General features: G+C 70.2%; 52 protein-coding genes and 1 tRNA gene. 24 read left to right on the plus strand and 29 right to left on the minus strand.

Features of this window, described 5'->3' with window-relative positions:
* The first annotated feature begins 95 nt into the window (after nt 1-95).
* The 5 genes from C9J87_RS10710 (at nt 96) to C9J87_RS10730 (ending at nt 2,907) form a co-directional block, all read left to right on the plus strand.
* The gene (locus C9J87_RS10710) at nt 96-350 is read left to right on the plus strand and encodes a single stranded DNA-binding domain-containing protein (protein WP_198652332.1); all 255 of its coding nucleotides are present in this window, start codon (nt 96-98) and stop codon (nt 348-350) included.
* A gap of 12 nt (nt 351-362) precedes the next feature.
* Entirely contained in the window at nt 363-890 is a 528-nt protein-coding gene (locus C9J87_RS10715) for a hypothetical protein (protein ID WP_107705522.1), read from the plus strand.
* 120 nt (nt 891-1,010) lie between these two features.
* Nucleotides 1,011-1,310: a hypothetical protein gene (locus C9J87_RS10720; protein ID WP_107705523.1), complete on the plus strand. Its 300-nt coding sequence runs from the start codon at nt 1,011-1,013 to the stop codon at nt 1,308-1,310.
* Complete coding sequence (locus C9J87_RS10725) at nt 1,310-2,617, plus strand: hypothetical protein (protein WP_107705524.1); 1,308 nt, start codon at nt 1,310-1,312, stop codon at nt 2,615-2,617. The genes C9J87_RS10720 and C9J87_RS10725 overlap by 1 nt, the downstream gene beginning before the upstream one ends.
* Nucleotides 2,618-2,691: 74 nt before the next feature.
* Complete coding sequence (locus C9J87_RS10730) at nt 2,692-2,907, plus strand: helix-turn-helix domain-containing protein (RefSeq protein ID WP_107705606.1); 216 nt, start codon at nt 2,692-2,694, stop codon at nt 2,905-2,907.
* 296 nt (nt 2,908-3,203) lie between these two features.
* Here the strand turns inward: C9J87_RS10730 and C9J87_RS10735 are convergent, their stop codons facing one another.
* From C9J87_RS10735 to C9J87_RS10765, 8 genes are all read right to left on the minus strand, one after another.
* Nucleotides 3,204-4,358 carry a tyrosine-type recombinase/integrase gene (locus C9J87_RS10735; RefSeq protein ID WP_198652333.1) on the minus strand — a complete coding sequence of 385 codons (1,155 nt, stop codon included), beginning with the start codon at nt 4,356-4,358 and terminating at the stop codon, nt 3,204-3,206.
* 116 nt (nt 4,359-4,474) lie between these two features.
* Complete coding sequence (locus tag C9J87_RS10740) at nt 4,475-4,756, minus strand: helix-turn-helix domain-containing protein (protein ID WP_107705526.1); 282 nt, start codon at nt 4,754-4,756, stop codon at nt 4,475-4,477.
* Nucleotides 4,757-4,912: 156 nt separating this feature from the next.
* A tRNA-Ala gene (locus tag C9J87_RS10745) sits at nt 4,913-4,988 on the minus strand.
* Between the two features lie 45 nt (nt 4,989-5,033).
* On the minus strand, nt 5,034-5,693 hold the full coding sequence (locus C9J87_RS10750) for a histidine phosphatase family protein (protein WP_010832467.1): 660 nt from the start codon (nt 5,691-5,693) through the stop codon (nt 5,034-5,036).
* Nucleotides 5,694-5,725: 32 nt separating this feature from the next.
* A complete protein-coding gene (rsfS, locus tag C9J87_RS10755; RefSeq protein WP_010832466.1) occupies nt 5,726-6,112 on the minus strand; it encodes a ribosome silencing factor in 387 nt (128 codons plus the stop codon).
* Nucleotides 6,109-6,720: a nicotinate-nucleotide adenylyltransferase gene (gene nadD / locus C9J87_RS10760; RefSeq protein WP_010832465.1), complete on the minus strand. Its 612-nt coding sequence runs from the start codon at nt 6,718-6,720 to the stop codon at nt 6,109-6,111. Before nadD ends, rsfS begins: the two co-directional genes overlap by 4 nt.
* A complete protein-coding gene (locus C9J87_RS19965; RefSeq protein WP_198016961.1) occupies nt 6,720-6,869 on the minus strand; it encodes a hypothetical protein in 150 nt (49 codons plus the stop codon). The genes nadD and C9J87_RS19965 overlap by 1 nt, the downstream gene beginning before the upstream one ends.
* A gap of 10 nt (nt 6,870-6,879) precedes the next feature.
* Nucleotides 6,880-8,139, minus strand: coding sequence for a glutamate-5-semialdehyde dehydrogenase (locus C9J87_RS10765; protein WP_010832464.1), 1,260 nt, complete (start codon nt 8,137-8,139; stop codon nt 6,880-6,882).
* Nucleotides 8,140-8,204: 65 nt separating this feature from the next.
* Between C9J87_RS10765 and C9J87_RS10770 the strand changes: the two genes are divergently transcribed.
* Nucleotides 8,205-9,749 (plus strand): hypothetical protein, encoded by a 1,545-nt coding sequence (locus C9J87_RS10770; protein WP_107705528.1) that lies wholly within the window; start codon nt 8,205-8,207, stop codon nt 9,747-9,749.
* Nucleotides 9,750-9,849: 100 nt separating this feature from the next.
* Here C9J87_RS10770 and C9J87_RS10775 read toward each other — a convergent pair whose 3' ends face one another.
* From C9J87_RS10775 to C9J87_RS10800, 6 genes are all read right to left on the minus strand, one after another.
* Nucleotides 9,850-10,803, minus strand: a complete 954-nt coding sequence (locus C9J87_RS10775) for an electron transfer flavoprotein subunit alpha/FixB family protein (RefSeq protein ID WP_107705529.1) — start codon at nt 10,801-10,803, stop codon at nt 9,850-9,852.
* Nucleotides 10,804-10,816: 13 nt separating this feature from the next.
* Nucleotides 10,817-11,608 carry an electron transfer flavoprotein subunit beta/FixA family protein gene (locus C9J87_RS10780; RefSeq protein ID WP_010832461.1) on the minus strand — a complete coding sequence of 264 codons (792 nt, stop codon included), beginning with the start codon at nt 11,606-11,608 and terminating at the stop codon, nt 10,817-10,819.
* 172 nt (nt 11,609-11,780) lie between these two features.
* Nucleotides 11,781-12,674 carry a hypothetical protein gene (locus C9J87_RS10785; protein ID WP_157953173.1) on the minus strand — a complete coding sequence of 298 codons (894 nt, stop codon included), beginning with the start codon at nt 12,672-12,674 and terminating at the stop codon, nt 11,781-11,783.
* Nucleotides 12,675-12,889: 215 nt separating this feature from the next.
* Nucleotides 12,890-14,059 carry an Ig-like domain-containing protein gene (locus C9J87_RS10790; RefSeq protein WP_107705531.1) on the minus strand — a complete coding sequence of 390 codons (1,170 nt, stop codon included), beginning with the start codon at nt 14,057-14,059 and terminating at the stop codon, nt 12,890-12,892.
* Between the two features lie 99 nt (nt 14,060-14,158).
* Nucleotides 14,159-14,524, minus strand: a complete 366-nt coding sequence (locus tag C9J87_RS10795; protein WP_010832458.1) for a hypothetical protein — start codon at nt 14,522-14,524, stop codon at nt 14,159-14,161.
* Nucleotides 14,525-14,584: 60 nt separating this feature from the next.
* Nucleotides 14,585-15,388 carry an enoyl-CoA hydratase/isomerase family protein gene (locus tag C9J87_RS10800; RefSeq protein ID WP_010832457.1) on the minus strand — a complete coding sequence of 268 codons (804 nt, stop codon included), beginning with the start codon at nt 15,386-15,388 and terminating at the stop codon, nt 14,585-14,587.
* 62 nt (nt 15,389-15,450) lie between these two features.
* Between C9J87_RS10800 and glgX the strand changes: the two genes are divergently transcribed.
* Nucleotides 15,451-17,628 carry a glycogen debranching protein GlgX gene (glgX, locus tag C9J87_RS10805; RefSeq protein ID WP_036490467.1) on the plus strand — a complete coding sequence of 726 codons (2,178 nt, stop codon included), beginning with the start codon at nt 15,451-15,453 and terminating at the stop codon, nt 17,626-17,628.
* Between the two features lie 4 nt (nt 17,629-17,632).
* Nucleotides 17,633-18,316, plus strand: coding sequence for an ion channel (locus C9J87_RS10810; RefSeq protein ID WP_036492438.1), 684 nt, complete (start codon nt 17,633-17,635; stop codon nt 18,314-18,316).
* A 4-nt stretch (nt 18,317-18,320) separates the two neighbouring features.
* On the opposite strand, the gene glgP is transcribed toward C9J87_RS10810, so the two are convergent.
* Nucleotides 18,321-20,906 carry an alpha-glucan family phosphorylase gene (gene glgP, locus C9J87_RS10815; protein ID WP_107705532.1) on the minus strand — a complete coding sequence of 862 codons (2,586 nt, stop codon included), beginning with the start codon at nt 20,904-20,906 and terminating at the stop codon, nt 18,321-18,323.
* A gap of 166 nt (nt 20,907-21,072) precedes the next feature.
* Here glgP and C9J87_RS10820 point away from each other — a divergent pair, with 166 nt between their 5' ends.
* The 5 genes from C9J87_RS10820 (at nt 21,073) to glgB (ending at nt 32,061) form a co-directional block, all read left to right on the plus strand.
* The gene (locus tag C9J87_RS10820) at nt 21,073-24,933 is read left to right on the plus strand and encodes a M36 family metallopeptidase (RefSeq protein WP_107705533.1); all 3,861 of its coding nucleotides are present in this window, start codon (nt 21,073-21,075) and stop codon (nt 24,931-24,933) included.
* A gap of 114 nt (nt 24,934-25,047) precedes the next feature.
* Nucleotides 25,048-27,039, plus strand: coding sequence for an alpha-1,4-glucan--maltose-1-phosphate maltosyltransferase (locus tag C9J87_RS10825; protein WP_107705534.1), 1,992 nt, complete (start codon nt 25,048-25,050; stop codon nt 27,037-27,039).
* On the plus strand, nt 27,036-28,745 hold the full coding sequence (gene treS, locus C9J87_RS10830) for a maltose alpha-D-glucosyltransferase (protein ID WP_010832451.1): 1,710 nt from the start codon (nt 27,036-27,038) through the stop codon (nt 28,743-28,745). The genes C9J87_RS10825 and treS overlap by 4 nt, the downstream gene beginning before the upstream one ends.
* Nucleotides 28,742-30,175: a maltokinase N-terminal cap-like domain-containing protein gene (locus C9J87_RS10835; protein WP_107705535.1), complete on the plus strand. Its 1,434-nt coding sequence runs from the start codon at nt 28,742-28,744 to the stop codon at nt 30,173-30,175. Before treS ends, C9J87_RS10835 begins: the two co-directional genes overlap by 4 nt.
* A complete protein-coding gene (gene glgB, locus C9J87_RS10840) occupies nt 30,172-32,061 on the plus strand; it encodes a 1,4-alpha-glucan branching protein GlgB (RefSeq protein WP_107705536.1) in 1,890 nt (629 codons plus the stop codon). Before C9J87_RS10835 ends, glgB begins: the two co-directional genes overlap by 4 nt.
* Nucleotides 32,062-32,088: 27 nt before the next feature.
* On the opposite strand, the gene C9J87_RS10845 is transcribed toward glgB, so the two are convergent.
* Nucleotides 32,089-32,886 carry a hypothetical protein gene (locus C9J87_RS10845; RefSeq protein ID WP_157953174.1) on the minus strand — a complete coding sequence of 266 codons (798 nt, stop codon included), beginning with the start codon at nt 32,884-32,886 and terminating at the stop codon, nt 32,089-32,091.
* Nucleotides 32,887-33,053: 167 nt separating this feature from the next.
* On the opposite strand from C9J87_RS10845, the gene C9J87_RS10850 reads away from it, so the two are divergent.
* From C9J87_RS10850 to ppdK, 3 genes are all read left to right on the plus strand, one after another.
* Complete coding sequence (locus tag C9J87_RS10850; RefSeq protein WP_157953175.1) at nt 33,054-34,889, plus strand: multicopper oxidase domain-containing protein; 1,836 nt, start codon at nt 33,054-33,056, stop codon at nt 34,887-34,889.
* Between the two features lie 28 nt (nt 34,890-34,917).
* The gene (locus C9J87_RS10855) at nt 34,918-35,709 is read left to right on the plus strand and encodes an NUDIX domain-containing protein (protein WP_010832446.1); all 792 of its coding nucleotides are present in this window, start codon (nt 34,918-34,920) and stop codon (nt 35,707-35,709) included.
* A 61-nt stretch (nt 35,710-35,770) separates the two neighbouring features.
* Nucleotides 35,771-38,437, plus strand: coding sequence for a pyruvate, phosphate dikinase (gene ppdK / locus C9J87_RS10860; RefSeq protein WP_107705539.1), 2,667 nt, complete (start codon nt 35,771-35,773; stop codon nt 38,435-38,437).
* Nucleotides 38,438-38,474: 37 nt separating this feature from the next.
* On the opposite strand, the gene C9J87_RS10865 is transcribed toward ppdK, so the two are convergent.
* Nucleotides 38,475-39,290 carry an aldo/keto reductase gene (locus C9J87_RS10865; protein WP_232820026.1) on the minus strand — a complete coding sequence of 272 codons (816 nt, stop codon included), beginning with the start codon at nt 39,288-39,290 and terminating at the stop codon, nt 38,475-38,477.
* Nucleotides 39,278-40,180: an EamA family transporter gene (locus C9J87_RS10870; protein WP_010832443.1), complete on the minus strand. Its 903-nt coding sequence runs from the start codon at nt 40,178-40,180 to the stop codon at nt 39,278-39,280. The genes C9J87_RS10865 and C9J87_RS10870 overlap by 13 nt, the downstream gene beginning before the upstream one ends.
* Nucleotides 40,181-40,252: 72 nt before the next feature.
* Here C9J87_RS10870 and C9J87_RS10875 point away from each other — a divergent pair, with 72 nt between their 5' ends.
* Nucleotides 40,253-41,143 (plus strand): LysR family transcriptional regulator, encoded by an 891-nt coding sequence (locus tag C9J87_RS10875; protein ID WP_107705540.1) that lies wholly within the window; start codon nt 40,253-40,255, stop codon nt 41,141-41,143.
* 53 nt (nt 41,144-41,196) lie between these two features.
* Here the strand turns inward: C9J87_RS10875 and C9J87_RS10880 are convergent, their stop codons facing one another.
* Nucleotides 41,197-42,015, minus strand: coding sequence for an inositol monophosphatase family protein (locus C9J87_RS10880; RefSeq protein WP_232820027.1), 819 nt, complete (start codon nt 42,013-42,015; stop codon nt 41,197-41,199).
* 77 nt (nt 42,016-42,092) lie between these two features.
* On the opposite strand from C9J87_RS10880, the gene C9J87_RS10885 reads away from it, so the two are divergent.
* Nucleotides 42,093-42,611: a GNAT family N-acetyltransferase gene (locus C9J87_RS10885; protein WP_051204144.1), complete on the plus strand. Its 519-nt coding sequence runs from the start codon at nt 42,093-42,095 to the stop codon at nt 42,609-42,611.
* On the opposite strand, the gene C9J87_RS10890 is transcribed toward C9J87_RS10885, so the two are convergent.
* Nucleotides 42,589-43,842, minus strand: a complete 1,254-nt coding sequence (locus C9J87_RS10890) for an HNH endonuclease signature motif containing protein (protein ID WP_051204143.1) — start codon at nt 43,840-43,842, stop codon at nt 42,589-42,591. The genes C9J87_RS10885 and C9J87_RS10890 overlap by 23 nt on opposite strands.
* A 262-nt stretch (nt 43,843-44,104) precedes the next feature.
* Between C9J87_RS10890 and C9J87_RS10895 the strand changes: the two genes are divergently transcribed.
* Both C9J87_RS10895 and C9J87_RS10900 read left to right on the plus strand, forming a co-directional pair.
* Entirely contained in the window at nt 44,105-44,473 is a 369-nt protein-coding gene (locus C9J87_RS10895; protein WP_010832437.1) for a nitroreductase family deazaflavin-dependent oxidoreductase, read from the plus strand.
* 71 nt (nt 44,474-44,544) lie between these two features.
* Nucleotides 44,545-45,225 (plus strand): nitroreductase, encoded by a 681-nt coding sequence (locus C9J87_RS10900; protein ID WP_010832436.1) that lies wholly within the window; start codon nt 44,545-44,547, stop codon nt 45,223-45,225.
* Nucleotides 45,226-45,229: 4 nt separating this feature from the next.
* Here the strand turns inward: C9J87_RS10900 and C9J87_RS10905 are convergent, their stop codons facing one another.
* The gene (locus tag C9J87_RS10905; RefSeq protein WP_107705610.1) at nt 45,230-46,171 is read right to left on the minus strand and encodes a co-chaperone YbbN; all 942 of its coding nucleotides are present in this window, start codon (nt 46,169-46,171) and stop codon (nt 45,230-45,232) included.
* A gap of 75 nt (nt 46,172-46,246) precedes the next feature.
* Here C9J87_RS10905 and C9J87_RS10910 point away from each other — a divergent pair, with 75 nt between their 5' ends.
* Entirely contained in the window at nt 46,247-46,825 is a 579-nt protein-coding gene (locus C9J87_RS10910) for a GtrA family protein (protein WP_010832434.1), read from the plus strand.
* Nucleotides 46,826-46,829: 4 nt separating this feature from the next.
* Here the strand turns inward: C9J87_RS10910 and C9J87_RS20255 are convergent, their stop codons facing one another.
* The 8 genes from C9J87_RS20255 to C9J87_RS10950 form a co-directional block, all read right to left on the minus strand.
* Nucleotides 46,830-47,378, minus strand: a complete 549-nt coding sequence (locus C9J87_RS20255) for an MmcQ/YjbR family DNA-binding protein (RefSeq protein WP_232820028.1) — start codon at nt 47,376-47,378, stop codon at nt 46,830-46,832.
* A gap of 10 nt (nt 47,379-47,388) precedes the next feature.
* Complete coding sequence (locus C9J87_RS10925; RefSeq protein WP_107705541.1) at nt 47,389-49,920, minus strand: MMPL family transporter; 2,532 nt, start codon at nt 49,918-49,920, stop codon at nt 47,389-47,391.
* A gap of 1 nt (nt 49,921) precedes the next feature.
* Complete coding sequence (locus C9J87_RS10930) at nt 49,922-50,569, minus strand: TetR/AcrR family transcriptional regulator (protein WP_107705542.1); 648 nt, start codon at nt 50,567-50,569, stop codon at nt 49,922-49,924.
* Nucleotides 50,570-50,627: 58 nt separating this feature from the next.
* Nucleotides 50,628-50,975, minus strand: coding sequence for an MGMT family protein (locus C9J87_RS10935; protein WP_107705543.1), 348 nt, complete (start codon nt 50,973-50,975; stop codon nt 50,628-50,630).
* A gap of 9 nt (nt 50,976-50,984) precedes the next feature.
* Nucleotides 50,985-51,500 (minus strand): PH domain-containing protein, encoded by a 516-nt coding sequence (locus C9J87_RS10940; protein WP_107705544.1) that lies wholly within the window; start codon nt 51,498-51,500, stop codon nt 50,985-50,987.
* A gap of 29 nt (nt 51,501-51,529) precedes the next feature.
* Complete coding sequence (locus C9J87_RS19660; protein WP_156887169.1) at nt 51,530-51,700, minus strand: hypothetical protein; 171 nt, start codon at nt 51,698-51,700, stop codon at nt 51,530-51,532.
* A gap of 82 nt (nt 51,701-51,782) precedes the next feature.
* Nucleotides 51,783-52,784, minus strand: a complete 1,002-nt coding sequence (gene meaB, locus C9J87_RS10945; protein WP_408635545.1) for a methylmalonyl Co-A mutase-associated GTPase MeaB — start codon at nt 52,782-52,784, stop codon at nt 51,783-51,785.
* 12 nt (nt 52,785-52,796) lie between these two features.
* The gene (locus tag C9J87_RS10950) at nt 52,797-53,981 is read right to left on the minus strand and encodes an acetyl-CoA C-acetyltransferase (protein ID WP_010832427.1); all 1,185 of its coding nucleotides are present in this window, start codon (nt 53,979-53,981) and stop codon (nt 52,797-52,799) included.
* Nucleotides 53,982-54,094: 113 nt separating this feature from the next.
* Here C9J87_RS10950 and mce point away from each other — a divergent pair, with 113 nt between their 5' ends.
* The 3 genes from mce to C9J87_RS10965 all read left to right on the plus strand — a co-directional run bounded on the left by mce (nt 54,095) and on the right by C9J87_RS10965 (nt 57,484).
* Nucleotides 54,095-54,541 carry a methylmalonyl-CoA epimerase gene (mce, locus tag C9J87_RS10955; protein WP_036492422.1) on the plus strand — a complete coding sequence of 149 codons (447 nt, stop codon included), beginning with the start codon at nt 54,095-54,097 and terminating at the stop codon, nt 54,539-54,541.
* Nucleotides 54,542-54,649: 108 nt separating this feature from the next.
* Nucleotides 54,650-55,990: a crotonyl-CoA carboxylase/reductase gene (ccrA, locus tag C9J87_RS10960; protein ID WP_010832425.1), complete on the plus strand. Its 1,341-nt coding sequence runs from the start codon at nt 54,650-54,652 to the stop codon at nt 55,988-55,990.
* A 150-nt stretch (nt 55,991-56,140) separates the two neighbouring features.
* Entirely contained in the window at nt 56,141-57,484 is a 1,344-nt protein-coding gene (locus C9J87_RS10965) for a coiled-coil domain-containing protein (RefSeq protein WP_010832424.1), read from the plus strand.
* The last annotated feature ends 187 nt before the right edge of the window (nt 57,485-57,671 follow it).

Raw genomic sequence — 57,671 nt, forward strand, 5'->3', positions numbered from 1 at the left:
ACGGAACTCCGGGTCCTTGGGTGCCGGCATAACGGACTCCTCTCCGAGACGATTCTCGCCTCAGCATCGGTGTCCGGGAAACCGGTTACAGGTCAATGGTCGCTTTCGAGAGCACCGCCCGCGAGACCTACGCCCGATTCCGCAAGGGCGACTCCTTCGTCGCGAGCGGCTACATCCACGAGTTCGAGGTCGAGCGGCGCGACGGGCCGAGCGTCATCAAGGAGGAGTTCGTCGCCCGGAAGATCGGCCACAACGCCAACAAGACGGACTACGTCGTCCAGCGCGCACGTCACGCGGCACCGGAGCGCCCGCTGACGCCGGTGCCTGACCCGCCGGCCATCGCACTCTGACCGGACAGCGTCGTGGACTCCTATGACGAGCTCGAGGACGCTTACAGGGGCGTTACGGACCTCTTGGAGCGTCCACCGGCGCCCATCAACTGGAACCTGCTGGACGCGAACGAGGCTGACATCGAGTGGCACGACCTCGATGCCTGGGTGACTTGGCTCAAGGCCACGTTCGGGCTGCCGCCCTCGATCGTTCCGCCGCACTGGCACCGCCACGACGAGCTCGTCTGGGAACTGTCCGCTCTCCACACCCACTGGCTGAGCTGCCACCACGAAAGCGCCAACGCCTCAGCCCCGATCGCCTGGCTGCGCGACTTCGCGGACGCCCGCCATCGACTGCGGGACTGGGTGGCGATCTGCGGCACTCGCCTCGACCGCGACCGCCCGACCCGGCAGACGGTCTGGCCAGGCGAGCGTGTCCTCGACCCAGGTGGCGAGGTCCCGATCAAGGACAGGCGACTGGACTTCGAGGAGTTCGTTCGCGCCGACGTCCTCCGACGTCGCCGTATCGAAGCGATGGCTAGCGATGCGCTCGTCGTGTGAGCCGAGTGCGGCCCCCACGCACCTAACAGACGTGCCCATCCACAGAGCGGCCCGTCATCTGCGACCGCGAGCCGACCGCCGTTGGACGGTCGAGTCCGGACCCACGAAACGGAGCGCGTGATGCTTCTCCCCCACGCACTGACCCTCGCGAAGGCGCGTTCCTACCTCGCGGCCCTCGCCGACCACGCAGACTCGATCGACGCGTCGTCCGCGTACGAGCGCGTCTTGATCGAACTCGATCGCCTCCACGGCGATGAGAGTCCCGGCCTCGACGCCGACGGAATCTGTGCGGACCGCGCGAACCTGTTCGCCGCAGCCAGCTCCGCAATCGAGGCGCTCGAGGAGTACGGCGTAGACGCGCTCAATCTCGAACTCGTCCTGGCCAAGCTCGAAGACGCCTACGACATAGACGGCACCTGATGTACGGCGAGAACGGCGCCGCAATGCGACGGGAACTCGCGGCCCTCCTGCGGCAGCATCGGATCCAGCACAGGATCGGCGGCCCTGCTCAACCAGATCGAGCAGCGCTCGGCCAGCAGATCCTCCAGTACCGGCAGAACCTGCTGATCTGGTGCACCCAGGCCATGCAGGCAACCAGCCCACTGCTGTTCAGCAACCTTCCCACCAAACAGGCCAACCCCTTCCGCGTCGGCCGACCCGGCATCACCGGTGCGGGCGAACTTGCCCGAGCCCTGGAACACGCGAAAGCACACTCCTCTGCCCAAGCGGCATCGATCGAGCAGTTGACGACGCCGAGCGACAACCCCGTCGTCGAGCACTGGCGCGAACTCGCGCGAGCCGCCGTCCTCGCCGAGCACGACACTGCTCCCGAGGTCGCGTCTCACCTGAACGCGCCCCAAGCCCAGGCGCTGGTCGGAGACGTTGCCGCCGTCGCCCAGGCCCTGGTCGTGCTGGACCAGCGATACAAGAACACACCGGGCTGGGAGCAGCTCCCGCAGGCCGCGCGTCTCGGCTGGGCGGCGCTCGCAGCCGCCCTCGACGTCAATCTGGGTCAGCCGGACTACACGGTCGACCGCTCGGGTTGGCGCCCGACGACCAAACCAATCTTGGGGCCGACCAAGCCCGGCATCCTTGGTGTGCTCCAGGCCGAACACAACCTCGCCGTGCGCTTGAACAGGTCCTCGCCCCGGATGACGAACTTGCGCCTCATCGTCGACTCCCAGCGGATCCTCTCCAGCCGCCTTGCCCCGTTCGCGACAAGGATCGACATCGGGCTCGCCGAGCGTTGGCTGAACCGTGCCGCGACCTACACCACGCTGCAGCGTCAACTGCGTGGCATCGGGGGCCGGCTCGGGGACTGCGGGCTGGCAGCTGCAGACGGCGCGAACGCCGTCACCAGACTCTCGACCCTCCCATCGGACACGATCGTCGAGCCTCGCACCCTGGGCGGCTTCCAGACCCTGTTCCATCAGATCGACACGCGCATCGCCGACGTGGTCGAGGACGGCATCGAACGCGGCTCGTTCGTTAAGCGCGTGACCGTTCCGCGACTCGTCACCGGGACGGGACAGCTCGTCCAGCCGGTCCGCGAGCGATACCTCCCGGTGACTCGGCCCTCCGACCTCGACGTGGTCCAGACCGTGCGCAACGAGCTACGCCCTCGGCCACACATCGAGGCAGTGGGCCCGGGTCCCACCCGCGCGGACCTGCACGAAGCCCTCATCCATCGCCCCGAACCGCGCGATCCCGGCAGCCTGGAGCTCTGAACATCTCGGATCCCGACTTGGGCACGCGTGACCACCTGATTGGTGACCATTCCACCAACGAGGAGGAAGCCACCGTGTCCGCCACCCGACACCCAAAGACCGACGAGAACCCCTACCTCTCGCTGCCAGACGCAGCTGAGGTCATCGGCCAGTCCGTGAAGACGCTCCGTCGCCGAATTTCCGCTGGCTCGCTCCCGGCGTACCGCTTCGGGCCGCGCTGCATCCGGGTGCGCCTCAATGACCTGGAGGCCTCCGGACACCGCATCCCGAGTGCCCGAACCGGGGACTGAAGGTAGGCACATCCGATGCATATCCGATGCAACGTGACAACGAAAAAGGCCCCCGGTCAGCGTTTCCGCTGGTCAGGGGCCCTTCATCTCGGGTGGGCGATACTGGGTTCGAAGCAGTAACGTCCTCAAGATGAAGCAAGACGCTCGACTATCGCTACAACTCGGCCGAGGCGATGCGCCTGCGGCCCTGGACGCTCAGTTGATCTCGATGTAGGGCTGGGCGACGTCCGAGCCATCAGAGATCGGCATACCCATCCACGCTCGACGAGATCACGACCACGATCCGTTCGTCGCGTTCAGTTTGCGACCTGATCGTCAGGAGCGTCCAGTTCCTCCAGCACCGTGGCTTCCTCGTCGGTGATGGGCTGGGCCAGCAGTGATCCATCGGCCGAACCTGGCCGCAGTGTCCGATCCAGCACCATGGCCGGCGCGAAGTCGATGGTCCGGTCCGGCTCGATGTAGTGCGCCTCCGTGATCGCGGTAGACGTGTGCCCCAAGTGGGTGGCCGCGGCGTTGACCCCGATACCGCGAGCGATCACCGTCGCACCGGTGCGCCGATACCACCGCGGTGTGATCCCCGAGTCCGCAAGATCCGCGAGGACCAGGAGCTCACGGAAGGTCCGCCGAAAGTTGTGCTGGCTGATGGGGCCACCCTCGCGGTTGTGGAAGATCGTCCACTCCGACTGCGACGGGTCCATTTCTTCCAGACGTCGCCTGATCACCCGAGCCGCAAAGTCAGGCAAGGGGATCGATCGTGCCGATGCGTCGGTCTTCGGGTGCGCCTGACGGAAAGTTCCGCTGCCCTGGCGGTACACGACGGTGCCGGTGACATGGGCGATCATCCCGTTCCGGCCGTCCTTAATGTCCACCGGCCTCAGCGCGAGTGTCTCCCCCGGTCGCAGGCCCGTGCCGAGCAGCACCTCGAGCGCGTCGCGGACGATGCCGTCGGGCTTGGGGCCCTTGACACCCGGCCCGGTGCGCCAGACAGCGGCGGCCTGCCGGATCCGCTGGATCTGGTCGAGAGTCAGCGCCTCTGGCGAGCCCTTCGGCTTCCGGAGCGGCGAGGTGCCCACAACCGGGTTCCGGGCCATGGCGTCGTGACGCAGCGCGAACCCGAACATGAGGTTGAGCATGGTGCGCGCATGCTTGGCCCGCGAGTACGACGCCGCCAGCTCGGTCTTCAAGAAAGTCTCGACCCTGCCGGTTGTGATCTCGCCGAGTGTGTAGTTCTCGAAGAACGGCCGCACATGGACCCGGACCTCGTCGCGGTAGTTCTTCTTGGTGCCGTCTGAGATCTCGCGTTGCGCCAGGTCTGCGAGCCAGAGCTCCGCGAGATCCCCGAACGGGCTCGTGAGGCTGAGCATCCCACCGCGCCCGTAGCCGGGACGCGTGACCAGCTTGTTCTTGAGTTCAGCGATCGCCTTGCTCGGCGACGACGACGTTGCCTTCACCTCACGCAGGACGCCGTCGACGTCTCGATATCTGGTGTGGGCGGTGTGGCGCCCGTTCGGCAGCCTGCCGACGCGGATTGATCCGTATGTGCCGATCGCGGTCCGAGGCCGCCCGCTCATCGCGCCTCACCGCTCGGGTGACGGTCGCAGTCCTCTCCCTCGAGGCGGGTGAGCCAGGCCTCGATCTCAGATGAGCGGAAACGTAGGTGGCGCCCAACCCGGAAGCCGGTCGGGCCTCGGCCTTGGCTACGCAGGTCGTAGATCGTCTGGGCGCTCACGTGCAACTGGGCGGCCAGTTCTTGAACCGAGAGCGCCGACTCGAAGACGCCGGTGACGACTGCACCACCGTTGCCGGGGCCGGTCGAGGGACTGGTTTCAGTGCTGGGTGTGATCTCCATACAACCGAGGTGCGCGAACCTCGCCGAGGTGCGAGCCGGCGCGTCCGAGCCGGCGCGAGATGGGCCGAAGTGGAGGTGGTTTATGCGACATAAATGCGATCTGGCCACGTTCTTTCTCCTCTGTGAGGATCCAGAACGTGGCCTGACCTGTGGTGATGGTGGAGGTGAGGGGACTCGAACCCCTGACCCTCTGCATGCCATGCAGATGCGCTACCAGCTGCGCCACACCCCCATCGGGACTGTCCGACCAACCTTGCGTCGAACAACTCGCGGAATCTTAGCCAACGCTTCCGGCAGATGTGAAATCGGGTGCCACTCGGTTGTACGCCGTCAGCCGGAGCCCGTCCTGGACGCCGGTCTCGACCAGCGTTGCCCACCCGCAGTTGTCCAGGCCGCGGAGGCTCTGCCGGGTGGCGGCGTCCCACCCCAACAGCCCGCCGAGGCCGACCTTGGTGGCGGCGCCGTGCCCGACGACGCACACGGTCTCTCCCGGCTCGACCGAGGCGAGCGCCTCGCGCAGGGCGGGCACGATGCGCGCCTGGACGTCGTGGGTGCTCTCGGCGCCCGGCACGAGGTCGGCGCCCTCGAAGGCTCCTCCGGCGGCCATCCAGGCCGCGTGCTCGGAGGGGAAGGCCGCGGCGAACTCGGCCATCGTCAGGCCCGAGCGCTCCCCCACGTCGTACTCACGCAGCCGCTTGTCCAGGCGCACGGTCAGGCCTGTGGCGCGAGCGACCTCGTCGGCCGTGGCGCTGGCGCGGAGCAGGTCGGAGCTCCACAGCGCGGCCGGACGCAGCGCGGCGATCGCCGACGCGACGGCAGCCGCCTGGGCACGCCCGACTGCGTCGAGCTCGACATCGGTGTGGCCCTGGGCGCGCTGCTCCGCGTTCCACGACGTCTGGCCGTGACGGAGCAGGACGAGCGTCCTAGGTTTCGACACGCTCGTTCCTCGCTGCTCAACCAGCGGAGGAGTCACGCCTCGGAGGACTCCGCGGGCGGTCCCGGCTGCGGCACGGGGATCGACGGGCAGTCGCGCCACAGGCGCTCGAGGGCGTAGAAGACGCGCTCCTCCTCGTGCTGCACGTGGACGACGATCTCGCCGTAGTCCAGCAGCACCCAGCGACCCTCGCGGTGGCCCTCGCGACGGATCGGCTTGGCGCCGGCCTCGCGGAGCTTGTCCTCGATCTCGTCGACGATGGCCTTGACCTGGCGCTCGTTGGAGGCCGAGGCGAGCAGGAAGGCGTCGGTGATGGCGATGGCCTCGCTCACGTCGTAGGCGACGACCTGGAGAGCGATCTTGTCGGCTGCAGCGAGGGCGGCGATCTGGACGAGCTCGATGGCGTGGTCGGTGGCGGTCATTGAGGATCCTTGACTGTCGATGAGGCGTAGAGGCCGTGCTTGGCGATGTACTGCACGACGCCGTCCGGCACGAGGTACCAGACGGGTTCGCCGCGACGCTTGCGGTCGCGGCAGTCGGTGGACGAGATCGCCAGCGCGGGGATCTCGACCATGGTCACGCGATCCGAGGGGATCGCATCGAGGGTCTTCTTGTCCATTTCATAGCCCGGTCGCGTGCAGCCGACGAACTGCGCGAGCTCGAAGAGCTCCTCGACGTCGCGCCAGGTGAAGATGTCGGCGAGGGCGTCGGCACCGGTGATGAAGTAGAGCTCCGCATCGGGCATGGCGGCCTTCAGGTCGCGGAGCGTGTCGATCGTGTAGGTCGGGCCGTCGCGGTCGATGTCGACGCGCGAGACCCGGAACAGCGGGTTGGCGGCGGTCGCCACCACGGTCATGAGGTAGCGGTCCTCGGCCGGCGACACGTCGCGGTCGGCCTTCTGCCAGGGCGCACCCGTCGGCACGAAGACGACCTCGTCGAGGTCGAACCACGCCTGCACCTCGGAGGCGGCCACGAGGTGGCCGTGGTGGATGGGGTCGAACGTGCCACCCATCACACCGACGCGGCGCATCAGGAGTGCTCGCGCCCGCCGCCGAAGGAGATCAGGGCCAGCAGCATGCCCAGCAGGATCGCCAGCGCGACGGCGCCGATGACGTAGGGGTGGACGGCAGGCTCACCGTGGGACTCGGCGGCAAGGGTGCTCAGGGTGCTCAGCGACATGGGGGCGATCCTATCGGGTGTGGCCGTCGCCGATGACGACGTACTTGGTGGAGGTCATCTCGGGCAGTCCCATCGGCCCGCGGGCATGCAGCTTCTGGGTACTGATGCCGATCTCGGCGCCGAAGCCGAACTCCCCGCCGTCGGTGAAGCGGGTGGAGGCGTTGACCAGCACGGCAGCCGAGTCCACGGCCGCAATGAAGCGGCGGATCGTGGCCTGGTCGCTCGCGACGATGGCATCGGTGTGCCCGCTCGAGTGGGCGCGGATGTGCTCGATCGCACCCTCGACGTCGTCCACCACGGCGGCGGAGATGTCGAGCGAGAGGTATTCGGCGCCGTGGTCCTCCTCGGTCGCCTCGACGACCCCGTCGTACTCGCGGAACCGCTCGTCGCCGTGGATCGTCACGTCGCGCTCGTGCAGCGCGTCGATGACCTGCGGCAGGAAGTCGTCGGCGATGTCGGCGTGCACCAGCAGCGACTCGGCCGCGTTGCACACGCTCGTGCGGTGGGTCTTGGCGTTGACCACGATCGACAGGGCCATCTCGAGGTCGGCCGACGCGTCGACGTACACGTGGCAGTTGCCGACACCGGTCTCGATGACGGGCACGGTCGACTCCTCGACGACGCTGCGGATGAGGCCCGCTCCCCCGCGCGGGATCAGCACGTCGACCAGGCCGCGGGCGCGCATCAGTGCCTTGACCGAGTCATGGGTGTCGCCGGGGACGAGCTGTACGGCGTCCTCCGGGAGACCGGCAGCGAGCAGGGCCGAGCGCAGGGCGGTGACGATGGCGGCGTTGCTCGAGCGGGCGCTGGAGGAGCCGCGCAGCAGCACCGCGTTGCCGGACTTCAGGCAGATGCCGGCCGCGTCGGCGGTGACGTTGGGGCGTGCCTCGTAGATCATCCCGACCACGCCGAACGGCACGCGGACCTGGCGCAGCTCGAGGCCGTTGGCGAGCGTCGAGCCACGCACGACCTCGCCGACCGGGTCGGCCAGGCCGGCGACGTCGCGCAGGCCGGACGCCATCGCCTCGAGCCGTTCGTCGGTGAGGCGCAGGCGGTCGATGATGTTGGGCGGGGTCGCGTTGTCCTCGGCCCGCGTGATGTCCTCGGCGTTGGCGGCCAGGATCGCAGGAGCGGAGGTCAGGAGGGCGTCGGCCATGGCGTGCAGGGCCGCGTCCTTGGTCGCTCGGGTCGCGAGGGCCAGGTCGTGGCTCGCGATCCGGGCGCGCGTCGCAACCTCACGCACGCCGTCGGCGTCATAGGCAGTGCTCATGCTTGAAAGCGTAGGTCGGCACCGGCCGGTGCCTGCATGCGTCTCACGCTCGGAAGGGGTTCGTCATGCGGGGGAACATCGCACTCGTCTCACTGCTCGCGGCCGGACTGCTGGTCAGCGCCGGCCCGGCCACCGGGCAGGAGCGGGGAAACCCGGTGACCGGGTTGCCCGAGGAGGTCCACGGTGGCGTCATCCTCGACCTCGCCGACGGCGACCGCTTCAAGGCGACCGTCTCGCGCGACCTGGGCACCGTGTGGGGCAGCCGCTACGACGCCGCCACCCGCTCGTGGGGCAAGCGCGTCGCCGTGCTCAGGAAGAAGAACCTCTTCTGCGGCGACGTGGACGGCCGGGCCGCCGGCAACGCGGTCGCGCTGATCGCCGTGTGCGACAAGGGCAGCTATGCCGAGGACCAGGCACCCACCCACTCGCAGGCGCTGCACTCCCCCGACACCGTCTCGTGGAGCCAGTTCACGCTGCCCGGCGAGGCCCACGACGAACCCGGTATCTCGCCCAGCGGCGCCCACGCGATCTGGCCGCTGCACGACGGCTGGGTGACGCGGTCCGCGGCCGGCTTCCGGATCGTGGAGCGCGACCTGCCCGGCCAGGAGTACTCGATCACCGGCACGATCTCCGACACCGGCGACGTCTCGGTCCTGTACGGCGGCGCGCACGATGACGACGGCAGGTGCGCGGGAGTGGTGCGGGTGCTCATCGTCTCGGCGTCCGGCGCGACGTCCGGGCAGGACCTCACCGTCGACGACGCCTGCGCCGACCTGGACCTCGCCAACGTCGATGCGACCACCGTGCTCTTCGGCGCCCCCGACTTCCCCGAGACGGTGGTCGGCATCACCCGGCCCGACACGGCGTCGCCCTGGGCCGTCACCGCGATCGCGCCCGCACGCGCACCCGGCCTGGTGCGCCAGCGGGGCCGCGGCACGGCACCCACGTTGTTCGCCACCTCGCCCGGCCTGCCGATGCTCGCGGTGGGCTCCGCCGACCGGCACTCGTTCACCGCGCAGGCCTACGACCCGGTGGCGCAGAGGTGGGCGGCGCCGATCGGCATCGCGCGCACCGCAGACCGGTGCACCTGGGGCGACAACTTCCTCGGCGAGCCGCTGGGGGTCTTCGCGCTCCGACTCCGGTGCGGCGGGCAGGAGCGGGTCATGGTCAGCCCCGACGCGCGCACCTGGCACGACGTCGGCCTCCGCGCGAGCCCGCTGGGCGTCTCCCCCGACGGGTCGTACGTCGCCGCGTCCAACCGCAAGCGGACGCTGGTCTTCTCCCGCGAGCGCGGGCTCGTGCGCCTGCCACTGCCGACCCGCGCCCGCTGCGACGTGGTCCAGCCGGTGGCGCCCGACGCGGCGATCCGGCTGACCACCACCAACGCGCGTGGCTGGCCCGGGAGGCTGGACGTGTCGACGCCGGATGGCTGGCAGCAGACCAGGACACGCTTCCCGCGCCTGCGCGTGGGCACCGACCGCTGCCGCCAGGTGGTGCCCGAGCTCTACGAGAGCCCGGTCATGTACTCCTTCTACGGCACCACCCGGGCCGCGGCGCTCACCGTCAGCGCCGCGGGCGACGGCTGGCAGGTGCGGCGCACGATCTACTGACCTGACCCGATCTGACCCTGGCGGCTCGACACCTCTGCCCCGGAACGCACGAACGCCCCCGACCTGGTGGTCGGGGGCGTTCGACGTACAGGCTGAGCGATCAGCCCTTGCGCTTGGTGATCTCCTCGGTCGCGGCCGGGAGGACCGTGTGCAGGTCTCCGACGACACCGAAGTCGACGAGCTCGAAGATCGGGGCCTCGTTGTCCTTGTTGACGGCAACGATCGTCTTCGAGGTCTGCATGCCGGCGCGGTGCTGGATCGCACCGGAGATGCCGTTGGCGACGTAGAGCTGCGGCGAGACCGTCTTGCCGGTCTGGCCGACCTGGAACGCGTGCGGCATCCAGCCCGAGTCGACGGCGGCACGCGAGGCGCCGACAGCGGCACCCAGCGAGTCGGCGAACTTCTCGATCGGCTCGAAGTTGCCGCCCGTGCCGCGACCACCGGAGACCACGATCGCGGCCTCGGTCAGCTCGGGGCGACCCGTGGACTGACGCGGCTGCGAGGCGATGATCTGCGCGGTCTTGGCACCGTCGGTGATGGTCGGCGTGAACGCCTCCACGGCGGCCGCGCCGGCGGCCTCCTCGGGAGCGGCCGAGTTGGGCTTGACCGTGATGATCGGCGTGCCCTTGGTGACCTTCGCGGTGACGGTGTAGCTGCCGGCGAAGACCGACTGCGTCGTGACCGGACCGGCCTGGACGTCGACGGCGTCGGTGATCAGACCGGACTCGATCTTGATCGCGAGGCGAGCCGCGACCTCCTTGCCCTCGAACGTCGAGGGGAAGAGGATCGCCGCCGGCGAGGACTTCTCCGCCAGCTGCTGCATGGCCTCGGCCTTGGGGGCCACGAGGTAGCCCTTCAGCTCGGCATCGTCGATGACGTAGACCTTCTCGGCGCCGTAGGCCTTGACCTTCTCGGCCACGGCGTCGGCCTGCGCGGCCGCACCGAAGAACACGGCCGACGGCTCGCCGAGGCGACGCGCGATGGTGAGGAGCTCGAACGTCGGCTTCTTGACCACGCCGTCGGCGTGGTCGATGACAACCAGAACTTCAGACATTGATGGCGCTCCCTTAGATGAACTTCTTGGAGGCGAGGAAGTCGGCCAGCGCAACCGCGCCCGAGCCGTCCTCGTCCGTGACGATCTCGCCGGCCGTGCGCGGCGGGCGGGCGGTGGTGTCCTCGACCTGCGACCAGGCGACGGACAGGCCGACCTGGTCGGCCTCGACACCGAGGTCGGCGAGCGACAGCGTCTCCAGCGGCTTCTTCTTGGCCGCCATGATGCCCTTGAAGGACGGGTAGCGGGCCTCACCGGTCTGGTCGGTCACCGAGAGGACGATCGGCAGGGTCGCGCCGATGACCTCGGTCGAGCCCTCGTTGTCGCGCTTGATCCGGACCTGGTCGCCCTGGGCCTCGACGACCGAGGCGAGCGTCACCTGGGGCAGGTTGAGGCGCTCGGCCAGCATGGCCGGCACGACGCTCATCGAGGCGTCGGTCGAGGCCATGCCGCAGACGATGAGGTCCGGCGAGCCGATCTTCTCGATCGCCTTCGCCAGCACGAGCGAGGTCGCGACGGCGTCCGAGCCGGCGATCGCGTCGTCGACGACGTGGACAGCCGCGTCGGCGCCCATCTGCAGGGCCTTGCGGGCAGCGTCGACGGCCTTCTCGGGACCGACGCACAGCGCGGTCACGGTGTGCTCGCCCTCGCCGGCCTTCTCCTTGATCTGCAGGGCCTGCTCGACGGCATACTCGTCGAGCTCCGACAGCAGTCCGTCCACGCCAACGCGGTCAACGGTGTTGTCCGACTCGAACTGCCGATCAGCAGTCGCATCAGGTACGTACTTCACACAGACGACAATGTTCATGGTGTGTGGCCTCGCGGCCCCTCCTGTGATGTTGATTCCCGCGAGCCAGCCGGCCCGCTCGAATCCGAGGATTGTGGTGGTGAGGTTACAAGCGAGTAACCCCACCGCGGAACACCGTCCGCGGTGGGGTTACTCACAACCGGCTCCTCAGGAGCCTACGAGGCGTACGGCGTCAGGCGACCTTGAAGGTGGTCCTGGCCGACGACGGGTTGGTGGTGGCGGAGCCGGCGTACTTCACCGCGACCTTGTACTTGCCGTGGGCCGCGATCTTCTTGAAGACGGCCTTGGCCTTGCCCGAGGACAGGTTGACCGTGATCGTCTTGATCTTCTTGGCGCCCTTCTTGACCGTGACCGCGACCTTGCCGGTCGGGGTGCCAGTCGCCGCCTTGACGGCCACCTTGACCGTGGCCTTCTTGCTGGCCGCGACGTACTTGGCCTTGGCCGTCGTCGTCGTGGCCACCTTCACGACCGGGGCGGTCGTGGGGGGCGGCGTCGCGGTGGTCGGTGCCGTCACGGTGACCGTGTCGATGAGCGTGTTCTGTCCGGCGTCGAGCGTGCAGGAGACGTTGATCGGACCGACCTCGGAGTTGTCCTCCTTGACCAGGGTGATCGCGGTCGTGAAGTTGCCGGCCCGGATCTCGTAGACGCCCGCGGTCGCCGGCGCCGTCAGCGCAACCGGACCAGCGGCGGGGACGGTCAGCTCGCCGGTCGCCGGAACGGTGGTGAGCGGAATGGTCGCCGCAAAGGCCTTGGGCGCCCCGAAGGCCGTTGTCGAGATCGAGGCAGTGCCCTTGACAGCACGGGCCCCGAGGAAGCCGTACATCAGGCTGCGCACGTCGTCGCCGATCACGACCGACGCGTTGGCAGCACCGCTCAGGGCACTGCCGGCGACGGCGGTGTCGGGCAGCGTCGTGTCAGCGATGAGCTTGAACTGACGGTCGGCACCACCCACGGGGCAGGTGTAGGTGAGCGTCTGCGAGACCGCCTCGGCCGGCACGGCGAGCAGCGCCGTGCCACCGATCATCACGGCCGAAACAGCAGCGATGGAGCACTTTTTGGACAGCATGGGACCCATCAGTTTCCCTCCCAGGAATTTGAGTTGAGCGTGGCCGAGCCACGACCCGGCGTCCCTTTCCTCCCAGAACGAGACGCCGGGCAGCACCCTGTCACGAACGTGCAACTGGTTCCAAGGGTTGATTACTCGCCAGTCACATACCGAGACGCCGCCCGGAGCAGTGCTCCGGGCGGCGTCGTGATCGTGCTGGTTGCCTCGCGGCCGCGTCAGCGGCGGACGCGGAACCGCTTGACCGTCTTGGACCGGCGGTGGTTGCTGTCGCCCTTGTACTTCACCGCGACCCTGTACTTGCCCTTGCCCAGGCGAGCCAGGTTGAAGCCGCGCGTGCCCTTGGCGAGCGTGCCCCGCCGGACCTTGTGGAAGCCCTTGTTGCCCGCCTTGCGCAGCACGAGCTTGACCTTCCCGGTCGGCACCGTCTTGTTGATGCCGACGACCTTGATCCTGGCGGATGTGCGCTCGCCCACCCGCTTGCCGATGATCTTGACCCGGGTGGACGTGGCCGCCTTGGTCACCTCGAGGTTGACCGGGGTGGCCGAGCTGCCCTCGTAGTGGGTGGTGTCCTTCGGCGTGAAGGTCGCACTGACCGGGTTGTCGCCCACCGCGGCCTGGTTGATGACCAGGGAGGCCGCGCCGTCCTTGACCTGGACCTTGGTCGACACGCCGTCGACGACGAACGTGACGTCGCCCGCGGGCGTGCCACCGGGTGTGCTCACCTTGGCGGTGGCCGTCACGGGGGCGCCGTAGCCGGCTCGGGTGCGGCTCAGCGTGAGCGCGGTGCTCGACTTGGAGACCACGACGACGGTGTCGACGACGGGTGGCTTGCCGTTGACCTTGGGAGCGGAGCAGGAGATGGGCACCACCTGCTGCGTGCCGTCCTGCTTCGTGAAGTTGAGCGTCGCCACGAGGTTGCCGGCCTCGAGGGCCAGGTCACCTGCGAGGGTCGCCTTGAGCGGAGTGGCCGGTGAGGTGGCCGTGAACAGAACCGGCGCCGGTGTCGTCGTCTGGTCACCCAGGGAGGTCGTCGGGATCGTCTCAGTGACCGTCAACGCCGCGCCGGAGAAGGTGCCTTGGGCGGCGACGGTGCCGTCGAAGGACCGGGCCTGCAGATCCTCGTAGGCCAGCTTGGCAAGCTCGGGCGGCAGCACCACGTCGGAGTCGAAGACGGCGTTGGCCGTGTCACCGACGTACATCTTGGCAGGGGCGGTGCTGTCGGTGTTGACGCTCACCTGGTAGTCCGTGCCGAGGACCGGGCAGGTGTAGGAGACCGGCCCGGTCTCGGCGTGCGCCGGTGCGGCGACGACCGCGAGGCCGCCGCCGCTGAGCACGACGGCGAGCCCGGTGGCCAGGGCGTGCTTGGTGCGGATGGATGCAGACATGCAATGTCCCCCTCGAGAGATGGTGTGTCCAGCGATCACTCGGGGCGGGCCCGAGCTCCATCGACCATAGGCACATCGTCGTCAGGGGAGGAAACACCCTCAGGGGCGGATGATCCGATCCAGGATGCGTCCCACGACCAGCCAGGCGATCGCTCCGAGGCCCCAGTTGAACAGCGCGTTCTTGGTCTCGGCGTTGGAGCCGGTGAACTGCTTGATGCCCTCGTTCTTGTCGAAGACACCGAGGTCGACGGCATTGGCGGCATCGAGCACGAACTGCACCAGGTCGTTGGCACGGTTGGCCTTCAGCGCGATCAGCAGGGCACCGAGCGCGAGCGTCAGCGCGGCCAGCACGCAGATCAGCCACACCACCTGGGCGATGCGCGCGCGCACTGCGGAGGTGGCCCCCGCTGCGCGGGACCTGCGGGTCGAGCTGTTGTCCTCGGTGTCGATCTTTTCCTTGGCCACGTGCGTCCTTCCGTCGGGGTGTTCGGGTCCTACTACGTGCTGCTTGTGGTCGTGAGTTCGCTACCGGGACACGAACGTCGCCTTGCCCGGCCCGCTCTCAACGAACGAGCGCATGCCGATGGCACGGTCCTCGGTCGCAAAAACTGACGCGAACTGCAGCTGCTCGATCTCCAGGCCCGTGTCGAGGTCGGTCTCCAGTCCCCGGTCGATGCACGTCTTGGCCGCCCGGAGGGCCAGGCCGGCAGCTCCGGAGAACTGTCCGGCCCAGGCCAGCGCAGCGGCGTACACCTCGTCCGGCTCGACCAACCGGTCGACGAGGCCGAGGGCCAGCGCCTCGTCGGCCTTGACGAAGCGGCCCGTGAAGATCAGGTCCTTGGCCTTGCTGGGGCCGATCAGCCGCGAGAGCCGCTGGGTGCCGCCGGCGCCGGGGATGATGCCGAGCAGGACCTCGGGCTGGCCGAACGTGGCGTCCGTGGCGGCGATCCGGATGTCGGCGGCCAGCGCGAGCTCGCACCCGCCGCCGAGCGCATATCCGCGCACGGCAGCCACGACCGGCTTGGGGATCCGCGCGATGGCCGTGACGGCTCCCTGGACGGACGCGGCGGCCTTGACCATGTCGGGATAGGCCAGGTCCTGCATCTCCTTGACGTCGTTGCCGGCCGCGAAGACCCGCTCGCCGCCGTAGAGCACGACCGCCTTGACGTCGTCACGCTCGGTCGCCTCCTCCGCGGCGGCCTTCAGCCCGGCCTGTACGGCGAAGCTGATGGCGTTCATCTTCGGTCGGTCGAGGCGGATGGTGCCGACGCCGTCGGCCACCTCCAGCCGGACCCAATCCTGCGTGCTGTCCTGGTTCGCGTCGCTCATGTGGGCATTCCTATCCTCAGGTCCGTTCCCGCGTCCATGCGGGGTGCGGGCACAATGCCCGGGTGACACCTGGAATGTGGAACCACGCAGGCGAGACGACCATGGTCTGGCCCGGGCGCAACTGGCCGCTCGGCGCGACCTGGTCGGCCGAGTCGACCAACTTCGCCGTCTATGCCCCCCGCGCCACCGCCGCCTGGGTCTGCCTGTTCTCCGATGACGAGGGCGACGACACCGAGCAGCGCATCGAGCTGACCGAGCACTCCCTCGGCATCTGGCACTGCGCAGTGCCCGGTCTGGCCGCGGGGACCCGCTACGGCTACCGCGTGGACGGCGAGTGGGACCCGACGCGGGGTCTGCGGTTCAACGCCGACAAGCTGCTGCTCGACCCCTACGGCAAGGCCGTCTCCGGCACCCTCACCCCCGAGCCCGCCATCTTCGGCTACGTCCTGGGCGAGCCCGAGGAACGGAGCACGCTCGACTCGGCGCCGTACGTCCCGCGCAGCGTCGTGGTCAACGACGAGTTCGACTGGGGCGGCGAGGTCCCGCAGCGGCGCCGGTGGCGCGACTCGGTGATCTACGAGCTCCACGTCAAGGGCATGACCGCCCTGCACGACCGGGTCCCCGAGGAGCTGCGCGGCACCTATGCGGGACTGGCGACGCCGGCCGTCACCGACTACCTGCGCGACCTCGGCGTCACCGCCGTTGAGCTGCTGCCGATCCACCAGTTCTTCTCCGAGCCGTCGCTGGCCGAGCGCGGGCTGGTGAACTACTGGGGCTACAACTCGCTGGGCTTCTTCGCGCCCCACAACGCCTACTCCGCCTCGGGTGATCGCGGCGAGCAGGTGCGTGAGTTCAAGCAGATGGTCAAGGCCTTCCACGAGGCAGGTCTCGAGGTCATCCTCGACGTCGTCTACAACCACACCGCCGAGGCCGGGCCGCTCGGTCCGACGCTGTCCTTCCGCGGGCTCGACGACCTCGGCTACTACCAGCGCGTCAACGCCGACAACGTGGTGGAGGCGCTGGCCGAGGCGCCGTCGGACACCTACTGGGACGTCACCGGCTGCGGCAACACCGTCGATGCCACCCACACGCAGAGCCTGCGGATGATCCTCGACTCGCTGCGCTACTGGGTCAACGAGATGCACGTCGACGGCTTCCGCTTCGACCTGCTCAGCGCGCTGGCCCGCACCGACCAGCAGGTCGACATGGGCAGCCACCTGCTCACCGCGATCGGCCAGGACCCCGTCCTGCGCCACGTGAAGCTGATCGCCGAGCCGTGGGACGCCTCCATGGATGGCTACCGCGTCGGCGAGTTCCCGCCGCCGTGGGTGGAGTGGAACGACCAGTACCGCGACACCATGCGCGACTTCTGGCGCGGGCACACCTCGGGGGTGCGCACCGTCGCCACCAGGATCGCCGGGTCGAGCGACCTGTACGCCGACGACGGCCGTTCGCCGTACGCCTCGGTCAACTTCATCACCGCCCATGACGGCTTCACGCTGCGCGACCTCGTCTCCTACAACGACAAGCACAACGAGGCCAACGGCGAGGACAACCGCGACGGCACCGACAACAACCGCTCGTGGAACTGCGGCGTCGAGGGCGAGACCGACGACGCCGAGATCATCGCGCTGCGCCGTCGCCAGGCCGCCAACCTGATGGTGTCGCTGTGCTTCTCCAACGGCGTGCCGATGCTGACCGCCGGTGACGAGCGCGGGCGCACCCAGCGCGGCAACAACAACGCCTACGGCCAGGACAACGAGATCTCCTGGATCGACTGGCGACCCGACGACGCGTGGCTCGACGTCTACGAGATCACCAAGACCGCGCTGCGGCTGCGGCGTGACCACCCGGCCCTGCGGCAGCGGCACTGGTTCGAGGGACGGCCCACGATCAAGGGCGGGCCCAAGGACCTCGTGTGGCTGCACCCGACCGGGCGCGAGATGACGGCCGACGACTGGCACGACGACGGGCTGCAGGTCGTCGGGATGTTCGTCTCGGGCGACCCCCTGCGCTCCCCCGGCCCGCACGGCGAGCAGCTCCGCGACGCGTCGTTCGTCATCTGGCTGAGCGCCTGCGCGCACGACGTCGAGGTGACCCTGCCGAAGAACGACTGGGTGCACTCCGGCGAGGTGGTGCTCTCGACGGACCCGGGCAACCCGGTCGGGACGTTCGTCGAGACCGGCAGCACGATGACCCAGGAGGCCCGCTCCGTCATCGTCCTGCGCGAGGTGAAGTGACGTGATGAACTGGCGACGCATCCCGGTCGTGAAGCACCCGTGCGCCGATCTGCTCATCGTCCAGCTGCTGGGCATCGTCATCTACCCGTTCCTCGGGGACGCGCCGCTCGGCCGGGCTGTGTTCTCCACCTTCGCGCTGCTCGTGCTCGTGCTGGCCGTGATGGCGGTGCGGATGACCCCGGCACTCAACTGGGTCTCGGCGATCCTCGGCCTGCCTGTGGTCGTCCTCACCATCTGGGAGGCCGTCTCCCCCGGCGTCGAGTCGGTGGTGCTGTGGTCGTCGGTCTCCCACGCCGTCTTCTACTTCTACACCGCCTACGCGCTGCTCAGGTACATGTTCGCCGACCACGTCGTGACCACCGACGAGCTCTATGCGACCGGCGCGACCTTCACCGTCGTGGCCTGGGGCTTCGCCTACGTCTACCTCGCCGTCGACATCGTCTGGCCCGGCTCGTTCTCGGTCGTCGGCAACCCGCTCGACGCCAGGGCCTGGTTCGAGATGCTCTTCCTCTCCGTCACCACCATGACCAGCACCGGCCTGTCCGACATCTATCCGGTCCGGCCGCACGCGCGCTCGTTCGTGATGATCGAGCAGATCGCCGGGATGCTCTACCTCGCCCTCGTGGTGGCGCGGATGATCGCGCTCACCGTCACCCGGACGGCGATGCGGGCCCCGAAGTCCGACTGATCGCTCAGGCGGGCGTGGCGACCAGGCCCATCTCCGCGACGGACGCCAAGGCGGCGTTGCGGGGCACGACCCGGACGGTGTAGCCGAACGGCCCGGACTGGTCGAGCGCGACGTCGGCGTCGAACCGGTGCCGGTCGCCGTCGTAGGACTCGCTCACGTGCATGACGGTCGTGGCGGCGTCCAGCAGCTCGTCGTCGGCACTGGTGCGCCCGTGGACGACCTGCACCTCGACGTCGTCCACGCCCAGGTCGGACAGCGCCACGAAGGCGCGTACGGCGAGGGTCGCGCCGACCTCGGCGGCGTCACCGACGCCGCCGGACTCCACGTGCTCGACGCGCACCGACGGCCAGGCCGCCCGGACGCGCTGCTTCCACTGGGCGAGCTCGCGGGCACCGTGGTAGTCGGCGTTGAGGGTGCGTGAGGTGTGCGCCGCCGGGGCATACAGCTCGCGCACGTAGTCGCGCACCTGGCGCGTGGCGAGCACCTTGGGCCCGAGCGACTTGAGCGTGTGCCGGACCATCTCCAGCCAGCGGGTCGGCACCCCCTCGGCGTCGACGTCGTAGAACCGCGGCGCGACCTCGTGCTCGAGCAGGTCGTAGAGCGCGTCGGCCTCGAGGTCGTCACGACGGTCGACGTCGTCGATCCCGTCGGCCGAGGGGATCGCCCAGCCGTTGTTGCCGTCGTACCACTCGTCCCACCAGCCGTCGAGGATGGAGAGGTTGAGCCCGCCGTTGAGGGCGGCCTTCATGCCGGAGGTGCCGCACGCCTCGTAGGGACGCAGCGGGTTGTTGAGCCAGACGTCGCAGCCGGGGTAGAGCGGCTGGGCCATGGCGATGTCGTAGTTGGGCAGGAACACGATGCGGTGCCGGACCGCCGGGTCGTCGGCGAAGCGCACCAGCTCCTGGATCAGCTTCTTGCCGCCGTCGTCGGCGGGGTGCGACTTGCCGGCGATGACGAGCTGGATCGGGCGCTCGGGGTCGAGCAGCAGCCGCGTGAGCCGCTCGGGATCGCGCAGCATCAGCGTCAGCCGCTTGTAGGACGGCACCCGGCGGGCGAAGCCGATCGTGAGCACGTCGGGGTCGAGCGCGGTCTCGATCCAGCCGAGCTCGGCCGGCGCGAAGCCGCGCTTGGCCGAGGACCTGGCCAGCCGGGCCCTGGCGTCGTCGACGAGCCGCGCGCGCAGCGTCCGCTTCAGGTCCCACAGCCGCTTGCCCGGGAGCTGGTCGATCAGCGGCCAGAGCGCGTCCGTGTCGTCGTTGTCGACGTCGGCGCCGAGCTCGGTCGCCAGGTCGAAGATCTCGCGCGCGATCCAGGTCGGGCCGTGCACGCCGTTGGTGATGGAGCCGATCGGCACCTCTGCCTCGTCGAAGGCCGGCCACAGCCCGTTGAACATGCCGCGGCTGACGTGGCCGTGCAGCTCGGAGACGCCGTTGGCGCGCTGCGCCAGCCGGAAGCCCATCACCGCCATGTTGAACACGCCAGCGTCGCCGCCCTCGTAGTCCTCGGCACCCAGTGCCAGGACCCGCTCGGCGGGCACGCCCGGGGTCGGCGAGGAACCGCCGCCGAAGTACTGCTGGACCAGCTCGCGCGGGAAGCGGTCGATGCCTGCCGGGACAGGGGTGTGCGTGGTGAAGACGGTGCCGGCCCGCGACACCTCGAGCGCGGTGTCGAAGTCGAGGCCGGGGCCGCCCTCGCTGAGGGTGAGCTCGCGGATCCGCTCGATGCCCAGGAAGCCGGCGTGGCCCTCGTTGGTGTGGAAGACCTCGGGGGCCGGGGCACCGGTGAGCCGCGAGTGGACCCGCAGGGCACGTACTCCGCCGACGCCGAGGAGCAGCTCCTGGCGCAGCCGGTGCTCGGAGTTCCCGCCGTACAACCGGTCGGTGACGTCGCGGTAGTGCTGCGGGTTCTCCTCGATGTCGGAGTCGAGCAGCAGCAGCGGCACCCGGCCGACGTCGGCCACGAAGATGCGGGCGAGCAGGTCGGGGCCACCCGGCATGGCGATCGAGACGATCGCGCGGGAGCCGTCCGCCTCGCGCAGCAGCGACAGCGGCAGCTCGTCGGGGTCCAGGACGGGATAGGTCTCCTGCTGCCAGCCCTCACGCGAGAGCGACTGCTTGAAGTAGCCGTGGCGGTAGAACAGGCCCACCCCCACGACCGGGATGCCCAGGTCGGAGGCCGCCTTGAGGTGGTCGCCGGCCAGGATGCCGAGGCCGCCGGAGTATTGCGGCAGCACCGCGGTGATGCCGTACTCCGGCGAGAAGTAGGCGATCGAGCGCGGCGCGTCGTCGCCGGCCTTGCGGGCATACCAGCGCTCGCCCGTCAGGTAGTGCTCGAGCGACTCCCCGGCCGCGCGCAACCGGCCGAGGAACTCCTCGTCACCGGCGAGCTGGTCGAGCCGCTCACGACCGACCGCGCCGAGCATGCGGACCGGGTCGTGGTTGACCTCGGCCCACAGCTCCGGGTCGATCGAGGCGAAGACGTCCTGCGTCTCCGGGTGCCACGACCAGCGCAGGTTGCCGGCCAGGGTGGACAGGCCGGCCAGGGCCTCGGGCAGGACAGGACGGACGGTGAATCGTCGAATCGCTCGCACCCGGCCGACCGTAGCCCACCAACGCTTGATCGTTCCAATTTCTTGCCGGTGACCCCGGGTCCACGCCGGGCTGATCGGGCTGTTTCTGGCCCGCAGGCGCACGCGCGCCTGAATTCGTCCGGGAATTGGGTCGTAACTCCGGACCCTGTCCGGGAGTTGAGGCCGCATGACCCGTTCTCGTACCCCCCGCCGCAGCGGTCGGTTCGCCGGCCTGCTGGCTCTCGGCCTGCTGGCCGGCCTCACCCAGCTCCCGGCCTCCGGCAGCCCTGCTGCCCCGCCGACCCTCGACGTCGACTCGATCCGCACCCTCGGCGACCCCGTCGCGGGCCTGGCCGACCTCGACACCCGCGGCACCGCCGCCCCGACGGCGGCGCAGAAGAACGCCGCCGACGCCCTCGGCGACGTGACCGTCCGCTGGAACTCCTTCGGCACCCCCTCCTCGCTGCTCCCGGCCGACGGCTCGCTCGGCGCGGCGCCGGGTGCGCCGGCCGACGGTGCCCGCACGTGGCTGCGCCAGAACTCCGCCGTCTTCGGCCTCAGCGCCGCCCAGGTGGACGGGCTCGAGCTCGTCAACGCCCAGCAGCTCGCCGGTGCAGGGGACGGCGTCCGCGCGATCCTGTTCCGCCAGAAGCACGGCTCCCTCGTCCCCGCCACCGGCGGGATGGTCACCCTCGGCGTCGCCGGCGGCCAGGTGGCCTATGCGTCGTCGTCGCTGGTGCGCACCAGCGCTACTCCCCCCGCCGCGGTGCTCACGCCCCTCCAGGGCTGGCTCAAGGCCGCCGCGAACGTCGGCCGCGTCACGGACGCCGCGACGATCACCGACCTCGTGAAGGGTGCTCGTCCCGGTGACTGGACGACCTTCTCGGTCCCGGGCCTGGCCCAGCAGCAGCAGGTCCGCCTGCGCGCCCTCGCCCTGGCCGACGGCAGCGTCCGCCCGGTCCTCGAGGCCAACGTCGTCGACTCCGAGGCCGGCGACGCCCTCGCCCACACCGTGCTGGTCGACGCCGTGACCGGAGCCGTTCTGGTGCGCCGCAACCAGGTGGACAACGAGTCCTACCAGAACGTCTTCACCGGCTCCTTCACCGCGATCGCCTGCGGTCCCAAGCACGCCTTCGAGCTGACCGACGACGCCACCAAGTCGATCAACGCCCTCGCTGCGGCACTTCCCGTCGACGACGTGACGGTCAAGCTCTTCGACCCGTCCGGCGCACTGCTGGTCGACCAGGACCTGCTCACCAGCCCCGAGCTGATGACCTACTCCGCCGACTCGATCCCGGCCGGCACCTACACGATCCAGGTCTGCCCCTTCGACGCCGCCTCGGCGGTCGTGGGCCAGTACACCCTCGGCGTCTACACGAGCGACCAGGCCGCTCCCTCGCCTGCGGACCTCCAGCTCAACCCGAGGTGGCGCTACTTCCCCGCCAACCCGACGCTCGACTCCCCCGAGCAGGTCCCGACCAACTCGGTCGTCGGCTGCTGGACGTCCGAGGCGGGTTGCGACACCCCGCCCGGAGCCCTCGCGACCTCGTCTGCGTTCGGACCGTGGGACACCGTCCTGGGCGGCAACGTGCCGACGTCGACCACGATCGGCAACAACGCCAACACCCACGAGGCCTGGGTCAGCCCGCTGACCCCCGGCGGCCTCTTCCAGGCGCCGGTCTCCCCCACCCGTGAGTACACCGCGGAGTTCACCGACGCCTGGAACAACTCCAAGTGCGACCCGACCGAGCTGCATCCGGGCGGCAACGACATCGACGCGTCGGTGGCCAACCTGTTCGTGGCCCACAACCGGATGCACGACTTCAGCTACCAGCTCGGCTTCACCGAGCGCAACTACAACATGCAGCAGGAGAACGGCGGGCGCGGCGGCGTCGGTGGCGACCCCGAGGTCGGCAACGCCCAGGCCGGCGCCCTGACCGGGGGCACCCCGACCTACCTCGGTCGCGACAACGCCAACCAGATCACGCTGCAGGACGGCACGCCCGGCATCACCAACCAGTACCTCTTCCAGCCGATCGCCGGCGCCTTCTACGCCCCGTGCACCGACGGCGGCCTGGACATGGGCATCGTCGGCCACGAGTACACCCACGCCATCAGCAACCGCATGGTCGGCGGGCCCGACGACGGCCTGTCCTCCGAGCAGGGTGGTGCCATGGGTGAGTCGTGGAGCGACCTGGTCGCCGCCGAGTACCACTACGAGCACGACTACTCCAACGGCGGCAACGTCTGGGCCGTCGGCGTCTACGCCACCGGCAACAAGGACGTCGCGATCCGCGACTACTCCATTGACAAGAACCCGCTCAACTACTCCGACTACGGCTTCGACAGCACCGGTCCCGAGGTCCACGCCGACGGCGAGATCTGGAACGGCACCCAGTGGGAGGTCCGCCAGGCCCTGGTCGAGAAGTACGACGCCGTGTACCCCTCCTCCGACAAGACCCTGCAGCTCTCCTGCGCCCAGTCGGGTGTCGACCCGACGCGGCCGATGACGCCCGTCGCGCAGTGCCCGGGCAACCGGCGCTGGCTCCAGTTGATGTTCGACTCGTTCCTGCTCCAGCAGGGCGCGACGTCGATGCTCGACGCCCGCGACGCGATGCTCGCCGCCGACCAGATGCGCTTCGCCGGTGCCGACAAGGCCGTGATGTGGCAGGCCTTCGCCCGCCGCGGCATGGGTCGCGACGCGGTCACCCCCGACGCCGACTCCCACGAGCCGACCCCGAGCTTCGCCGCGGCGATGACACCCAACGCCCCGGTCACCTTCCAGACCGGGAGCCCCTCGAAGATCTACGTCGGCACCTACGAGGCCCGCGCCACGCCGATCGCCGACACGATCGGGGACACGCCCCTGGGCGCGACCGCCGAGCTGACCCCGGGCACCTACCGCATGCTCGCGGTCTCGGCCGACCGCGGCTTCACCCGCTTCACCCTCACGGTCGACGGCGCGAAGGCGCGGACGGTCAAGGTCGCCGACGAGCTCAACGTCGCCGGTGCGGCTGCCGGCGCCAAGGTCATCGGCGCCACCGAGGGATCGCTCAACGCCGAGCAGCTCATCGACGGCACCGAGGCCACCAACTGGGGAGGGGTCACCGAGGGCAACGTCGACGAGACCAACCCGTCGGTGTCGATCGACCTCGCCGGTGACCAGCAGACCGTGCGTCGGGTCCAGGTGAGCGCCATGCTCAACCCGGCGCCCGCCGACCCCAACGAGCTGCCGCTGCTGGCGGTCGACGACCCGGACTCCGGCTCGCGGTTCACGGCCCTGCGCCAGTTCGCCCTCGAGGCGTGCACGGCGAGCTGCGAGACGCCCGCCGCCACGTGGACACGGTTCTACACCTCGCCCGCCGACGCGTTCCCGAGCGTGCTGCCCCGTCCGGTCGCCCCCGACCTCACGATGCGTGAGTTCGACGTGCCGGACACCCAGGCCGCCGCCGTACGCCTCGTCACCCTGCACAACCAGTGCACGGGCCAGGCGGGCTACTCCGGCGAGCTCGACAACGACCCGACCAACGACACCGACTGCAAGACTGCCTCGGACCGCGGCACCATCGTGCACGCCTCCGAGCTGCAGGTCTTCACGACGGCGACGAAGGCGCCGGGCGGTCCGGGATCACAGTCCCCGACCACGCCGCCGGCGTCGGACCTGTCCACGCCGACCGCGTCGCCGACGCCCTCGGCAGGGGCCACCACGGCTGCTCCCACCAGTGGTGAGAGCACCAGCACCTCGCGGGTCGAGACCGGACTGAAGGTGCGCCTGTTCCGCGCCGTGCAGACGTCGCGCAACGCTGCGCCCAAGCTCGTCGCGCGACTCGTCCTGCCGGGCGAGCAGGCCGGTGTGCTCGGGAAGTTCGTGGTCAAGCTCGACGGCCGGACCTACCGGAAGGCGGATGCCTCCTCGCTGCGCCTGACGTCGCTGATCAAGCGCCGGCTGGCGCCGGGCACCCACAAGCTCGTGGTGCTCTTCCGTCCGGCCGATCGCGACGCGGTCGAGCCGGCTCGCTCGCGGACGCTGCGGATCACGGTGCGCTGACCAGCGCAACTTCCGACCCGTCACGACGGCGGGGTGGCCTCTCGGGAGGGCCGCCCCGCCGTCGCTGCATGTCCCCGGCTTGCGTGCGGCCCGCCGAGTCGCAAGTGTGGACGCATGGTTGGCCGTATCCCCGTCATGGACGTCTCCCCCGTCGTCGACCTTGGCCGTCACGCAGCCAAGGCGACCATCGGCGAGCCCCTGCCCATCCGTGCCTCCGTCTTCCGTGAGGGACATGACCAGCTGAGCGCCGAGGTCGTGCTCACCGACCCGGGCGGGACCAAGCGCCCACCGGTCCGGATGACGAAGCACGCCGAGGTGCCCGACCGCTACGAGGCGTGGGTCACCCCTGACGTCGAGGGCGCCTGGAGCTTCGAGATCCAGGCCTGGTCCGACCCGCTCGCGACCTGGGAGCACGACGCCGGGCTGAAGGTCCCGGCGGGCGTGGACGTCGAGCTGATGTTCACCGAGGCGCGCCTGCTGCTCAACCGCGTGATCGCCGGCGGTGGCCTGGATGACCGCGAGGTCGGCATCCTCAGCGGCGGCGCCCACGCGGCGGCCGACGACACGCGCCCGGTCGCGGCCCGGCTGGCGGCGCTGCAGAGCCCCGAGCTGGTCGACGTGCTCACCCGGCACCCGCTGCGCGAGCTGGTCACCCACGAGGGCCCCTATCCGTTCCAGGTCGACCGCAACCGCGCCCTGTTCAGCTCCTGGTACGAGTTCTTCCCGCGCTCCGAGGGTGCGACGCAGGACGAGAAGACGGGCCGGATCACGTCCGGCACCTTCCGGACCGCGGCCGAGCGCCTCGACGCCGTGGCGGCGATGGGCTTCGACGTGGTCTACCTGCCGCCCATCCACCCCATCGGCGAGGTCAACCGCAAGGGCCCCAACAACACCCTCACCCCGGGTCCCGACGACACCGGGTCGCCGTGGGCCATCGGCAGCAAGGACGGCGGGCACGACGCGATCCACCCCGAGCTCGGCACCTTCGAGGACTTCGACGCGTTCGTCGCCCGCGCCGCGGAGCTCGGGCTCGAGGTCGCGCTCGACCTCGCCCTGCAGGCGGCGCCCGACCACCCCTGGGTGACCAGCCACCCGCAGTTCTTCACCACTCGCGCCGACGGCACGATCGCCTACGCGGAGAACCCGCCGAAGAAGTACCAGGACATCTACCCGATGAACTTCGACAACGACCCGACCGGCATCTGCCGCGAGGTGTTGCGCGTCGTGCGGCTCTGGATGTCCCACGGCGTGCGGATCTTCCGCGTCGACAACCCGCACACCAAGCCACTGGCCTTCTGGGAGTGGCTGCTCAAGGAGGTCCGCCGCACCGACCCCGACGTGCTCTTCCTGTCCGAGGCGTTCACCCGCCCGGCGATGATGCACGGCCTGGGCGCCGTCGGCTATCACCAGAGCTACACCTACTTCACCTGGCGCACCACCAAGGCCGAGCTCGCGTCCTACCTCACCGAGGTGGCCACCGAGTCCGACCACCTGATGCGGCCCAACTTCTTCGTCAACACCCCCGACATCCTGCACGCCTATCTGCAGTACGGCGGTCCCGCGGCGTTCAAGATCCGCGCGGTGCTGGCCGCCTGCGGCTCGCCGAGCTGGGGCGTCTACGCCGGCTACGAGCTGTTCGAGCACGTCGCGGTGCGCCCGGGGTCCGAGGAGTACCTCGACTCGGAGAAGTACCAGATCCGGATCCGCGACTGGAAGCAGGCGGATGCCGACGGGCGGTCGCTGGCGCCGTACATCACCAGGCTCAACGCCCTGCGTCGTGCCCACCCGGCGCTGCAGCTGCTGCGCAACCTGACGGTCCACGGCAGCGACGACGACAGCGTGCTGGTCTTCTCCAAGGTCTCGACGGGCTCGACCGCCGGGGAGCCCGACGACGTCGTGATCGTGGTGGTCAACCTCGACCCGCACGGCACCCGCGAGACGATGGTGCACCTCGACCTGGCCGCCCTCGGCCTGGAGGGGCAGGAGTCCTTCGCCGTGCACGACGAGCTCAGCGGCGAGGACTGGACCTGGAGCACCGACAACTACGTCCGGCTCGACCCCGGCACCGAACCCGCCCACATCCTGACCGTGAGGAACCCCCGTTGAGCAGTGACGCCACCCAGATCCTGAACACGGGCACCGACACGGAGTGGTTCCGCACCGCGGTCTTCTACGAGGTGCTCGTCCGCTCGTTCCGCGACTCCAACGGCGACGGGACCGGTGACTTCAAGGGCCTGATCGAGAAGCTCGACTACCTCCACTGGCTCGGCGTCGACTGCTTGTGGGTGCCGCCCTTCTTCACCTCGCCCCTGCGCGACGGCGGTTACGACGTGGCCGACTACACCGACATCCTTCCCGAGTGCGGCACGACCGAGGACTTCCACGAGTTCCTCGACGAGTGCCACAAGCGCGACATCCGGGTGATCATCGACTTCGTCATGAACCACACCTCGGACGCCCACCCGTGGTTCCAGGCCAGCCGCCAGGACCCGACCGGGCCCTACGGCGACTTCTACGTGTGGTCCGACACCGACGAGCTCTACCAGGACGCGCGGATCATCTTCGTCGACACCGAGCCGTCGAACTGGACGTGGGACCCGGTGCGCCAGCAGTACTACTGGCACCGGTTCTTCCACCACCAGCCCGACCTCAACTTCGACAACCCCAAGGTCCAGGAAGCGATCATGGAGGCGATGGCGTTCTGGCTCGACATGGGCCTGGACGGCTTCCGCCTCGACGCCGTGCCCTACCTCTTCGAGCGCCCCGGCACCAACGGCGAGAACCTCCCCGAGACCCACGAGTTCCTCAAGCGCTGCCGCCAGTTCGTCGACGCCAACTACCCCGGTCGGGTGCTGCTCTGCGAGGCCAACCAGTGGCCCGCCGACGTGGTTGCCTACTTCGGCGACGAAGACGGCCCCGAGTGCCACATGGCGTTCCACTTCCCCGTCATGCCGCGTATCTTCATGGCTGTGCGACGCGAGTCGCGGTTCCCGATCTCCGAGATCCTCGAACAGACGCCGGCGATCCCCGACGGCTGCCAGTGGGGCATCTTCCTGCGCAACCACGACGAGCTGACGCTCGAGATGGTGACCGACGAGGACCGCGACTACATGTGGGGCGAATACGCCCAGGACCCCCGGATGAAGGCCAACATCGGCATCCGGCGCCGGCTCGCCCCGCTCCTCGACAACGACACCAACCGGATGGAGCTGTTCACCGCGCTGCTCCTGTCGCTGCCCGGCTCGCCGGTGCTCTACTACGGCGACGAGATCGGGATGGGCGACAACATCTGGCTGGGTGATCGCGACGGTGTCCGCACCCCCATGCAGTGGACCCCCGACCGCAACGCGGGCTTCTCCTCGGCCACGCCCGGCAGGCTCCACCTGCCCGCGATCCAGGACCCGGTCTACGGCTACCAGTCGGTCAACGTCGAGGCACAGCTGGAGAACTCGTCCTCGCTGCTGCACTGGACCCGCCGACTCGTGCACGCCCGGCGGCGGCACCCCGCCTTCGGGCTCGGCACGTTCACCGACCTCGGCGGCTCCAACCCGACGGTGCTCTCCTACATCCGCGAGCACGTCGACGCGGACGGGTCGCACGACGTCATCTTGTGCATCAACAACCTGTCCCGCTTCCCGCAGCCGGTCGAGCTCGACCTGCGCCCGTGGGAGGGCATGGTCCCGATCGAGCTGCTGGGCGGCGTCCCGTTCCCCGCGATCGGCGAGCTGCCGTATCTCCTCACGCTCGGCGGGTACGGCTTCTACTGGATGCGGTTGATCGACGGACAGCCCAGCGAGGAAGGCCACGCATGACGCTTGCCCCGGCACTGAAGGACTACATCGAGCACGCCCGCTGGTTCGGCGGCAAGGGCCGCGACTGGGAGGTCGGCGAGGTCCGCAGGGTCGGCACGCTGCCGGGCTCGACGCCGGACCTCACCGTCGTCATCGAGCTGGTGGAGATCTCGTACGCCGATGCGCCGGCCGGCGCCGACCCCGAGTTCTACCAGGTCCCGCTCGCGCTCTACCCGCACCGCGAGGAGCGCCTCGACCACGCGCAGATCGGCACCCTCACCGAGGGTGGGCGCGAGCTCGTCGCCTACGACGCGGTGCACGACCGGCAGGCGATGGCCCTGTGGCTGCAGGCCTTCGCGGCCGCTGCCGACGGCAAGGTCACCGCCGACCTGCTCGCGTTCCACCGCGTCGCCGGCCACGAGCTCGACACCGACGCCCACTCGACGCTCTTCACCGGCGAGCAGTCCAACTCCTCGGTCGCCTTTGGCGAGGACTCGCTGATGAAGGTCTTCCGCAAGGTCACGCCCGGCGTCAATCCCGACGTGTCGATCCACGAGGTGCTCACCCGCGCCGGCTCCGACCACGTGGCCGCCCTCTTCGGCTGGCTCGACGTCGTCGACGAGACGACGGACTCGACCATCCAGCTCGCGATGCTCCAGCAGTTCCTCCGCACCGCCACCGACGGCTGGGAGCTGGCGCTGGCCAGCGTGCGCAACCTGTTCGCCGAGGCCGACCTGCACGCCGACGAGGTCGGAGGCGACTTCGCCGGCGAGGCCGCGCGCCTGGGTCGCGCCCTGGCCGAGACGCACGAGACGCTGGCCGCACACTTCCCGGTGTCCGTGCGCTCGGCCGACGAGATGGCCGCCCTGGCCGGGGCGATGCGCGAGCGGTTGAGCGCCGCGATCGACGTGGTGCCTGCGCTCGCGGACCATGCGCCGGCCCTGCAGGCGACGTACGACGCAGTGGCGGGCCTGGCCGACGTGCCCGTGCAGCAGATCCACGGCGACCTGCACCTCGGCCAGACGCTGCGCACCGTCAAGGGCTGGAAGATCGTCGACTTCGAGGGCGAGCCGGCCAAGCCCCTGTCCGAGCGCCTCCTGCCCGACTCGCCGTGGCGTGACGTCGCAGGGATGCTGCGCTCCTTCGACTACGCGCCGCGTGCGGTGACGATGACCAGCTATGCGCTCGACACTGACGTGGACGAGGAGGGCCAGCAGGCGTACCGCGCCGCCGAGTGGTCCGAGCGCAACTCCCACGCCTTCCTCGCGGCCTACGCCGAGCGCGAGCTCACCGCCGCGGAGCAGATCCTGCTCGACGCCCACGTCGCCGACAAGGCCGTCTACGAGGCCGTCTACGAAGCCCGCAACCGGCCCGGCTGGCTGGCCATCCCGCTCGATGCACTCGACCGCCTGGCCCGCGAGGCGGCCCAGGACAGGACGGAGTCACGATGAACACCGGAGCCCCCGGCGAGCTCGACATCCACCTCATCCACGAGGGTCGTCACGAAGAGCTGTGGAAGGTGCTCGGCGCCCAGGTCGAGGGCAGCGGGGTGTCCTTCCGGGTCTGGGCCCCCAACGCCCTCGAGGTCCAGGTGGCCGGCGACTGGGCCGGCTGGGACGGCGCCCGGCACCCCATGGTCCGCGTCGGCGACTCCGGCATCTGGAGCGCACACGTCGATGGCATCGGGGTCGGCGCCCACTACAAGTTCCGCATCCGCACGGCCGACGGGAGCTGGGTCGACCACGCCGACCCGATGGCCCGCTACGCCGAGAAGCCGCCACGGTCCGCCTCGGTGGTCTGGGCCTCCGACCACACCTGGCACGACGAGGAGTGGCTGGCGGCCCGTGCTGCCACCGTCGCGGTCGATGCGCCGATGTCGATCTACGAGATGCACCTCGCCTCCTGGCGCAAGCACCCCAGCCGGCACGAGCAGGGGGCCGAGCTCTACGACTGGCACCAGATCGCCGACGCACTCGTGCCCTACCTCGCCGACCTCGGCTTCACCCACGTCGAGCTGATGCCGGTCATGCAGCACCCCTTCGGCGGCTCGTGGGGCTACCACGTGACCTCCTACTTCGCGCCGGACGCGCGCTTCGGCGACCCCGACGGGCTCAAGGTGCTCATCGACCGCCTGCACCAGGCCGGCATCGGCGTCATCCTCGACTGGGTCCCGGGCCACTTCGCGACCGACGACTGGGCGCTCGCCAACTTCGACGGCACCCCGCTCTACGAGGACCCCAACCCCCAGCGCGGCTGGCACAAGGAGTGGGGCTCGCACATCTTCAACTTCGGACGCAACGAGGTCCGCAACTTCCTCTACGCCAACGCGCTCTACTGGCTCGAGGAGTTCCACGCCGACGGCCTCCGCGTCGACGGCGTCGCCTCGATGCTCTACCTCGACTACGCCCGCGAGCCCGGCGAGTGGACCCCCAACGTCCACGGCGGCCGGGAGAACCTCGAGGCCGTGCAGTTCCTCCAGGAGCTGAACGCCACCGTCTACAAGCGGGTGCCCGGGGTCGTCACCATCGCCGAGGAGTCGACGTCGTGGCCGGCCGTCACCGGACCGACCTCCGACGACGGGCTGGGCTTCGGCTTCAAGTGGAACATGGGCTGGATGCACGACTCGCTGGGCTACGTCGCGCACGACCCGCTGTGGCGCAGCCACCACCACGGCCAGATGACGTTCTCGCTGGTCTATGCCTTCACCGAGAACTACGTGCTGCCGATCAGCCACGACGAGGTCGTGCACGGCAAGGGGTCGCTGCTGCGCAAGATGCCCGGCGACCGGTGGCAGCAGCTCGCCAACCTCCGCGCCTACCTCGCCTACATGTGGGCCCATCCCGGCAAGCAGCTGCTCTTCATGGGCTGCGAGTTCGGCCAGGAGTCGGAGTGGGCCGAGTCCCGCGAGCTCGACTGGTGGCTGCTGGAGCACCCCGAGCACGCAGGCGTGCACTCGATGGTGCGCGACCTCAACCGCGCCTACACCGCGTCCGGCGCGCTGTGGGGCCGGGACAACTCACCCGAGGGCTTCCAGTGGCTCGACGCCAACGACGCCGACCGCAACCTCTTGTCGTTCGTCCGCCGCTCCCCCGGCGAGCCGGACGTCGTGTGCCTGGCCAACTTCTCGGCCGTCCCGCACGAGGGCTACCGGCTCCCCCTGCCGGCGGCCGGGAGCTGGGCGGAGATCTTGAACACCGACGCGGCGGCGTACACCGGATCGGGTGTCGGCAACCTCGGCGGCATCACCGCGCTCGAGGGTGCGACGAACGGGCAGCCGGCCTACGCCGACATCGTGGTGCCACCCCTCGCGACGGTGTGGTTCCGTCACGAGGGGTGATCCTCACGACCGTGGTGCCTGCCGGCCTCAGTGCAGGTGGATCATCTTCAACATCCCCATCAACGCGTGCGGCATGCCGCCCATGTTGGGATCGGGGAAGAAGCACATGATCACGTACTGGCCGGGCGGCAGGTCGTAGTTCACCGTCATCGAGCGACCCGGGCTGATCGACGCGGTCTCCATGCCGGCCTTGAGGAACGGCGGCGGGCCCTCCTCGGTCTGGAGGAACTTCAGCACCTCATCGGTCGTGGTGCCCTCCTCGACCTGCTGCAGGATCACGAAGTGCGGGACGGTCCGGTCGGCGTTCTTGAACCAGAACGCGCCCTTCGCCGGCATCATCGACGAGCCGCCCCACGTCGGGCCGGACCTGGCGACGATCTTGCCGTCAACGTCGGGCTTCGGGGCCTTCCGCACGGCTCCGGCGCGGAAGTGGGCCAGGTCGCGGGACGCGAAGGAGAAGACGGTGTACTCGCCGGCGCCGGGCAGGACGACGGTCCCGCTGCCACCCGACTCGAAGCCGCCGAGGAACTCGACGTTGGCGATGGCTCGCTTGAGGGCCTTGATGTCGCCCTTGCCGGCGGCCGCGAGATCCTTCATGAACTCCCGGTCCTCGTAACCCCGGTCGAACCTGACGATCTCGGCGGCTCCTGCCCCCTTGACGTTGACCTTGACGCGGCCGGCGTCCAGACCACGGGCCCCGCGGACCGTGATCGCCTGCTTGGCGACCTTGATGGTGATGGACTGGATTGCGGCCTCGGCCGTCCTGGCCGTTGCCGTGGTGGACACCAGGACCGGTGCCGTCACCATGACTGCTGCGCAGGCCACAGCGATTCCTGCGCGTGCTGAGCTGAGAACCCGCATGAGCGACTCCTGAGATGTGAGAGTGGAGCCCATCACTGTTCTACCGGCGCAGGGGCCCGTCATCCCCACGTTGGGGTATAGCCGGGCCGTTCGTGCCCCGTGCGCCCCGCTCGGCGTGCGATAACTGGCCGGTGATCCCGAACCACCGGCTTCGACGCGCTCCCTGGCTGCTGGGCCTGCTGTGGCTCGCGCTCGCGCTCGCCCTGACGGCCGCACCGGGATCGTCCCCGGGCGCCGGTGCCACCGCATCGTCCGGGTCCGCCACGATCGTCGTGAACCGCGGCGCGGTGTCGTTCTCCCCCGCCACGGTGACCCTCGCTGGAGGCGGCTCGCTCACGCTCGTCAACCTCGACACCTTCGACCACACCGTCACCTCGGTCGCCACCGACGCCGCCGGCGCTCCCCTGTTCGACGTGCGCGTCGCCGCCGGGACGAGCGCCACCATCACCGGCGTGGAGGCGCTGGCCGAGGGCGCCTTCGACTTCTTCTGCAAGCTGCACCCGCAGATGCGCGGGCAGGTGCGGGTCGAGGGCGGCGGCGGGACGGTGACGCCCCAGCTGCCGTCCTTCGACCAGCCACTCGCCGTACCCCGGGAGGTGCGGGGTGCGCGGATCACGGTGCCGATCCGCGAGGCGCGCGTGCGGATGCTGGCGTCCGGACCGACGACCCGGATGTGGACGTACGGCGGGAGCTACCCAGGCCCCACCATCGTCCGCCCGGCAGGTCGCCAGACGAGGGTGCGGTTCGTGCACCAGCTGCCCCGGAAGGCGGGCGCGATGACGGTGCACCTGCACGGCGACCACCACGCGCCCGAGCACGACGGACAGCCGACGACCCATCTGGTTCGCCCCGGGAAGTCACGCACCTACGACTACCCCCTGACCTACGGCGGGCTGCCGGAGCCGAGCTCGTTCTTCTTCTACCACGACCACCGCATGGACCGGACGGCTCGCAACAACTGGCGCGGACTGCAGGGCATGTTCGTGGTCGAGGACCCGAGCGAGTCGAGGCTTCGGTTGCCGGCGGGCAGCCGCGACGTGCCGCTGATGATCTCCGACCGGTCCTTCCGCAGCGACAACGCGCTCACCAACCCGTTCGCGCAGGGGCCGCGGATGGTCGGGCACCACGGGGCAATGGCCTGGGTCGGGCCGCACGCGCCGCCCAACGACGCCACGGTGGGCACGCACGTGCTCGTGAACGGTCGGCACGCGCCGTACCTCCCGGTGAGCGCGACGCGCTACCGGCTGCGGCTGCTCAACGCGTCGCACTTCTCGGCCTACTCGATCGGGCTCTCCGACGGCCGGCCGCTGCTCCAGATCGGCACCGGCAACGGCCTGCTCTCGCGGCCGGTGGTGCGCGACCGGGTGCTGCTCGGCCCCGCCCAGCGCGCGGACGTGATCGTCGACTTCCACGGGGCCAGCGGCCGCGACCTCGTGCTCGACTCGGTGCCCGCCGCCGCCGGCGAGTCCGGTGACGACGCGCGCGCGGCGGCGCTCATGCAGTTCCGGGTGGGCGCCGAGGCGGCCGACCCGTCGCGGCTGCCCGCACGCCTGCCCGCACCCGACCTGGTGCGCGTGCCCAAGAAGGTGTCGAAGACCTGGACGTTCGGGCTCGACGGCACCAAGCAGCACGGGACCTTCTGGTCGGTCAACGAGCGCGCCTACGACCCGGAGCGGGTCGACCACCGGGCCCGCCTCGGCACCGTCGAGCGGTGGCGCCTGCGCAACACCAGCGACCTGACCCACTACGTGCACATCCACGCCGAGCAGTGGCGCACCGTCCTGCGCGACGGGAAGGCCCCACCGCCGTGGGAGCAGGGCCTCGAGGACACCTGGCGCCTGGAGCCCGGCGAGGTCGTGGAGGTGGCGGCCCGGTTCGAGGACTACACCGGACCGTTCATGATCCACTGCCACATGCTCGACCACGAGGACCACGGCATGATGGCGCGCTTCGACGTCGTGCGCTAGCCCTCCCAGCCCTCGCTAGGGTGGCGCTGTGGCCGAGGAGAACAGCGTTGATCGACAAGACCGGGTGATGCAGCCGATCGACGTGACCACGGTGGCCGAGGGCATCGCGCGCCTCGCCTGGGGCCACGAGCACTCGGTCGAGGACGTACGCCGCGAGGTCAGCGCCGCACTCGTCGAGCACGCCCGCGTCGAGGTCTGGGTCGACCCCGACGACAAGACCGGTCAGCGGGTGGCGACCTGGTCCGGGATGCACCGCGAAGGCGTGATGCGCGGAGTGACCCTCGGCGACGAGGCCGTGGACCGCATCGTCTACGCACGGCTCAGCACCGACGCGCCCCTCGACGAGCCCGGTGGCTTCCGCGCGCTGCTCAACTCGTTCCTGCCGCGCAAGCGGGCGATCAGCCAGATGCTGATCCGCGACGAGCTCGGGCGCGTGCTGGTGTGCCAGCTCACCTACAAGACCGACTGGGACCTGCCCGGTGGCGTGGTCGAGGTGGGCGAGTCACCCCGCCTCGCGGTCAGCCGCGAGGTGGAGGAGGAGCTCGGCCTCACCATCCCTGCCGGCGACCTGCTGCTCACCGACTGGCTGCCACCGTGGGGAGGGTGGGACGACGCGATCTGCCTGGTCTTCGACGGCGGGGTCCACGCCGCAGCGATCGTCGAGACGATCGTCAAGCAGGAGCGCGAGATCCGCGACGCACAGTTCTGCACGCCGGCGCAGGTGCGCGAACGTGCGACGGACTTCACGGCACGGCGGATCGAGGCGGCGGTCCTGGGCGGGGTCGGCGGCTCGTCGACGTACACCGAGTCCGGCAGCTGACGACCCGGTCGCGACCGGACCCCCTGTCCGAAGCGGCTCGCCTGGGGGCAAGATGCAACGTATGAGCAACTGGGTCTACGACTTCGCCGAGGGAGACAAGAGCAAGAAGGACCTGCTGGGGGGCAAGGGCGCCAATCTTGCGGAGATGAGCAACCTGGGGCTGCCGGTGCCGCCCGGGTTCACCATCACCACCGAGGCCTGCCGGGCCTACCTCCAGCACGGGACCGAGCCGGACGGCCTGGCCGCCGAGGTGGACGACCACCTCGCCAAGCTCGAGAAGGACATGGGCCGCACCCTCGGCGACGCCGACGACCCGTTGCTCGTGAGCGTCCGCTCCGGCGCGGCGTTCTCGATGCCCGGGATGATGGAGACAGTGCTCAACATCGGCCTCAACGACGAGTCCGTCGTCGGGCTCGCGCGCCAGAGCGAGGACGAGCGCTTCGCCATGGACTCCTACCGTCGGCTGCTGCAGATGTTCGGCGGCACTGTGCTGGGCATCCACGGCGAGCACTTCTCCGACGCGCTCGACGGCGCCAAGGACGCCAAGGGCGTCACCGACGACCTCGACCTCGACGTCGACGACCTCAAGGCCCTGGTCGAGACCTTCAAGGCGTTGATCCGCGAGCACGCCGAGATCGAGTTCCCGCAGGACCCGCGCCGGCAGATGGACCTCGCGGTCAAGGCCGTCTTCGACTCGTGGAACACCGACCGGGCCGTCCTCTACCGCCGCCAGGAGCGCATCCCCGAGGACCTCGGCACGGCCGTCAACATCCAGGCGATGGTCTTCGGCAACCGCGGCATGACCAGCGGCTCCGGTGTCGCCTTCACCCGCGATCCCGCCTCCGGCGACCAGGGCGTGTACGGCGACTACCTCCAGAACGCCCAGGGCGAGGACGTGGTCGCGGGCATCCGCAACACGGTGTCCCTGGCCGACATGGCGAAGGTCGACCAGGCATCGCACGACCAGCTGCTCGACATCATGTCCACGCTCGAGCAGCACTACCGCGACATGTGCGACATCGAGTTCACCGTCGAGCAGGGCAAGCTGTGGATGCTGCAGACCCGGGTCGGCAAGCGCACTCCCGAAGCCGCGTTCCGCATCGCCGTACACATGGCCGACGAGGGCCTGATCGACATGGACGAGGCCCTGCGGCGGGTCACCGGCGACCAGCTGGCCAACACGATGTTCCCGCGCTTCGACGCCAAGGCGGACAAGACGCTGCTGGCCGTCGGCATGAACGCCTCTCCCGGTGCGGCCGTCGGCAAGGCGGTCTTCGACTGGGCGACGGCGGTGGAGTGGGCCGAGCAGGGCGAGGACGTCATCCTCGTGCGCAAGGAGACCACCCCCGAGGACCTGCACGGGATGATGGTCGCCAAGGGCGTGCTGACCAGCCGCGGCGGCAAGACCTCGCACGCGGCCGTGGTCGCACGCGGCATGGGCCGCACCTGCGTCTGCGGCGCCGAGGCGCTCGACGTGGACACCCGCGCGGGCGAGTTCACCGTCCGCGGTGGCAAGACGATCGTCGAGGGCGACGTCATCTCGATCGACGGGTCGACCGGCGAGGTCTTCGACGGGGCCGTCGCGGTCGCCGACTCCTACGTGGTGCGCCACTTCGAGGGCGAGGAGGTCGACGAGCCCCTCGTCGAGGCCGTCGCCCGGCTGATGGCGCACGCCGACTCCAAGCGCCGGCTCGCGGTGCGCACCAACGCCGACACCGCAGACGACGCGGCTCGCGCCCGCCGCTTCGGAGCGCAGGGCATCGGACTGTGCCGCACCGAGCACATGTTCCTCGGCGAACGTCGCCAGCTCGTCGAGAACCTCATCGTGGCCGAGGGCGACGAGGGGCAGAAGGCAGCGCTCGACGAGCTGCTGCCGCTGCAGCGTCAGGACTTCCTGGAGATCTTCGAGGCGATGGACGGGTTGCCCGTCACGATCCGCCTGATCGACCCGCCCCTGCACGAGTTCCTGCCCGACCTCACCGATCTCTCGGTCGCGATGGCGGTCGCCGACATCCACGGCCACCGCAAGAAGCGGCAGCGCAAGCTCCTGGCTGCGGTCCAGCGGCTGCACGAGTCCAACCCGATGCTGGGCCTGCGCGGTGTGCGTCTCGGCATCGCCATCCCGGGGCTGTTCACGATGCAGGCGCGCGCGATCCTGGAAGCCGCGGCCGAGCGGATCCGCGACGGTGGTCAGGCCGAGCCCGAGATCATGATCCCGCTGGTGGCCAGCGTGCGCGAGCTCGACCTGGTCAAGGGCCGGATCGAGCAGATCGCCCGCGACGTCGAGACCGAGCTCGGGGTCACCATCCCGCACAAGATCGGCACGATGATCGAGCTGCCGCGCGCCGCCATGACGGCCGGCGAGATCGCCGGGTCGGCGGAGTTCTTCTCCTTCGGCACCAACGACCTGACGCAGATGACGTGGGGGTTCTCCCGCGACGACGTCGAGGCCTCGTTCTTCAGCACCTACCTCGAGCAGGGCGTCTTCCCGGTCTCCCCCTTCGAGTCGCTGGACGTCGAGGGCGTCGGTGCGCTGGTCCGCAAGGCCGCGACCGACGGCCGCGAGGCGAACCCGGACCTGCACCTCGGCGTCTGCGGCGAGCACGGCGGCGACCCCGCCTCGATCCACTTCTTCCACGAGGTCGGGCTCGACTACGTCTCCTGCTCTCCGTTCCGCGTCCCTGTCGCGAGGCTGGAGGCGGGTCGCGCGGCGCTGCCCGCTGGTTGAGCAGGCGCGCCAGCGCCGTGCCGAAACCGAGGTCCCTCTAACCGAGCGCGGCGAGCGCCTCGTCATCGAGGGTGAGGTCCCGGGCCGCCAGGTTCTGCGCGAGGTGCTCCAAGGAGGCGGTGCCCGGGATCGGCAGCAGCACCGGCGAGCGCTGGAGCAGCCACGCCAGCGCGACCTGCGACGGGGTCGCACCGAGCCGGTCCGCGATCGGCTGCACGGTCGCAGCCACCGCGTCCGACACCTCGAGCGGTCGCCACGGCAGGAACGGGATGCCCTCGCGCTCGCAGTGCTCGAGCACGGCGTCGTCGGAGCGGTCGGAGATGGAGTACTTGTTCTGCACCGACGCGATGGGCACGATGCTGCGGAACTCCTCGAGCTGCGCGACGCTCACCTGGGAGAGCCCGACGGCGGCCACGACACCGTCGTCGAGCAGGTCCTTCAACGCCCCGGCCTGGTCTGCGAGCGGCACCGTCGGGTCGACGCGGTGCAGCTGGAAGAGCGGGATCACGTCGAGCTTGAGCCTCAGCCGTGACACGTGGGCCTGCTGGATCAGGTAGTCCGGTCGTCCGAGCGGCACCCACCGCGTGCCCGGCCTGGCCTGGCCGGCCTTCGTCGCGATCAGCACGTCGTCGCCGTACGGGCTCAACGCCTCGGCGACGAGCTCCTCGTTGAGGCCCAGCGCATAGGCGTCGGCGGTGTCGACGAGCTGGCAGCCGCCCTCGACGGCAGCGCGCGCGACCGCGATGGCGGTGTCGCGGTCGGGCGCGTCACCGAACGGGGCTGCCCCCGTCAGGCGCATGGCGCCGAAGCCGAGCTGGGCGACCGTGCGGTCGCCGATCTTCACGTCAGGCACAGGTCTTCCTCCACGAGATCATCTTGTTCTTGTACGGCGCTGCGTGGCCGCAGTGCCACCAGGACACCGACCAGCAGGAGCACTCCCCCGCCGACCTCGGCAGCGTTGGGACGCTGGTCGAGGAGCGCCCACGCGGAGGCCATGGCCACCACAGGAGCAAGCAGCACCCACGGTACGACGGCGCTCGAGGGCCAGCGCGCCAGCAGGGTGTTGAAGATGCCGTAGCCCACCAGCGAGGCCAGTCCTGCCGTGTAGAGCGTGGACAGCGCTGCCTGCCAGCTGAAGCCGGCCAGCGCCGTCGCGACCGCGGTCGGGCCGTCGATGACCAACGACAGGGCGAGCAGCGGGACCGGCACGACCAGTGCCGACCACACGGTGAGCGAGAGACCGCCGGGCACCTTGGTCGCGCGCGCCACGACGTTGCCGATTCCCCACGACAGCGCCCCGAGCAGGCACAGGCTGAGGGCGGCGAGGGTGACGTGGCCGCCGCGTCCGAGGCCGACGACGACCAGTCCCACCACCCCGAGCGCCACCCCGGCGGACTGCGCGATGGTCGGCACCTCCCGCAACACGCCGGCCGCGATCACGATCGTGAACACGACCTGCGCCTGCAGCACGAGGGCGGCGAGTCCCGGCGGCATGCCGGCCGCCATCGCGACGTACAGGAAGCCGAACTGGCCGAGCGACATGAACACCCCGATCGCCAGGATGCTGCGCCACGGGGCGGCCGGGCGCGGGATGAAGAAGATGGCGGGCAGCACGACGGCGACGAACCGGAGGGCGACGAAGAGCAGCGGTGGGACATCGGCCATGCCCCAGTCGATGACGACGAAGTTGAAGCCCCAGATGGTCGCGACGAGGGCAGCGAGGAGCGAGTCACGGGTATTCACCGCTCAAGTGTCCCGGGGACGATCATGAAGCACCAGCAATGTGTCGTACATCGAAAGCAGTAGCATCACTACATGATCGATCTCGCCGCCCTGACCAGCCTGCGCGCCGTCGACACCCACGGTTCGGTGGTCGGCGCGGCGGAGGCGTTGGGCTACACGCCGAGCGCCGTCTCCCAGCAGGTCAAGCGCCTGGAGAAGCAGGCAGGCGTGGCCCTGCTCGAGCGCGTGGGCCGCGGCGTGATGCTCACCGAGCACGGTCGGCGGCTCGTCACCGACGGGTCACGCCTGCTCGCCGACCTGGAGCAGCTCGAGTCCGGGCTGCACCGCGACGCCGGCCGGGTCGCCGGGCGGCTGCGGATCGCTGCGTTCTCCACTGCCATGCGCGGCCTCGTGGCGCCGGTCGTCCGTGCCCTCCTGGACGAGCACCCCGACCTCGCGCTGACCCTGACCGAGCGCGAGCCCTGGGACACCATCGACCTCGTCGCCTCCGGCCAGCAGGACCTCGGCATCGTGCACAGCTGGGGCGACGTGCCGCTGCACGTCCCCGAGCACCTCGTCGGTGTCACGATCGCTCGCGATGTCGCCGACGTCATCGTGCCGCGGGGTCACCGGCTCGCCGGCCGCACCCGGGTCTCGCCGCGCGACCTCGTCGACGAGCCCTGGGTGGCGACACCCGAGGGCAGCATCTGCCGGCAGTGGCTGATGCGGATGTACGACGGCACCGGGCGTGCGCCCCGGATCGCGCACGTCGCCATGGAGTTCGACTCCCACCTCGCTCTCGTCGGCGCGGGGTTGGGCATCGCGCTGATCCCGCGGCTCGGTCGCGCCCCGCTGGGCGACGACGTCGTCGCCGTCGCGGCCCACCGGCCGGCGCCCACCCGCGAGATCACCGTCCTGCACCGTGCGTCGATGGTCGACTCCCCCGCAGTGACGGCCGTCGTGCAGGCACTGTCCGCTCGCTGAGCCCAGCGTCGCCTTGCTGCCCGGGCAGCGGTGGTTCACCTTCTTCCGGTGAATCACCCCTGGTCGTCCAGCGCCGCCAGGTGTGGGCCGATGACCGCGACGAGCTGGTCGTGGACATCGCGATCAGCAGCAACGATGAGCCCGCGACGTGTGTTCAGCGCATCGCCCGCCAAGTCGGAGACCACGCACCCGGCTGCGCGGCACACCCCGATCCCCGCCGCGAAGTGCACGTTGTCCACGAACGTGCCGTCACTGATGTACGCCGCCCGGCGACCCGCGGCCACCCAGGCGACTGCCAGCGTCGTGGACGTCACCCGGGGACCGAACGACGCCCGGAAGGCTGCGTCTGCGAGCAGCTGCGGGCCCAGGAAGGGTCGATCCAGCGGGCCGTCGCAGTTGACGTCGACGAGTCGTGATCGCGACGACGGGAGGAGTGGCTCGTCGGCTCCGTCGCGGCGTACGAACGCTCCCTGCTTGTCTGCCCAGAACGTCTCGCCGGTGATCGGATCAGCGGACACGCTGACCACCGCGTCCGCCCCGTCGACCAGGGCGACATTGACGGCGACCAGCGGGGTCTGCGCGGCGAAGTTCAACGTCCCGCAGAGTGGGTCCACGAGCCAGCGGCGAGAGCCCGAGCCGCCACCCACGCCCCTCACCTCACCGCTCTCCTCGCCGACCCGAACGTCCTCGGGGCGAGCAGCCGCGATCGCCTCGAAGATCGCGCGTTCGGCGTCGAGGTCCGCGTCGGTCGCGAAGTCGAGCCCCGACTTGGCGTGCCTGGTCAGGCCGGTCCCGTAGGCAGCTCGCACCACCCGCGCGCCAGCTTCGGCGGCCACGAGAGCAATCTCGACATCGGTCAGCTGATTCGTCACCCATTCATCCTCGCCGACTGGCGCGGCCCGCTCGATGTCGGTGGCGCGCTACCGCGCGGCGCGCGAGGATGAGGCGCATGACGACCACCGACTGGGCCCCGTCGCCCGATCGACGTCCGGCCATGCGGATCGCACCCCTGAACATGGCCCACGCCCAGGACATCTGCACGTGGCAGTACTCGTCGCCGTACCACTGCTATGACATGACTGGCGCGACGCCCGCGGGACTGCTCGACCCTGTGGCCGGGTTCAACGCGGTCCTCATGGCGGACGAACTCATCGGGTTTCGCTCGTTCGGCGCCGACGGACAGGTCCCCGGATGGGCCTACGACGACGACGCGCTGGACACCGGCGGGGGCCTGCGGCCGTCGCTCATCGGGCAGGGATTCGGACAGGCCGCGATCCAGACCGGCCTGGCGTTCGGAACCGAGAAGTTCCACCCACAGGCATTTCGGGTCACCGTCGCGTCCTTCAATGCACGCGCTCTTCGAACTGTCGCATCCCTCGGTTTCCGGCCGGTCGGCGAGTTCGAGTCCTCCAACAATCGGACGCAGTACGTCGTCCTCAGTCGGCCTACGTCCGCCGGTGGAAGCTGACGTTGCCGTTGGGCAGGTGGGTGGTCCCGTAACGCTCGTCGTGGATCACGCGGTGGTGTCGGTGGCACAGCAGCCGGCCGGTGGTCGTGTCGGTGGGGCCACCCTGGGACCAGGGTTGGTCGTGGTGCACGTGACACGCGGCGGGCGGCAGGTCGCAGCCCTCGGCGGTGCAGCCGCCGTCGCGCTGGGCGATCGCGACGCGTTGCGCCCTGGTGTGGAACCGGCGGGTGCGGCCGAGATCGAGGACCTCGGAGGTCCCGCCGAGGACGGCGGGGATGATCCCGGCCTCGCACGCGAGCCGTCGGGCCTGGCCGGCGCTGAGCCGGCCACCGGTGTCGAGCGACGCCGCCGCGAGTCCGCCCATCAGCGTCCCGAGACCCATCGTGACCACGACAGTGGCGGACACGCCGCCGCTGGTGGGGAGGCGGTCGGCGGCGTATCGCTCGATCCACTCGATGAACGCCCACCCGAGGCGTTCGTGGAGCGGCCGCTCGTCGCGGGGCGCCTGTCCGGTGATCGCCATGAGCTGTTTGCGGAGCATCTCCGCGGCGCCGGCGGTGGGCAGGGTGAACTTCCCGGTGGTGGTGCCGTCGGGGTTCTCGCGCAGCGTGAGGGAGACCTTGCGCGCGGCGGCGGCTTCCTCGTCGGCCAGCGCCTTGGCCTCGGCGGCCTCGCCGACCTCGGGGGCGACGGTGTCGAGGATCCGGCGCCCGAGGACCTTGAGCGCCTTGGCGTCGTGGTCCTTGGCGAGCACCAGGAGGTGCTCGACGGCCCGCGGCTTCACGTGCTGGTGCGCCGACGGGATGGCATCGACGGCCTTGACGATCACCCACGCCTGGTCGACATGCACCCCACCACCCGCCAGCGCGGCCTGCACCGGGGCATGCAGCTCCTCGGACAGTCGTCGCCCCAGGTGGGTCAACCGGTTGACCTCGGGACGCGTGAGCAGCGAACGCCCCGCCCACCACTGCCCGGTGTGCCGGGCCCCGATCACGTCACCCAGTCGGCGGTGATCAGCCTCCCCGACCGCAGCGGTGACGGCACCGGTCGAGCGGTCGACGAGCCGGGTCGCGACGTCGAGCAACCGTGTGAGGTCGGCATCGGACAGGGTCGTGACGGGGAGCCCGGACAAGTCGTCGTACGCCGCGTCCAACCGCTCCAGCACGGCGGTCAGCACCGGCGATGGCGGGACCGGGGCACCCGGCGCACGCCATTGCTCGTCGGTCGTCATCGCGCACCCCCTCCATCGGCTGGAACCAACCCGCAGTCGTGTGACTGGGGTCCGGGGCGCCTTTTCCGGGTGGTGGGTTCGACCAGCAGTTCCACGATGGGATGAGCCGCAGCTTGCTCACCCGCTGATCTGGTCCGCTGTGGACCATGTGCTGAAGCAATCGTACGCCCGTTCGAACACCGAGGGAAGGCCCAACCGGAGCGATTTGCCGCCGTTCGCTCCGGGCGAACGCAATCATGGCGCTCGAAACTAGGGTGGTCCCATGAAGGCCCCTCGAGCACTGGCACGGTTCAACAAGCGCGTGACCAACCCGATCCAGTCGACGTACGCACCGCACCTCGCGCCATGGGCGGTCATCACGCACGTCGGCCGCAAGTCCGGGCAGACCTACCGCACCCCGGTCGTGGGCTTCCGGTCCGGCTCGACCTTCGCGGTGGTGCTGTTCTACGGCCCCGAGTCGGACTGGGTGCGCAACGTGCGCTCGGCAGGTTCCGCGACGATCACGCGACGCGGTCGGGACCTGACGTGGAGCAACCTCCGGGTGGTCCCGGCGGACACCGCCGGCCTGCCGAGGGCCGCGCGCACACTCGGCGGAGCAGCCCGCCCGGTGCTCGTCGGCGACCTCTCCTGACAGTCAGCTCGATGCCTGGCCGGTGAGACCCGGCCCCCAGTCTCGAAACAAGACCGCCCCAAGGAGCATCCATGTCTGACCCCCAGGACCCGTACGCGACGCTGGCGCGCCTGCTCGACGAGCGGTGGACCTGCCGCCAGTTCCTCGCTGACGAGGTGCCGCGGGAGACCATCGAGCGCCTGCTGGCCCTGGGGCAGCGGACACCGTCGTGGTGCAACACCCAGCCGTGGCAGGTGATCGTGACCAGCGGCGAGGGCACGCACCGCTTCCGCAAGGGGCTGCTCGAGCACGTGGCCAGCCAGCCCCCTGCACCGGACTTCGACTTCCCCGCTGCCTACACCGGCGAGCACCGCGCCCGTCGGCGCGAGTGCGGATTCCAGCTGTACGACAGCGTCGGCATCGTCAAGGGCGACGCCGACGCGAGCCTCCGCCAGGGACTGCGCAACTTCGAGCTCTTCGACGCCCCGCACGTCGCCATCATCACCACGGAGGACGACCTCGGGGTGTACGGCGCGGTCGACTGCGGCCTCTACGTCAACACGTTCCTGCTCGGCGCCCAGAGCCTCGGGCTCGCCGCCGCGCCCCAGGCCGCACTCGCGTCGTACTCACCGTTCCTGCGCGAGCACTTCGACATCCCCGACAATCGTCGCGTGGTCGTGGGCATCTCGTTCGGCTACGCCGACCGCGACCACCCGGTCAACGGTTTCCGGACCTCGCGCGCCGCGCTCGCCGACACCGTCACCTGGCACTAGGCGGTCAGAACAGCGCTGACGCGAGGTCCCGCCGCCCGGCCAGCACCCGCTCGTCGTCGTTGCCGACGGCCGCGAAGAGCGCCAGGAGGTGGTCTCGTGCCTTGGCGCGGTCGGCGTCCGCCGTACGCGCGACCAGGTTGATGAGGCGGGTGAAGGCGTCCTCGACATGGCCGCCGAGGAGGTCGAGGTCGGCCACCAGCGTCTGCGCCTCGACGTCGTCGGGAGCGGCAGCGGCAGCTGCGCGCGCGGCGTTGAGGTCTGCGCCCTGGGTCCGCTGCAGGACCTTCGCCATCGCCAGTCCCGCGACGGCCTCCGAGTCGGCCGGGTTGGCGTCGACGAGCTTCTGGTACTCCGCGACTGCGCGATCGATGTCGCCCTCCCCCAGCGCGTCCTGCGCTGCGGCATACCTCGGGTCGACCTCGGGCTCCTCGCCCTCGACCGGCTCGACGCCGCGCGGCTGGTGACGCCCGGTGATGCCCTGGGTCGTGAGCTGCTGCCCGACCTGGGTCAGCGCGGTGCGCAGCTCCTCGATCGGCACGATGTCCTGGAACAACGGCATCGGTCGCCCGTCGACCACCGCCACCACGAGCGGGATCGACTGGATCTGCATCGCCTGCGCGATCTGCGGCACGGCGTCGATGTCGACGAGGCCCACGAGGTAGCGCCCCTCGAACTCGCCCGAGACCGCGACCATGTCGTCGGCCAGGTTGCCGCTCTCGGGCATCTGCGTGCGCGAGAAGAACACCAGCAGGACCGGCGCGGCCATCGAGGACTCGATGACCTGCTGGAAGTTGGCCTCCGTGACGTCGACGGAGTACGCCGAGTGGCCGGCACCGGAGGCAGGCGCACCCGACGCCGGGGCGGGCGAGCCCGCGGGCGGTTGGGCGGGGCGCTTGAGCGCCGAGAGGTCAATCGCACCGGGACGGGAGAACGGCTGCTGCGTCATGGCCCCCATTGTTCCGTGTCAGCCCCAGCCGGGGCGAATGCGCCCCCGACGTCGAGGCGCCGGTAGCCTCGCCGCGTGCCTGCCACCGACCTCCTCGCCCGCCACCGGCACAACGTCGTGCTGCTCGGTCGATTCGGCGTCGTCGGCGCCTCCGGCGTCCTGGTCAACCTCGTCACCCTGATCCTGGTCAAGAAGCTGGGCCCCGGCTTCGACGAGGCGGTCTTCGCGCTGCCGCTCGGCGAGTTCAACCTCCGCTGGTACCACGTCTACTCGACGGTCGCCTTCTTCGTCGCGAACCTCTGGAACTTCCAGCTCAACCGCAGCTGGACCTTCCGCAGCGCCGGCCACTCCCCCTGGATCAGGGAGTACCTCCCCTTCCTCGCAGTCGGTCTCGCCGGGCAGGCCATCGGCCTGGCCCTGCTCACGGCCCTCCTGCACCCGCACTCGCCGCTCAGCCTGCCGACGGACGTCTTCGACGACTCGACGGGCTTCCGGACCCGCCTCTACTGGGCCCAGCTGATCGTGATCGCGGTGGTGACCCCACTGTCGTTCGTGCTCAACAAGCTCTGGACGTTCGCGGCCGTCCGCAGCCACCACAAGGAGCTCGCCGATCCCATCCGCGTCGAGCGGCTGACCGAGGACGACCAGGCGTGAGGCACTAGCGCGTCCAGCGCAGGACCTGTCCGTCCCTCACCTCGACCGACGTCGGCGGCCTCGGGGTCGGCACCTGACGCAGGTGGGACAGCACGTCGAGCCGTCCGCGCAGCACCACCGACCGGTCCTGCCAGTGCACGTCGGGGTGCAGCAGCGGTGACAGCCGGGCCCAGTCGGACTCGTCGATGAAGGACCAGGCCGCCATCGCCGGCGCCGGGAGCTCCGGCAGGTCGTGCAGCATCTTCGGCGTGCACATGCGCCAGGCGTCGAGCACCAGCTCCCGCATCTCGTCGAGACCCAGCGGTCCCAGCCGGGCACAGACCCACTGGAACCGCAGGTCGGAGGTCGGCGGCAGGAAGAACGTCTCCGGAGCCGACGCGACCAGCCCGTCGCGCGCAGCCTTCGGGTAGCCGAAGCCCATCGCCTCCTCGTCGGCCGAGAAGGCGACGTACACGATCTGGCCGACCCGGAACTTCCAGCGCCCGCGCACCTCGACCTCGTAGCTGCGCGGCAGCGGGTCGAGGATGCGCCGGACGTCGTCCGAGGTGACCATGGGAGGCAGGCTAGACGAGCACGTCCTCCCGCGACGCCGAGCGACGCGGCGGACGCTGCTTGTCGACCAGGGCCGAGCCCTCGACGTCGAGGTGCGGCAGCAGGCGGTCGAGCCACACCGGCATCCACCAGATCTTGTCGCCCAGCAGCGACATCACCGCAGGCGTGAGCGTCATCCGGATCAGGAACGCGTCGAGCAGCACGCCGACCGCGAGACCCAGCCCGATGGGACGGGCCATCGTCATGTGCGAGAAGACGAAGCCGGAGAACACCGCGACCATGATCAGCGCGGCCGCCGCGACGACACGGGCACCGGACGCGAACCCGTTGCGCACGGCCTGACCCGCGGTCTGGCCGTGCACGTAGGACTCGCGCATGCCGGAGACCAGGAACATCTGGTAGTCCATCGCCAACCCGAACAGGATGCCGATCAGCAGCGTCGGCATGAAGCTGAAGACCGCGCCGGGGTTGTGCACGTCGAAGACGCCACCCAGCCAGCCCCACTGGTAGACCGCGACGATGACACCGAAGCTCGCCACCACCGACAGCAGGAAGCCCGCGGTCGCCAGGATCGGCACCAGCACCGACCGGAAGACGATCGTGAGCAGCACCAGCGAGAGCCCGATCACGAGCGCGATGTAGAGCGGGAGCGCTCCGGCGAGCCGCTCGGAGACCTCGATGTTGGCGACCGCCTGGCCGGTCACGCCGAGGTCGACACCCTCGCCTGCCAACGACTCCGTCACCGGTCCGCGCAGCGCGTCGACCAGCGCGACGGTCCGCTCGGCCGACGGTCCTTCTTCGGAGACGACCTGGAAGGCGACCGTGCGCCGGTCCTCGCTGACCCCGATGGGCAGCACGTCGCGCACACCATCCACGGCCGCGATCTCCTCGCCGATGCGTGCCTCGGTGCCCACGAGCTCACCGGCGGCGATCGGTGCCTCGACCGTCGCGGAGACCAGGATCGGGCCGTTGGCGCCCGTGCCGAACGCGTCCGCGACCCGCTCGTAGGCCTGGAAGGCCGTCGAGTCGCGGCTCTCCGAGCCGCCGTCGGGCAGGCCGAGCCGCAGCGACAGGGCAGGCACCGCGAGCGCGCCCATGACGATGACGACGGCCACGATCGCTGCGGGTGCACGGCGGGTCACGACGCCCACCCACTTCTCGGGCCAGCCGTCACGGTGCGGCGCCGTGGACGCCACGGTCTTGCGGGGTACGGCGCGGCGCCCCGCCAAGGACAGCAGCGCCGGTGTCAGGGTCAGCGCGACCAGGACCGTCACGGTCACGGTCGCCGCGGCGAGCAGGCCCATCTGGATCAGCGTCGGGATGCCGGACACCAGGAGGGCCGCCAGGGCGATGATCACCGTCGCTCCGGCGACCACCACTGCCGTACCAGCCGTGCCGGTCGCGAGCGCGATGCTGTGCCGGATCTCCTCGCGCGTGGTCACGGCTCCGCCGCGGACCACGTCGGCCAGCTGTCGGCGGTGCCGGTTGACGATGAAGAGCGCGTAGTCGATGCCGACCGCGAGGCCGAGCATGGCTCCCAGCACGGGCGCCATCTGCTGGATGTCGAGCCAGTGCGTGAGCGCCATCGCGCCCATCAGGCTGGCGCCGACGCCGGCGAAGGCGATCGCCAGCGGGAGGCCGGCCATCACGAACGATCCCAGCATCACCAGCAGCACGACGGCCGCCACGGCGACGCCGATGATCTCGCCGATGCCGCCGACCTGGGTGACGAAGACGAGCTCCTGGCCGTAGTCGACCTCCAGCCCTGCGTCCTCGAGCTGCTCTCCCGCCTGCGGGACGAGCGCGAGGTCGTCGGGCGAGATCTGCTGCATGCTCTCGTCGAAGCGGACCTGCACCAGCGCCGTGTTGCCGTCCTCGCTGACCATCCGGATCCCGTCGCCGAGCCCCCGCAGGGTGGCGCCGTCGGTGTACTTGTCCTGGGCCCGGTCGAGCCGGGTGCGAGCCCGGTCGAGCTTGCGCTCACCGTCGGCGAGCATGGCGTCGAGCTCGGCCTGGCCGGAGATGCGGTAGGGCAGGGTCGCGTTGTCGGGGTCGGTGCGCTGCAGGCGCGCGATGTCGCGCTCGCCCTCGCCGACCAGCCACCTGAGCCGGGAGAGCTTGCGGGCGCCCTTCTCGTACTTCTTGCGGCCGTCGATCAGCTTCTGCTCGCCCTCGGCCAGGTCGGCCGAGCTCTGGTCGAGCTGGCGCTGCGTCTCGAAGGGGTCGACCGTCCCGGTCACGTGCGGCAGCGTGCGCCACTGCGCCATGGTCTCGCTGATCGCCCTGCGCTGGGCCGGGCTGAACCCGTCCTCGCTGTGCAGCACGACCGTGCCGGTGCCGCCGGCGACCTCCGGGATCTGCTCGCCGAGCTCGTCGAGCACGGCCGCGAACTCACTGTCGGGCAGCTCGAACTCGTTGGTCAGCGGCCGCTGGAACGACACCATCGCGGCGGTCACCGCAGCGAGGACCAGCAGCCACGCGATGACGATCGCGATCGGGCGTCGGGCAGCGCCGAGGCCGAGTCGGTAGAGGAAGGAGGCCATGTCAGCTGTCGCTTTCCGAGAGTGCGGCTTCGTCGAAACCGCTGAAGAGGAGGTCGAAGGCCCGCCGGATCACGTCGTGGTGGCGGCGGGTGAGTGACGCGTCGTTGGGGTCGGCCGAAGGGGTCTCGGCCACGATCAGGCGCGTCATCCGGGTGAGGATCGCGCCTGCGGCCGCGGCCAGCGCGGCGACGTAGACCGGGTCGGCGTCCGCGCCGAGCCGTTGTCGCAGCCCGACCTCGAACGCGTCGATCTGGGAGTCGGAGAACTCGCGGAGGAACCGGCGGGTCGCCGGCGACGACTCCGCTGCCCGTTCGAGCACGAAGGCCTGGGCGAAGACCGGGTCGTCGAGCAGGCCGGCCAGCACCGCGACGACGGACTCACGCAGCGGCTCCGCGGCAGGTCGGGCGAGGAACGCCGCCACGGTGTCCTGGGTGACCTGCTCGATCGAGGCGGTGAGGACGTCCTCGACCCGGGCGAAGTAGTTGAACAGCGTCCGGCGCGAGACGCCTGCCTCCGCCGCGATCCGATCAGCCGTCAGGGCGTCGATGCCCTCGGTGGCGACGATCGCGACGGCCGCCTGGCTCAGGGCCTGACGGGTGCGCTCCTTCTTCATGGCGCGCAGTCCGCAGGAGGCGAGGTCGATGGTCATACCTGCACTGTAAGGCAACTTTGCACCACCGTGCACCTCCGAGGCGGAGTGGTCCTCCTCACTCCTCCGCGGGTGCGAGGTCGGCCACTGCGTCACGCCAGTCGGCCGCGAGCCGCTCGAGGTCCGCGCGGTGCTCCTCGATCCGGCAGCCACCACCACTCGGCTTGACGAGGATGCCCTCCTCGAGCCAGTGCGGACGAGCGCGCTCGAGCAGGTCGGGCGCGAATCCCCCACTGGCGTTGGTCACCCGCCACCACGTCACGCCGTCGCCGTACCGGCTCATGACGGCTCCGACCTGCCGTGGGCCGATGCCGACGATCCGGCCGAGATCGCCGTACGCCGCCACCCGACCCGGCGGGATCAGGTCCACCGCCCTCAGGACCAGCTCGACGAGCCGCTCGTCCACGCGGGGCCCTCAGTTGGAGACGCGCGGCCCGCGCAGGCCGGACCGCTGCACGACGCGCTGGATGGCGAGGTCACGGTCGTCGGGGCGGCCCACGAACCGGATGTCGCGCAGCCCCTGCTCCTGCGCGGCGGACTCGAAGACGAAGTGCCCGAAGCCGAGCAGTCGACCGTGCAGCGGCTTCTTCACCGTGATGTCGAGGATCCGCGACAACGGCATGGTGGCGAGCTGCTGCGAGAGCACGCCGTGCACGCGGAAGACCCGCATGTTGGTGATCACGAAGCGGTCCATGTGCTCGCTCAGAGCACGCCAGGTCGCGTGCGCGAGGATCGCGAGCGCCAGCGCGAAGGGCAGCCACGCCAGGTCGAGGTCGACGAACGGGACCGAGACCACGAGCGCGAGCGCCACGACGGCCTCCGCGATCGGCTGGAGGTAGACGATGCCGTGGTGGCGGACCTCGTCGACGATCACCTCGCCCTCCTCACGGAGGAGGTGCCGGCGGATGTTGGGGTCGAAGATGCCCCTCACGTCAGCAGCCCATGTCCCGAGTCACGACCTCACGACAGGGCGCCGACGAAGTCGATGATCGCCGTGAAGAGCTGCTGGGTGAGGACCCACGCCTGGTCCGCCCCGGACTTGGCAGCCTCGGCCAGCCCATTGGGGTCGGTGAACATCCAGAAGCCGAGGAAGACCACGACCAGCACGATGGCGAGCTTCTTGACGTTCATCGGGTACTCCTCGAGAAGCAGTGCACAGGACGGCCCCATGTCTACCAGCACCCGGTCCCCGGATCGCGCAGGCGCGCCCGCGCTAGGACTCGAAGGCGGCGAGCAGCGTGTCGGCGGCGGCGTAGGGGTCCGACTCCCCCGCGCCGACCGCCGCAGCGAGCTCGTCGAGCTCGGAGCGCCCGTGCACGTCACCCCAGCGGGCTCGCAACGCGGTCACCGCGATCGCCTCGATCTCGTCGCGTGCGCGGCGCGTACGGCGACGGGCGAGCTCGCCACTGTCCGCGAGCCAGGCGAAGTGCCGGTCGATCTCGGCGGCCACCTCGTCGAGGCCCTCGCCCTTGGCGGCGACCGTCTTGACGATCGGCGGCTTCCAGGCTCCCTCGCGGCGTTCGGCGAGCGCGAGCATGGAGCGCAGGTCGCGACGCACCTGGTCGGCGCCGTCGCGGTCGGCCTTGTTGACGACGTAGAGGTCGCCGATCTCGAGGATCCCGGCCTTCGCGGCCTGGATGCCGTCGCCCATGCCCGGAGCCAGCAGCACGAGCGTGGTGTCCGCGAGGCCGGCGATCTCGACCTCGCTCTGGCCGACGCCGACGGTCTCGACCAGGATCACGTCGCAGCCCGCTGCATCCAGCACACGCAGCGCCTGCGGGGTCGTCCAGGCGAGCCCGCCGAGGTGGCCGCGCGAGGCCATCGAGCGGATGAAGACGTCACTGTCGAGCGCGTGCTCCTGCATGCGCACGCGGTCGCCGAGCAGGGCGCCGCCGGAGAACGGCGACGACGGGTCGACGGCGAGCACGCCGACGCGCTTGCCGGCCTTGCGCAGCTCCGTGACGAGCGCGTTGGTGGAGGTGGACTTGCCCACCCCGGGCGAGCCGGTGATGCCGACGACCTGGGCCTGCCCGGCATGCGGCGCCAGCGACGCCATCACCTCGCGCAGCAGCGGCGACTCGTCCTCGACGAGCGAGATCAGCCGGGCCACGGCACGGGCGTCACCGGCGCGTGCGCGGGAGACGAGATCGGGGACCGACACCGCTGCGCGGCGTCGGCCCCCTCCCGTGGAGCTCGTGGTGGAGCGTGCGCTCACCTCGGGGACGGATCAGGCCTGCGGGACCCGGATGATCAGGGCGTCGCCCTGACCGCCGCCACCGCACAGGGCGGCCGCACCGACGCCGCCGCCACGACGCTTGAGCTCGTGGGCCAGGTGCAGCACGATGCGGGCGCCGGACATGCCGACCGGGTGGCCGAGCGCGATCGCGCCGCCGTTGACGTTGATCTTGTCGTCGGAGACGCCGAGCTGGCGACCCGACTCGATGCCGACGGCCGCGAACGCCTCGTTGAGCTCGAAGAGGTCGATGTCGGAGACGGCGATGCCCTCCTTCTCGGCGGCCTTCGCGATCGCGTTGGCCGGCTGGAGCTGGAGCGTGGAGTCGGGGCCGGCGACCTGGCCGGAGGCGCCGATCTCGGCGAGCCAGGTGAGCCCGAGCTCCTCGGCCTTGGCCTTGCTCATCACGACGACGGCGCAGGCACCGTCGGAGATCTGCGAGGCGGAGCCGGCGGTGATGGTGCCGTCCTTCGAGACCGGGCGGAGACCGGCGAGCGACTCGACGGTGGTGTCGCCACGCACGCCCTCGTCCTGGCTGACCGTGATGTCGCCCTTGCGGGACTTGATGGTCACGGGGACGATCTCGTCGTCGAACAGGCCGTTCTTCTGCGCGAGCGCGGCACGCTGGTGCGACTGGGCGGAGAAGGCGTCCTGCTCCTCGCGCGTGAGCTTGGCGCCGGCGACGTTGTGGCTGTCGGTGAGGTTGATCATCGCCTGGTCGGTGAACTGGTCGTAGAGCGCGTCGTAGGCCATGGAGTCGACCAGCTTGGTGTCGCCGTACTTGAAGCCGTCACGGCTCTTCGGCAGCAGGTGCGGGGCCAGGGTCATCGACTCCATGCCGCCGGCGACGACGATGTCGTGCTCGCCGGCGCGGATCATCTGGTCCGCCAGCGCGATGGCGTTGATGCCCGACAGGCACACCTTGTTAATGGTGATGGCAGGCACGTTCATCGGGACGCCGCCCTTGACCGCGGCCTGGCGGGCGGCGATCTGGCCGGCACCGGCCTGGATGACCTGGCCCATGATGACGTAGTCGACCTGGTCGCCCGTGACGCCGGCCTTCTCCAGGGCGCCGGCGATGGCGACGCCGCCGAGGTCGGCAGCGGACTGGTCCTTGAGACCGCCCAGGAGGCGGCCGATCGGGGTGCGGGCGCCCGCGACGATGACAGATGTGGACATGAGTGCTGCCTCCAGGAGAATCAGGGTTGACGTCTGCTCCTGACGATACCGCCGGTGTCTCACTGTGCGCCCGGAGAGGTGATTGACGAGACACGCTGATGGACGATGTCCCCATGACAGCCTCCGTCGAGATCCCCCAGCACCTGTTCACGGCCATCGACCACGTGGGGATCGCCGTCCCCGACCTGGACGAGGCCATCGCCTACTACCGCGACACGTTCGGGCTCCACGTCGCGCACGAGGAGACCAACGAGGAGCAGGGGGTGCGCGAGGCGATGCTCGCCGTCGGCGACTCGGGCTCGCACATCCAGCTCCTGGCCCCGCTCAACGCGGAGTCGACGATCGCCAAGTTCATCGACCGCTCCGGCCCGGGCATGCAGCAGCTGGCCTACCGCGTCACCGATGTGGAGGCGGTCTCGACGATCCTGCGCGAGCGCGGCGTGCGACTGTTGTACGACGCACCCAAGCGCGGCACGTCCGACAGCCGCATCAACTTCATCCACCCGAAGGACGCCGGCGGAGTGCTCGTCGAGCTGGTGCAGCCGGCCGCAGCACACTGACCTACGACGGGCCGGTTGGGAAGTACGTCACAACCCGCCCCACACCCGGTTACTCACGGGTACCTTGACCCTCGATCTTGGCCACAACTGCCTCACCAGGAGACATACGTGCAGAACATCCTCGACGCCATCCAGAGTGGCAACGCGACGTCCGACGACTTCGCGAACCTCGAGCTCCCCGACCACTACCGCGCCGCCTTCGTGAAGAAGGAGGACGTGGACATGTTCGAGGGCATGACCACCAAGGAGAAGGACCCGCGCAAGTCGCTGCACATCGGTGACGTCGCGCTGCCCGAGCTCGGCCCGGGCGAGGCCTACGTCGCGGTGATGGCCTCCGCCATCAACTACAACACCGTGTGGACCTCGATCTTCGAGCCCGTCTCCACCTTCGGCTTCCTCGAGCGCTACGGCCGCCTCTCCGAGCTGACCAAGCGCCACGACCTCGACCACCACATCGTGGGCTCGGACCTGGCCGGCGTCGTGCTCAAGACCGGCCTGGGCGTCAACTCCTGGAAGCCCGGCGACGAGGTCGTCGCGCACTGCCTGTCCGTCGAGCTCGAGGGCCCCGACGGCCACAACGACACGATGCTCGACCCCGAGCAGCGCATCTGGGGCTTCGAGACCAACTTCGGTGGCCTCGCGCACATCGCCCTGGTCAAGTCCAACCAGCTGATGCCCAAGCCCGCGCACCTCACCTGGGAGGAGGCCGCCGCTCCCGGCCTGGTCAACTCCACGGCGTACCGCCAGCTCGTCTCCAAGAACGGCGGCGACATGAAGCAGGGCGACAACGTCCTGATCTGGGGCGCGTCCGGCGGCCTCGGCGGCTTCGCGACGCAGTACGCCCTCAACGGTGGCGCCAACCCGATCTGTGTCGTGTCCAACGAGGAGAAGGCCGCCATCGCCCGCAGCATGGGCGCGGAGCTGATCATCAACCGCTCCGAAGAGGGCTACAAGTTCTGGAACGACGAGAACACCAAGCAGGACCCCAAGGAGTGGAAGCGCTTCGGCGCCAAGATCCGCGAGCTCACCGGCGGCGAGGACATCGACATCGTCTTCGAGCACCCGGGCCGCGAGACCTTCGGCGCCTCGGTGTTCGTCACCCGCAAGGGCGGCGTCATCACCACCTGCGCGTCGACCTCGGGCTACATGCACGAGTACGACAACCGCTACCTGTGGATGAACCTCAAGCGCATCATCTCCTCGCACTTCGCCAACTACCGCGAGTCGTGGGAGGCCAACCGCCTCATCGCGCAGGGCAAGATCCACCCGACCCTGTCGAAGACCTACTCGCTCGACGAGGTCGGCCAGGCCTCGCTCGACGTCCACAAGAACGCCCACCAGGGCAAGGTCGGCGTGCTCTGCCTCGCGCCCGAGGAGGGCCTCGGCGTGCGCAACCCGGAGATGCGGGCCAAGCACATCGACGCGATCAACCGCTTCCGCGGGGTCTGATCCAGTCCGGACACACAGCATTCACACCCCGGCACGCGATTCGTCCGCGAGCCGGGGTGTGTTTGTCCGCGCTGGTCAGACAGACTGGTGCGAAGGCCATCGGCCACGACACAAGCACGACACAGAGACGTAGAGAGTGGGTGCTCCACCATGAGCAGCGATCAGGGCCTGTCCATCTTCGACGAGGAGCCGGAGCCCGACACCGACCTCGACGCCGAGGTGTCGTCCCCGACCGCAGCCAAGGGCGCGCCCCAGAAGGGCGCCTCGGTGGATGACACGGCCACCCAGGTGATGCCCACGGTCTCGAAGTCCGCACCCCAGCCCGCCACCACGGCGCCCAGCGTCTCGGCGAAGAAGCCCCCGGCGCCCGCGCGCACCGCGCCGACCAGGACCTCCACCCAGACACTCGGCGAGTCGCTGGCCCAGGGGTCCGCCCGCCCCTCGACCTCGACCCCGGCGCCGACCACGACCGCGACCTCGTCGCCGTCGGGTGCAGCCGCCGGAGCAGCCCTGCCCGTCGTTCGCCGTGGCGGCTACGACAAGCCCGCCGTCGACCAGCGCCTCGCGCAGCTCGCCGCCGAGAAGTCCGGCCTGAGCAGCAGCCTGAGCGCCTCCGAGCAGCGCGTGCTGCAGCTCGAGTCGGAGCTGGAGAGCCTGCGCGCCGAGCTGGCCGAGAACAAGTCCCCCTCCTACGCCGGCCTGGGCGGTCGGGCGACCTCGATGCTCAAGCTCGCCGAGGAGGAGGCCGCCGACGTCCGCACTGCCGCCGCCCGCGACGCCGAGGAGATCCGCCTCCAGGCCAACCGCGACGCCAAGGCCGTGCGCGCCGAAGCAGCGCGCGAGGCCGACGACATGCGCCTGGTCCAGCTCAAGGAGCTCGACGAGATGCGCAGCCGGCTCACCGCCGACGCCGAGCAGGAGCGCACCCTGGCCAAGGGCGAGGCCTCCGACCTCCTGGCCGCCGCCAAGCGCGAGGCCGACCAGGTGCGCCTGGCCGCCCAGCAGGAGACCAACGAGCTGCTCACGACGGCCAAGCGCGAGGCCGAGCAGGCCCGTGCCGCCGCCGACCGCGAGGTGCAGGAGGCCCGGCGCACGCTGGCCGTGGAGAAGGAGCGCCTCGCCCGCGAGGCCACCGACCACCACACCAACGCCACCTCCGAGACGCAGCGACTGGTCCAGGAGGCCGAGCAGCGTGCCAACGCGGCCGAGCAGCGCGCCCGCGAGGCGACCACGCAGGCCAACGCCCACCGCCAGCAGGCCCAGAGCGAGGCGGAGGGCCTGCTCACCCGGGCCCGCCGCGAGGCCGAGCAGATCGTCGCCTCCGCGACGACGCAGGCCGACTCGATCGCGTCCAGCGGCGCGGCCGACGCCGAGCGCGAGCTCGCCGCCGTCCAGGCCGAGGTCGAGCGGATGACCAAGCGCCGCGACGCGGTCTCCGCCCAGCTCGGTGCGCTGCGCGACGTGGTGTCCGGCTTCGCCGAGGACGAGTCCTGACCTGGCTCGACCGCCTCCGGGCGGTCACCCCCGGCAAGGACACCCCACGACCGACACCGGGTCTCGACTCCCTCCAGGACTACGTCGAGGACGCGGTCGACCAGGCCGCCGACCAGGCTGACCGCGCGGAGGCCTCCGCCGACCGTGCAGACCTGGCCGCCGAGGACGCCCGTGACTCCGCGGAGAC

This window comes from Nocardioides allogilvus (genome assembly GCF_003047285.1).
GTDB classification, from domain to species: Bacteria; Actinomycetota; Actinomycetes; order Propionibacteriales; family Nocardioidaceae; genus Nocardioides; species Nocardioides allogilvus.

Bases quoted from the DNA above. Each gene is read 5' to 3' on its own strand.
- C9J87_RS10965 (WP_010832424.1), top strand. From the start codon at position 56,141: ATGAGCAGCGATCAGGGCCTGTCCATCTTCGACGAGGAGCCGGAGCCC.
- C9J87_RS10720 (WP_107705523.1), top strand. From the start codon at position 1,011: ATGCTTCTCCCCCACGCACTGACCCTCGCGAAGGCGCGTTCCTACCTC.
- C9J87_RS10900 (WP_010832436.1), top strand. From the start codon at position 44,545: ATGTCTGACCCCCAGGACCCGTACGCGACGCTGGCGCGCCTGCTCGAC.
- C9J87_RS10765 (WP_010832464.1), bottom strand. From the start codon at position 8,139: ATGAGCACTGCCTATGACGCCGACGGCGTGCGTGAGGTTGCGACGCGC.
- rsfS (WP_010832466.1), bottom strand. From the start codon at position 6,112: ATGACCGCCACCGACCACGCCATCGAGCTCGTCCAGATCGCCGCCCTC.
- glgB (WP_107705536.1), top strand. From the start codon at position 30,172: ATGAACACCGGAGCCCCCGGCGAGCTCGACATCCACCTCATCCACGAG.
- C9J87_RS10785 (WP_157953173.1), bottom strand. From the start codon at position 12,674: ATGCTGTCCAAAAAGTGCTCCATCGCTGCTGTTTCGGCCGTGATGATC.
- C9J87_RS19965 (WP_198016961.1), bottom strand. From the start codon at position 6,869: ATGTCGCTGAGCACCCTGAGCACCCTTGCCGCCGAGTCCCACGGTGAG.
- C9J87_RS10885 (WP_051204144.1), top strand. From the start codon at position 42,093: ATGACGACCACCGACTGGGCCCCGTCGCCCGATCGACGTCCGGCCATG.
- C9J87_RS10925 (WP_107705541.1), bottom strand. From the start codon at position 49,920: ATGGCCTCCTTCCTCTACCGACTCGGCCTCGGCGCTGCCCGACGCCCG.
- C9J87_RS10740 (WP_107705526.1), bottom strand. From the start codon at position 4,756: ATGGAGATCACACCCAGCACTGAAACCAGTCCCTCGACCGGCCCCGGC.
- C9J87_RS20255 (WP_232820028.1), bottom strand. From the start codon at position 47,378: ATGGTCACCTCGGACGACGTCCGGCGCATCCTCGACCCGCTGCCGCGC.
- C9J87_RS10895 (WP_010832437.1), top strand. From the start codon at position 44,105: ATGAAGGCCCCTCGAGCACTGGCACGGTTCAACAAGCGCGTGACCAAC.
- C9J87_RS10950 (WP_010832427.1), bottom strand. From the start codon at position 53,981: ATGTCCACATCTGTCATCGTCGCGGGCGCCCGCACCCCGATCGGCCGC.
- C9J87_RS10790 (WP_107705531.1), bottom strand. From the start codon at position 14,059: ATGTCTGCATCCATCCGCACCAAGCACGCCCTGGCCACCGGGCTCGCC.
- C9J87_RS10770 (WP_107705528.1), top strand. From the start codon at position 8,205: ATGCGGGGGAACATCGCACTCGTCTCACTGCTCGCGGCCGGACTGCTG.
- C9J87_RS10810 (WP_036492438.1), top strand. From the start codon at position 17,633: ATGAACTGGCGACGCATCCCGGTCGTGAAGCACCCGTGCGCCGATCTG.
- C9J87_RS10710 (WP_198652332.1), top strand. From the start codon at position 96: ATGGTCGCTTTCGAGAGCACCGCCCGCGAGACCTACGCCCGATTCCGC.
- C9J87_RS10820 (WP_107705533.1), top strand. From the start codon at position 21,073: ATGACCCGTTCTCGTACCCCCCGCCGCAGCGGTCGGTTCGCCGGCCTG.
- C9J87_RS10875 (WP_107705540.1), top strand. From the start codon at position 40,253: ATGATCGATCTCGCCGCCCTGACCAGCCTGCGCGCCGTCGACACCCAC.
- C9J87_RS10835 (WP_107705535.1), top strand. From the start codon at position 28,742: ATGACGCTTGCCCCGGCACTGAAGGACTACATCGAGCACGCCCGCTGG.
- C9J87_RS10800 (WP_010832457.1), bottom strand. From the start codon at position 15,388: ATGAGCGACGCGAACCAGGACAGCACGCAGGATTGGGTCCGGCTGGAG.
- C9J87_RS10725 (WP_107705524.1), top strand. From the start codon at position 1,310: ATGTACGGCGAGAACGGCGCCGCAATGCGACGGGAACTCGCGGCCCTC.
- C9J87_RS10930 (WP_107705542.1), bottom strand. From the start codon at position 50,569: ATGACCATCGACCTCGCCTCCTGCGGACTGCGCGCCATGAAGAAGGAG.
- C9J87_RS10905 (WP_107705610.1), bottom strand. From the start codon at position 46,171: ATGACGCAGCAGCCGTTCTCCCGTCCCGGTGCGATTGACCTCTCGGCG.
- C9J87_RS19660 (WP_156887169.1), bottom strand. From the start codon at position 51,700: ATGAACGTCAAGAAGCTCGCCATCGTGCTGGTCGTGGTCTTCCTCGGC.
- nadD (WP_010832465.1), bottom strand. From the start codon at position 6,720: ATGCGCCGCGTCGGTGTGATGGGTGGCACGTTCGACCCCATCCACCAC.
- C9J87_RS10825 (WP_107705534.1), top strand. From the start codon at position 25,048: ATGGTTGGCCGTATCCCCGTCATGGACGTCTCCCCCGTCGTCGACCTT.
- ppdK (WP_107705539.1), top strand. From the start codon at position 35,771: ATGAGCAACTGGGTCTACGACTTCGCCGAGGGAGACAAGAGCAAGAAG.
- C9J87_RS10780 (WP_010832461.1), bottom strand. From the start codon at position 11,608: ATGAACATTGTCGTCTGTGTGAAGTACGTACCTGATGCGACTGCTGAT.
- C9J87_RS10775 (WP_107705529.1), bottom strand. From the start codon at position 10,803: ATGTCTGAAGTTCTGGTTGTCATCGACCACGCCGACGGCGTGGTCAAG.
- C9J87_RS10890 (WP_051204143.1), bottom strand. From the start codon at position 43,842: ATGACGACCGACGAGCAATGGCGTGCGCCGGGTGCCCCGGTCCCGCCA.
- mce (WP_036492422.1), top strand. From the start codon at position 54,095: ATGACAGCCTCCGTCGAGATCCCCCAGCACCTGTTCACGGCCATCGAC.